The organism is Saccharopolyspora sp. NPDC047091 (assembly GCF_040643635.1).
Lineage (GTDB): Bacteria > Actinomycetota > Actinomycetes > Mycobacteriales > Pseudonocardiaceae > Saccharopolyspora_C.
Genome location: NZ_JBEYUS010000020.1, coordinates 1 through 56,591, shown reverse-complemented (window position 1 = coordinate 56,591; position 56,591 = coordinate 1). Strand labels below are relative to the sequence as shown.

Sequence of the window (56,591 nt, the reverse complement as noted above, 5' to 3'; positions counted from 1 at the left end):
AGACCGGGTGGGCGCTGATGGCGCTGCTCGCGCTCGGCAGGCACACCACCGACGCGGTGCGCAACGGCGTCGAGCACCTGGCCGCCACCCAGCGCGCGGACGGCACCTGGGACGAACCGCACTACACGGGCACCGGGTTCCCCGGCGACTTCTCGATCAACTACCACCTGTACCGGTTGATCTTCCCGCTCACCGCGCTCGGCCGGTACGAGCGCGCGGTCGCCGAGCGGTGATCGGGGCGTGGCGGTGAACGCGGCGGCGCAGCGGCGGACCTGGGGAGCCCCCACCGGTCCCCGGGTGCTGCTGTGCGCGCCGCTGCGCTGCGAGGCGGCCGCGCTGCGCGGCGCGACCACCTCGCCGGTGCTGCGCACCGGGCTCGGCCCGTGGCGCAGCGCGCGCACCATCGCCGGGGTCCCGCTGGGGCCCGGTGACGCGCCGGTCGTGCTCGGCCTGGCCGGGGGAGTCGGTGCGACCGGGCCCGGTGCCGTCGTGGTCGCCGACGAGATCCGCGACGAGGCAGGCACCGTCCGGCTGCCCGCCGCGCACGCGCTGGCCGCCCGGTTGCGCGCCGCCGGATTCCCGGTGCTCGTCGGCCCGGTCGCCAGCGCCGACCACGTGGTCGGCGGTGCCGAACGCGCCGCCCTGGCCACCACGGGCGTGGTGGCGGTGGACATGGAATCCGCAGCCCTGGCCCGCTCGGCGGGGGAGCGGCTGTGCGCCGTGGTGCGGGTCGTCGTCGACACCGCGCGGACCCCGCTGCTGCACCCGCGCACCCCCGGCCGCGGGGTGCGCGCCCTGCTGCGGCTGCGGCGGCTCGCTCCCGTCGTGACCGCGTGGGCCGCGTCCCCGCACCGATGTCGGCGCACCGCACCCGACCGACCGCGGTGACGACCCGGCGTCCCGCCCCCACCCGAACCGTGCTGGAGGTACTGACATGGGAATTCCGATGCGCCAAGCCGTTCGCGTCGGCTCCTACCTCGTGCGGCAGAAGCTCGCGCGACGCGAGAAGTTCGCCCTCACCCTGGAGCTCGAACCGCTGTTCGCCTGCAACCTGGCCTGCGCCGGCTGCGGCAAGATCCAGCACCCCGCCAGCGTGCTCAAGCAGCGGATGCCGGTGGACCGGGCGCTGGCCGCCGTCGAGGAGTGCGGCGCCCCCGTCGTCTCCATCGCAGGCGGCGAACCGCTGATGCACCCCGAGATCGAGGTGATGGTCGCCGAGCTCGTGCGGCGCAAGAAGTTCGTCTACCTGTGCACCAACGCGCTGCTGATGCCCCGCAAGATCGACAAGTTCACGCCGTCCCCGTACTTCTCCTGGGCGGTGCACATCGACGGGCTGCAGGAGCGCCACGACGCCTCGGTGTGCAAGCAGGGCGTGTTCGACCAGGCGGTGGCGAACGTGCGGGACGCGCAGCGCCGCGGCTTCCGGGTCACCACCAACAGCACGTTCTTCAGCACCGACACGCCCGCGTCGGTGATCGAGGTGCTCGACTACCTCAACGACGAGCTCGAAGTCGACCAGATGATGCTCTCGCCCGCCTACGCCTACGACAAGGCGCCGGATCAGGAGCACTTCCTCGGCGTCACCGAGACCCGCGAGCTGTTCGCGAAGGTCTTCGCCGACGGCAGGCGCAAGAAGTGGCGGTTCAACCACTCGCCGCGGTTCCTCGACTTCCTGGAGGGGAAGGTCGACTTCGGCTGCACGGCGTGGGCGATCCCGTCCTACTCGCTGCACGGCTGGCAGCGACCCTGCTACCTGATGGGCGACGGGTACGTGCAGAGCTACCGGGAGCTCGTGGACGAGACCGACTGGGAGTCCTACGGCCGCGGCCGGGACCCGCGGTGCGCCAACTGCATGGCGCATTGCGGTTACGAACCGACCGCGGTACTGGCCACGATGGGTTCACTACGCGAATCCATTCGTGCCCTGAAAGGGTGAGGGATACCACCCGCACCCCTGTTGATCAGCAACGATGCGGTTACCCTTGTGGTCCCGCCCCCGACGACGGACACCGATACGAATGAAGCAGCCATCGCAGGTCGTGCACCTCGACGCGCTCCCATCGCACCTGTGGCACGCCGCCAAGCACCTGGGCGAAACGGTTCTCGCACCGCTGGTGCTGTTCTACGTCCTGTTCACCTTCACCGGGCTGACCGGTGGCCTGATCGCCGCACTGGTCTGGGGGGTCGGCGCCGTCGCCGTCCGCCTCGTGCTCCGGCTGCAGGTGCCGCTGGTGCTGATGTTGACCACCGGGGTGCTGGTGGTGCGGACCGTCGTCGGGTTCGCCACGAACAGCTCGTTCCTGTACTTCCTGGAACCGAGCCTGCAGAACTTCCTGGTGGCGGTGCTGTTCCTCGGGTCGCTGCTGTTCGAGCGCACGCTCATCGCGAAGCTCGCCGACGACTTCTGCATCCTGCCGCCGTCGCTGATCGGCAACGCCCGAGTGCAGCGGTTCTTCCGGCGGGTGTCGCTGCTGTGGGCGCTGGTGTTCACGATCAACGGGTTCACCACGCTGTGGGCGCTCGCCCAGGCGACCATCGGGCACTTCCTGCTGGCCAGCACCGCCGGCTCGTTCAGCCTGGTCGCGGTGGCGGCGATCGCCTCCATCTGGTGGCTGCGGCGCGAACTGCGCGGTGAAGGGATCACGCTGCGGTTCGCCCGCACGGCCTGAGCACCGCGCGGCCCACGGCCCACCGATCCGTCCGGGTCGGTGGGCCGTTCTCGTGCGCGGCCCTCAACCGAAGCGGTGGGCCAGCCGGTGGAAGGTGGCGGGCAGCGCGCCGTGCACCCGGGCGGCGAGGCCCAGCCAGCTCGGCACGAACACCTCTGCGGTGCCCGCCTCCAGCGCCCGCAGCAGCACCCGCGCCACCCGCTCCGGCGGGACCGGCCGCGGGAACCGGCGCACCGGGGCGGCACGGCCTGCGAAGAAGCGGGTGGCGACCAGCCCGGGGAACACGGTGGTCACCGGCACGCCCTCGTGCGCGACGCTCGCCGCGAACGCCCGCAGCCCCGCCTTCGTCGCCGAGTACACCGCCTCCTGCCGCACCCCGGTCGCGGCGATGGAGGAGACGAACCCGACCCGCCCGCCGCGCGCCGCCAACCCGGGCAGCGCGGCGCGGGTCAGCTGCAGCGGGGCGGTGAGGTTCAGCGCGACCAGCTCCGCGATCCGAGCCGCCGACATCTCCGGCAGCGGGCCCGCGCACCCTGCCCCGGCGTTGTTGATCAGCAGATCGGTGTCGGCGGCGACCTCCGCTACCCGGTGCACCGCGTCCGGATCGGCCAGGTCCGCCACCAGCGCCCGACCGCCGCTGCGCCGCGCCACCGCGACCAGCCGCTCCCGGTCCCGGCCCACCAGCACCGGATCCCACCCCGACGCGCCCAGCTCCAGCGCCAGGGCGGCGCCGATGCCGGAGGACGCACCGGTCACCAGCGCGGTCCGGGACCTCACCCGGAGCCCTCCTCGATGGCCCTGCGCAGGTGCTCGCCGCGGTGCGTGAGCACCCAGATCCCCGCCATCAGCACCACCCCGGCCAGCGCCTGCCCCACCAGCGCGCCCGGTGCCGTCTCGACGCGTTCACCGAGCCAGCTCACCCCGATCGCCATCCCCACCAGCGGATCGGCCGCGGTGATCACCGCGAGGGCGGGGGAGATGAACCGGCCCTGCTGGAAGGTGTTCTGGCTCAGCAGGAACCCCACCGGCCCCAGCGCGCACACCACGTACAGCGTCGGATGCGTGAACGGTTCCGCGATGCCGCCGTGCCGCAGCTGCTCGGCCACCACCTTGATCAGGCCCGCCGTCACGCCGTAGAGCACCCCGGTGGCCAGCGCCAGCGCCAGCACCCGCACCTCCCCGGGGAACCGGTTCGCGGTGAGCACGCAGGCCAGCACCACCAGCGCCAGCACCACCGCCAGCGGCCGCACATCGGTCGTCGTGGTGAACCCCGTGCCCTCACCGGTGGGCCTCGCCAGCAGCAGGAACGCCGCCAGCCCTGCCATCACCGCCAGCGCCCCGAGCACCAGCACCCGGTCCAGCCTGCGGTGCGCCATGCCCGCCGCGAACACCGCGCCGAACAGCACCGAGGTCACCAGTAGCGGCTGCACCAGCACCAGCGGACCGAACGCCAGCGCCACCATCTGCAGCGACAGCCCGGCTAGCACCGTGCCGATGCTCAGCAGCCAGATCGGCTTGCGCACCAGGTCCCACAGCAGCCGCGGATCGAGCGTGCGGCTGGTCGGCACCTGCTTGGTGGCGCGCTGCTGCACCGCGCTGGCCAGGCCGAACCCGGCCGCGCCGAGCACGGCGGCCGGGACCGCGACCCCCAGCATCGTGCCCGTGGAGCTCACGAGCCGACGCCCACCGGTGCCGGGTCGCCGAGCGCGGCGAAGGCCTGCCGGAACCGGTCGGCGAACTCGTCCACGTCCGGGAACGAACCGGGATCCGTGGTGATGCCGATGCCGGTGTGCTCGGCCCAGTGGATCACGCCGAGCGCCAGGCCCACCCCGGTGGCCAACGGGAGCACCGGGTGCACGGTGTGCAACCGGGCACCGGCGATCCGCGGCTCCTCGGACCGGCCGGGCATGATCGAGACGATGGCCTGGAAGAACCGGCCCCGGTACATCGACCGGACCGCCTTCGCGTGCAGCGGCGCGGGCAGCACGCCCAGCGCGCTCAGCACCGCGGCCGCGGCGATCGGCCTGCCGCCGCGCTGCGCCCGGTCCAGCCGAGCGGCGATCTCGGAGAGGCGCCGGCGCGGCGACATCGGCCCCAGCGGCAGGTCCACCGCGACCCCCGCCGCGTGGTTGCCGAACCACCAGGCGCCGCGCCCGGTGCCGCGCGGCACCATCGCGCGCAGCGAGCGCTGCGTGGTGTCGTTCTCGTCCATCCGGTGCAGCGCCTCCGCCAGCACCGCCAGCAGCAGGGCGGTGCGGCTGACCCGGTGCGCGGCCGCGGTGCGGCGCACCTGATCGGTGGGGAGCTCCACCCACGCGAAGCGGCGGGACGAGGTGCTGCGCCGCGCCGGTCGCCCCGCGGGCACCGCGTTCGCGGCGACCAGCCCGAGCACTCCGCGCAGCACCACCAGCGCCCGCCGCGGGCCGGTCGGCTCCGGGCCGGCGGGCGGCTCTTCCTCCCGGGGGTCGTCGGTGAGCAGCCGCAGCAGCGTCGAGGTCATCACCAGCCCGTCGCCGAGCGCGTGGTGCATCGACACCAGCAGCACGACCTGCGCCGATCCCGGTTCGCGCAGCACCTTCATCGCCCACGGCGGCCGGTCGGCGCGCAGCGGGGCGGTGAAGAACTCCCGTTCCACCCGCTCCCGTTCGCCGGGCTCGCCGCTGAGCTCCTGGTGGCCGAGGTGCTCGGGGACCGAGAGCTCGCGAACCGGGATCCGGCGGCCGCCGCTGATCCGGTGGTGCAGCATCGGCAGCCGCGGCGCCCGGCTGGTGATCAGACCGCCGAGGTGGTCGATCCAGTCCGCGGTCGTCATCACCCGGTCCGGATCGCTCAGGGTCAGCACCGCACCGGTGCGCTGCGGCACCTCCGGGGTGGCGGCGTGCACGAAGAACGCGTCCTGCCCGCGCAGCCGGCGCGACCGCGGCTGGGGGCGCAGGTCGGCGAGGGCGGCGACCTGGTCGGCGAACCGGCCGGTGTCCCGCAGGTGCTCGTGCACCCGCTGCTCGGCCGCGTGCAGCGCTCCCGGCTCGTCGAGCAGGCGTTGCAGCGCACCGGCCAGCGCGTCCGCGTCCTCGCACAGCTCGGCGAGCCCGTCCTCGGCCATCAGCTCCGCGTTGGCGCGGCCGTGCCCGGCGATCGGTTCCACCATGAGCACCGGCCGCGCGCACGCGAGCGCCTCCAACGCCGTGGCACCGCCCGCGTTGGTGACCACCACGTCGGCGGCCGCGGTGTAGTCGGGCACGGCGCGCACCCAGCTCAGCGGCAGCAGCCGCGGGTCCCGGTCGGCGCGGTCCCGCAGCCGCCGCAGCAGCGTTCCGTTGTGGCCGCACAGCACCACCACCCGGTCGATCGCGGTGCGCAGCGCCGCGTCGGCGGCCCGCTCCACGGAACCGAAGCCGAGCGAACCGCACGAGATCAGCAGCACCCGCCCTTCGGGGGGCAGTCCGCAGTCGCGGCGGGCCGCCGCCTTGTCCCGCGGCCGGAACCGGCGCTCCACCGGCGGGGCGCTCACCGCGTGCACCGAGCGCGGCTGGGCGCGGCGCGCGGCGCGCAGCCCGTTCTCGCTCATCACGTAGTGCAGGTCGATGCGCGAGTACACCCAGAACGGGTGCGGCGCGAAATCGGAGATCACCGCCGCGATCGGCACGTCGAGCTCGCCGCGCCCGCGCAGCCAGTCTAGCCCTGCGGTCCCCAGCGGGTAGGTGGACACGACCAGATCAGGGCGGTGCTCGGCCAGCACGGGCCGCAGCCTGCGCCCGCACCAGGAGCCGACGAACCGGCGGCAGCCGTCGGCGAACCAGCGCTGCCGCCACAGCGCGGCGTAGAAGAAGTCGTACAGCCAGGGGGTGCGTTCGACGTTGGTGACGTAGATGCGCTGGAAGGCGGCGGGCACCCAGGAACCCATCACCTGCAGCGCGTCCACCCAGGTGACGGTGCATTCCGGCCAGCGGGCGCGGGCGGCCTCTTCCACGGCCCGCGCCGTGGCGTTGTGCCCTTCCCCGATGGTGGCGCTGACCAGCAGGAGTCGGTGCGGTGGCTGAGTCACGAGGCGAGCTCCCCCCTCCGAGAACGGCTCGTGGTCCGGAGGCTAACGGCGTCCCGAGGGCCCGGCCGGATGAGCGAACGACCCACGGCCGGATGACTCGGCCACCGGTTTCGGGTGAGGATGGCCGGGATGGATCAGCTGACGCCCGGGCGACCGGGTGGGACGGGAGTGCGCATGACCAGCAAGCAGGAGGCGGCGGCCGCGGTCCGGGCGAAGAAGGTCGAGCTCGGCGTGACCTGGGCGCAGCTGGCGGAGGCGGTGGGCCGCCCGGTCGCGTGGACGACGGCGGCGCTGTTGGGCCAGCACCCGATGCCGGAGCCGGAGGCGCGCGCCGCGGTGGAACTGCTGGAGCTGGGACCGGACGTGCTGCACGCGCTGCGCCTGCAGCCGACCAGAGGAGCGCTGGACGAGGCGGTGCCGACCGATCCCACGATGTACCGCTTCTACGAGGTGCTGCAGGTCTACGGGCCGACGATCAAGGAGCTGATCCACGAGGAGTTCGGCGACGGCATCATGAGCGCGATCAACTTCCGGCTCGACGTCGGCCGGGTCGAAGATCCGCAGGGCGACCGGGTCGTGGTGACCTTGGACGGGAAGTTCCTGCCGTACCAGTGGTGACTTCGCGCGCGGCCGTTCACGCGGTGCCTGCCCGTCCGTCCGCTTCTGCCGGGTGACACCGAGGTGGCGGAACTCCAGTGGTCTGCTCGCTGCCCGTTCTCTCGGTGCGGCCGCGATGTCCGATGCGTGCCCACCACGGCGATGTCGCCGTCGTCGCGAGACGGGGAACCCGCGGCGGTGCCGGTCGCCCGGGCGGACGTCGGCTGAGCGGAAAGCCGAGACCCGCCGGGCGGGTCACAGGGAGGCGGTGAGGAACGCGTCGCGCAGGTCGTGGGCGAGGTGCGCCGGCCACAGCGCGTGCAGCGGCGCGAACAGCGCGGGGCGCAGCTCCACCACCCGGGTCCGCCCGCCCGCGGCGGGCCCGGGCGGCGCGGTCACCAGCGCCACGTACCCGGTGCCGATCACGGCGGTGACCGGCGGGGTGCCCTGGATCGGGTTGCGCAGGTGCTCCGGTTCGAACCCGGCGCGGCGGCAGTGCTCCAGCAGCAGGTCGGTGTAGCCGGACCGCCCCGGATCGCCCCAGACGACGAGCCGTTCCGCAGCGAGTTCGGTGAGCTCGACGTGGTCTCGGTCGGCCAGGTGGTGCTCGGCGGCGACGGCCAGCGAGAGCCGGTCCTGGCGGAGGGTGCTGCGGGTCAGCCCGTGCTGCGGGTGCATGCCGCGGCAGAGCCCGAGGTCGAGGTCGCCGCCGAGCAGGTCGTCGGCCAGCCGCTGCGGGTAGTGCTGGTGCACCTCGGTGCCGAGCCCGGGCAGTTCCGCGAGCGCGGTGTGCACCAGCGCGGTCACCTCGTCGCTGGTCACCGCCGGGGTGTGCCCGACCCGCAGCGTCTCCGCGCCGCCGCGCCCGATGCGGCGGGCGCGGTGCAGCGCGGAACGGGCGATGCCGTGCAGCACGCGGGCGTCGTCGATGAGCGCCTGCCCGGCGGGCAGCGCGGTGACGCCGCCGGTGTCGCGGCGCAGCAGCGGGACTCCGACCTCGCGTTCGAGGCTGCGCACCGAGGTGCTCAGCGCCTGCTGGGTGAGGTGCAGCCGCGCCGCGGCCCTGGTGAACCCGCCTTCTTCGGCGACGGCGACGAGGTGCTCCAGCTTGCGCAGGTCCAGTCCCACGTCCGGCCTCCCGTCCTGGTCACGTGCCGCCGGTCAGGCGGGTCGCCCTCGCTCGGGGCGGCCGGCCCCCCGCTCCGGCCGCCCCGATCCTGCTCCACCCTCGCGGGCGGTCCGGTCAGCGGGTGGTGTACCCGCCGTTGGCGAAGATCGTCTGTCCGGTGATCCACCAGCCGTCGGTGGCCAGGAAGCGGACCAGCGGCTCGATGTCCTCGATCTTGGTGAGCTGGTTCCCGAGCGCCTGCGACTTGTGGAACTCGACCCGTTCGGGGGTCTCCTGCGGGTAGAAGAACGGGGTGTCCATCGGGCCCGGGGCGATGTTGTTCACCGAGATGCCGCGGTCGGCGAACTCCTTGGCCGCGGCCCGGGTGAAGTGCTCCAGCGGAGCCTTGCCGCCCGCGTAGGTGGAGTAGCCGTCGGTGAACGCCGCCAGCAGCGAGGTCACCAAGCTGATGATCTTGCCGTTGTCGTTGATCCGGCGGCCCGCCTCCTGCAGGAAGAAGTACGCGGCCTTGGCGTTGATGCCGAACATCCGGTCGTACTCCTCCTCGGAGGTCTCGACGATCGGTTTGCGCAGCACCATGCCGGTGGTGTTCACCGCGACGTCCACCCCGCCGAACTCGTCGACTGCGGCGTCGAACAGCCGCCGCACGTCCTCGACGCGGGTCAGGTCGCCCGCGACGACGACCGCCGAGGAGCCCGCCGCGCGGACGGCCTCGGCGGTGCGCTCGGCGTCGTCCTTCGAGGACTCGGAGTGGTGGTGGACCACGACCTTCGCCCCGGCTTCGGCGAGCTTGGTGCTGATCAGCCCTCCGAGGTTCTTGCCGCCGCCCGCGACCACCGCGACCTTGCCGTTCAGCGTGTGCTCGGCCATTTCGCCCTCCTGCCGTGCTCGGTCGACCGGCGCGCTTCGCCGGTGCACCACCGACGCTAGGCAGCACCGCGCGGAACCGGGAAACACGAGTTTCGCGTGCGCCGACAAGGAACATCGATACCCGCAGGTCGGAGCGTGTTCAGGTGGTCATTCGCAGATCGTCCCGACGGCCTCGGTGAGGGCGCCGCGGTGCAGCGCGTCCAGCCGGTGCCCGAACACGGCGCTGACCGCGGCGGCGGCGAGGTCGAGCCGGCACTCGTCGGTGGGTTCCCGCACGGGCTCGGTCCTGCGCAGCTCGCGCACGGCGCCGGCACTGATCCGGTCCAGTTCGGGCCGCACGTCCGCGCCGAGGTCGGGGCGGTGGTCGGGCCGCAGCTCCGGGTGCGCGTCCCACTCCGCGAACAGGCCGCGCTGGACCTCCTTGCCCGCTTCGATCTGGTGCCGGAAGAACCGGACCCCGTCCGCCGGGTTGAGCCCCGCCTCGGTGGAGAGTTCGGCGACGGCGTCGAGCACCTCCCGCTCTCGCGGCGGGTCCTCGATCGGAGCGCCGGTGCCGTACTTGGCGGCGGCGACCTCGTCGGCCAGCAGCAGGCGTTGCGCGGCGAGGTCGACCAGGGCGGTCAGCGCGGCCTCCGCCGGTTCCGGTGCCGGGGCGCTCGCCGCGGTGGCAGGGGCCGCGGTGGAGATCAGCACGCCGAGGGCGAGCCCGGTGAGCATCGTTCGTCGCATGTCCGCTCCTCGTCGATCGGTGTCGCGGAGGAGTCTGCCCCGACCGGGCTCGCGCACCCGGCCCGACATGCCCCGGCGTGTCGGCGCGGGCGTGGTGACGGTGCGTCGCCAGGACGAGTTCGGTCCACTGTGCGGACACTGTGGACCGTCGGTGCACGCGAGTTGAACCGCACTGGAACGGTTTCCATCCGGCGGGTCGGTCGGAGGGCTGTCGATAGCAGTCCTCAGTGGTCTGATCGGACCGGCCGCCACGGGTGCTCGGGATGCAGTGATTACGCCTTTCGGCGGAACGTGCTCGCGGGGATTGTCATCGGCGTGACAAGAAAATTCTCGGTCCGAACAGCTAACTTGACGCGCTCTGCGCGAGGTCGATAGGTGTTCCCGATCTTCACCGGTTGCGGTGCGCAGAGCGAGGGAGCGGGAATGGTGCGAGACGGGCGAACGGACGGCGCGGGCGGGACGCGGCACGGCACGCGCGCGTTGCGGGTCCTGGCCAGAGCGGGCATGGCCTCGCCGACGGCGCCCCGCCGCGCGCTGCGCGGACTCGCCGACGTGCGCGCCTGGGGTCCGCTGGTCGGAGCACTGCGGCACAGCACCCGGACCCGGCCCGCCGCCGTCGGCCTCGTCGACGAGCTCGGCGAGGTCACCTACGCCGAACTGGACCGCGCCTCCGACCTGCTGGCCGTCGCGCTGCGCGACCGCGGCTTCGACGACGAGCACACCATCGCGGTGTGCTGCCGGGACCACCGCTGGCTGGTCCTGGTGCTGCTGGCCTGCGGGAAGCTCGGCGTGCACGTGGTGCTGCTGAACACCGGCTTCGCCGCGCCCGAACTCGCCGACGTGATCGCCCGCGAGCAGGCCGCCGCGCTCGTCGCCGACGGAGAGTTCGCCCCGCTGGTGGCCCGGACCCGGCTGCGGGTGCCGCACTTCGAGGCCTGGCCCGCGGAAGGCGGCCCCGGCACCACCACGCTGACCGGCCTGCTCGCGGAGGCCGAGCAGTCCCCGGAAGAACCCGTGATCCCCCGGCCGCGGCGACCGGCGAGCGTCGTGCTGCTCACCAGCGGCACCACCGGCAGACCCAAGGGGGCGCGCAGGCAGGTCCGCTCCGCGCTGAGCGCCGCCGAATTCCTCGACCGCATCCCGCTGCGTGCCGGGGAACCCACCTTCATCGCCTCCCCGCTGTTCCACGCCATCGGGTACTCGCAGCTGACCGTCGCGTTCGGACTCGGCAGCGCCGTGGTGGTGCGGCACCGGTTCGACGCCGCGCGCCTCGCGACCGCGGTGCGCGCGCACGGATGCCGCGCGGTCGTGCTGGTGCCGACGATGCTGCGGCGGTTGCTGGACCTCGACCCGGAGTTCCTGCGCACCACCCTGTCCGGGCTGCGCGTGGTGATCGTGTCCGGTTCGGTGCTCGCCCCGGAGCTGGCGCGGGCCACCGCGGAGCGGCTCGGCGACGTGCTCTACAACCTGTACGGCTCCACCGAAGCCGCGGTCGCCGCGGTCGCCACCCCGGCCGAGCAGCGCCGCGCACCGGGCACCGCGGGACGCAGCCCGCACGGCTGCGCGGTGCGGCTCTACGACGCGGGGAACCGGCGGATCACCCGGCCCGCGGTGCTGGGGCGGATCTTCGCGGGCGGGACGCTGACCTCGACCGGGTACACCACCGGCTTCGGGCGGCCGCAGATCGACGGGCTGGTGGACACCGGCGACCTCGGCCACTTCGACGAATCCGGGCTGCTGTTCGTGGACGGCCGCGCCGACGACATGATCATCTCGGGTGGGGAGAACGTGTTCCCGGCCGAGGTGGAGAACCTCATCGCCACCCACCAGGCCGTGAAGGACGTCGCCGTCCTCGGCATCTCCGACCCGGAGTTCGGCCAGCGGCTGCACGCGTTCGTGGTGCCCATCCCCGGCGCGGAGCTGCACCCGCTGGAGATCGTCGACTTCGTCCGCCAGCGCCTCGCCCGGCACAAGGTCCCGCGGCAGGTCGACCTGGTGCGCGCGGTGCCGCGCAGCGCCACCGGCAAGGTCCAGCGCACCGCCCTGCCCGCGGGCTGAACCGCGCCCACCGCGCGCCCCGGAACGTCGCATCGACCCGGCAGCGGGCCGGAACCCGGTGGTCGGCGCCCTGTCCGAAAGTATCAATGATCTGGCCGTCGGCGTCAGACCGGACAGGTGAAACCCGGCATAACGTGATCGTGTCCCCAGCGCACGACCACGAGGAGCCCGCATGTCACCGATCCGCCAACCCCATGTCGCCATCATCGGCAGCGGGTTCGCGGGCATCGCGGTGGCCGCGCAGCTCCGGCGTGCCGGCCACACCTCGTTCACGATCTTCGAACGCGCCCCCGGCGTGGGCGGGGTGTGGCGGGACAACACCTATCCCGGAGCCGCCTGCGACGTGCCCTCGCACCTGTACTCGTACTCGTTCCAGCCGGAACCGACCTGGCGGCGCCGGTTCGCCGAGCAGCCGGAGATCCTGCAGTACCTGCGGCGTTGCGTGGAGCAGAACCGGCTGACCCGGCACCTGCGGCTGAACACCTCCATCGAAGCCGCCGACTACGACGAGAAATCCCGGAAGTGGCGCCTGCGCACCGGATCCGGCGACCTCGTCGAGGCGGACGTGCTGGTGCCCGCCGTAGGCCAGCTGAGCGAACCGGTCGTGCCGAAGCTGCCGGGGCTGGACGACTTCGACGGCCCCGCGTTCCACTCCGCCCGCTGGGACCACCAGCTGGACCTGCGGGACAAGCGGGTCGCGGTGATCGGCACCGGCGCGAGCGCCGTGCAGTTCGTGCCCGCCATCGCCGACCGGGTGCGGGAGATGACCGTGTACCAGCGCTCGGCGCCGCACATCGTTCCCCGCCCGGACCGCGGTTACCAGTCCTGGCACCGGTTCGCGTTCCGCCACGTCCCCGGCGCGCAGGCGCTCGGCCGGTTCGGGGTGTGGCTGTTCTTCGAAGCGGCCGGGCGCGGGCTGACCACCGCGCAGGGCATCGGCAAGGTGTTCACCCTGGTCGCGAGCGGCCATCGCCGCAGACAGGCGGCCGCGGAGCCGCTGCGCGCGGACCTGGCGCCCGACCACCCGATCGGCTGCAAGCGGGTGCTGTTCTCCAGCGAGTACTACCCGGCGTTCTCCCGCGACGGCGTCCGCCTGGAGCGCGGTGCGATCGACCGGATCACGCGGAACGGGGTGCGCACCGCCGACGGCGTCGAGCATCCCGCGGACGTGCTCATCTTCGGGACCGGGTTCGACGCGAGCCACTTCCTGTCCACGGTGGACATCACCGGTGCCGGTGGCGCCCGGCTCGACGAGGTGTGGAAGCGGGGCGCGCGCGCCTACCTGGGCATGGCGGTGCCCGGCTTCCCGAACATGTTCGTGATGTACGGACCCAACACCAACCTCGGCTCCGGCTCCGTGGTGCACGTGCTGGAGAGCCAGGCCAGGTACGTGGTGCGCCTGGTGCGCAGGCTCGCCCGGCGCCCCGGTGCCGCGCTGGACGTGCTCCCGACCGCCGCGGAGCGGTTCGACCACGAGATGCAGCGGCGGCTGCGGGACAGCGTGTGGACCTCCTGCCGCAGCTGGTACCGCGACTCCGACGGGCGGATCAGCACCAACTGGCCCGGATCGATGACCGAGTACCGGCGCCGCACCCGGTGCCCCGACCTGAACGACTTCCAAGTGCTGACGGCTTCCACCACGTGACCGCCGCTCCGCCCCGAATTCCACAGCGATCGAGCGGGCCGACGGCGGCCCGGACCCCCTGAGAGGTGTGCACATGCCCGACCACGACTACGACGTGCTCGTCATCGGTTCCGGCTTCGGCGGCGGAGTGTCCGCGCTGCGGCTGACCGAGAAGGGCTACCGGGTCGGGGTGGTGGAGGCGGGCAGACGATTCCGCGACGAGGACTTCCCGAAGACCTCGTGGCGGCTGCGCGACTACCTGTACCTGCCGAAGCTCGGCTGCTACGGCATCTTCCGGTTCGACTTGCTCAAGGACGTGCTGATCCTCAGCGGCGCCGGGGTCGGCGGCGGATCGCTGGTATACGCCAACACCCTGTACGAGCCCCCGGCCGAGTTCTACGCGCACCCGCAGTGGGCGGGCATCACCGACTGGCGCCGCGAACTCGCGCCCTACTACGACCAGGCGAAGCGGATGCTCGGCGTGGCCGAGAACCCGCGGGACACCCCGGCGGACGAGGCGATGCGCGCCGCCGCCGAAGATCTCGGCATCGCCGACACCTTCCACCGCGCGCAGGTCGGCGTGTACTTCGGCGAACCCGGTGCCACCGCGGAGGATCCGTACTTCGGCGGCGCCGGACCGAAGCGGCAGGGCTGCCTGCACTGCGGCGAGTGCATGACCGGGTGCAGGCACGGCGCGAAGAACACGGTGGCGAAGAACTACCTGCACCTGGCCGAGAACGCCGGGGCCGAGGTGCACCCGCTGACCACGGTCACCGAGGTGCGGCCGCTGCCCGGCGGCGGCTACGCGGTCTCGACGGTGCGCACCGGGCGGCGGCTGCGCAAGCGGCGCCGCACGTTCACCGCGCAGGAGGTGGTGTTCTCCGCGTCGGCGCTGGGCACCCAGAAGCTGCTGCACCGGATGCGGGATTCCGGTGCGCTGCCGGGCATCTCGTCCCGGCTGGGGCTGCTCAGCCGCACGAACTCCGAGCAGATCCTCGCGGCCCGCGCCCGCGGCGACGAACGCGACTTCAGCGAAGGCGTCACCATCACGTCCTCGGTGCACCCGGACGCGTCGACGCACATCGAACCGGTCCGCTACGGCAAGGGCAGCAACCTGCTGGCGCTGCTGGAGGCCGCGCTGGTCGATCCGAAACCCGGCCGCAACCGGTTCCTGCTGGGGTTGCGGCACATGCTGCGCCACTGGCGGGACCTGCCGACGCTGCACTCACCGCGCCGCTGGTCGCAGCAGACGATCGTGCTGCTGGTGATGCAAGCGGTGGACAACTCGCTGACGCTGCGCACCAAGCGCGGCCTGTTCGGCCGCAAGCTCAGCAGCGAGCAGGGAGACGGGGAACCGAACCCGACGTGGATCCCGGCCGGGCACGCGGCGGCCCGCTCGGTCGCCGAGAAGATCGGCGGGGTGCCCGCGGGCAGCTGGGCGGACCTGGCGAACGTCCCCATCACCGGGCACTTCATCGGCGGCTGCGCGATCGGCTCCGACGCCGAGCACGGCGTGGTGGACGCCTACCACCGGCTCTACGGGCACCCGGGGCTGCACGTGGTCGACGGCTCGACGATCTCGGCGAACCTGGGCGTGAACCCGTCGCTGACCATCACCGCGCAGGCCGAGCGCGCGATGGCGCTGTGGCCGAACAAGGGCGAACCGGACCGCCGCCCCGAGCTGGGCGAGCCGTACCGCCCGGTCGAGCCCAGCGTCCCGGCCGCCCCCGTGGTGCCCGCCGCGGCGCCCGGGGCGCTGCGGTTGCCGCTGAGCCCGATCTGATGTGCTGGGGCGGGAAAGCCCGCCCGCGGCAAGTGCTCGCCCGAACAGGAGAACGGATGACCTATCCACCAGAACCGTGGGAGCTGCACGGCGACCTGCACCTGTCGCTGTGGTCGCTGCCGGAGGTGGAGCTGCCGGGCGTACCGCTGGAGACACCACCGGTGCTGATCGGCGACCGAGGCCTCGTCGGCACCGCGTGGGTGCGCTACGGGCCGGGCAGCGTCCTGGAGTACGACGAGCTCCTCGTGGCCGTGCTGGTCCGCGACGGCGCGGTGCCGCGGGTGCACATCAGCCAGATCTGGGTGGACAGCCCGGAATCCCTGCAGGGCGGCCGGGAGCTGTGGGGAATCCCCAAGGAGCGGGCCGAGTTCCGCAGGCGCACCGGCGCGCGCGTCACCTCCTGCGCGGCCGACGGCATCGCGTCCGCCGGGTTCGCCCGGTTCGCGCGGCTGCCCGGCCGCTGGCCGTTCTCCTACCGCGTCGCCCAGGACCTGCACGAGTTCCAGCAGACGCCGGTGCGCGGCGCGGCCGGGGCGGTCTGGTGCTCGGCGGTGTGGCGGTTCGACCCGGACGGCCCGTTGGGATGGCTGGCCGGGCGGCGGCCGGTGGCGAGCGCGGCGCTGACGGACTTCGCGATGAGCTTCGGGTCCGACTGATCCGGTTCCGTCCCGTTTTCCGTTGTGGGGAGGGGTTTTCGGTTCGCGGTGCGGGGCGTTCGTGGGATCATCGGAGCATGACCGATTCCGCTCGCGCCCTGCTGGACTCGATTCACCGCGACCTCGCCCCGCGGGAGGGGGAGAACCGGCTGGTGCCGCTGGTGCAGGCCGGTTCCGCGCCGAGATCGGTGCTGGCCGCGCTGGCGGCCGAGGAGTCCCGCATCGTGCCGTGCGACTGGCGCAGCTTCCTCACCCTGTCCGCGCGCGCCGCGGACCGGCCCACCCGCGAGTTCTTCGCCGGGCTCGCCGCGGGGGAGGGCGCGGCGCTGGGCGCGCTGCCGAAGCTGGCGGCCGCGCTGGGCTGGAGCGAGCAGGACGTCGCGGACTACCGGCCGAAGGCCGGTTGCCAGGCCTACCCGGCGTACATGTCGTGGCTCGCGCTGCACGCCGAGCCGGGAGACGCGGCGGTGGCGATCGTGTCGAACTTCGCCGCGTTCGGCTCGTACTGCGCGGAGGTGGCGCAGGCGTTGCGCACCCGGTACGGACTGTCCGATTCGGACTGCGAGTTCTTCGACCTCTTCGGCACCCCGGCACCCGGTGCGGACGAGCAGGCCGCGGCGGTGGTGCAGGCCGAGCTCGATGCGGGCCGCATCACCGAGTCCCGCGCCCGCGAGCACGCGCGCCTGTTCCAGGACTACGAGCTCATGTTCTGGAACACCCTCCCCGACGAGCTCTGAACCGCTCCGCCGAACGAGTGATCGCCGTTCGGCGTGGACACCCGTCGATGCGCCGTCGTTAGGGTAGTGCCCGAATTTCCAGCGGAGATGTTCGGAGGAGATGGGTGAGCGAGTCGATCGCGGCCACGCACGAGGTCATGCTCGCTGCCGCCGGCCGGATCAGGGAAGCCGGCGACATCATCGGGATGGGCGGAACGGACTTCCGATCCGATGCGGCACTCGAAGACGCGGTGCCGGCGCCGACGGAGGAACAGGCGATGGTCGACCCGCTCAACTACGTGCACATGCAGGTGGCGCAGCAGGTCCGCGGCCCCTACCGGGACTGCCTCGTCGCCGTCGACGAATTCCGGCAGGTCGCGCAGGAGATGGCCGAGCGGTTGGCTCTCGACGTCCAGCGTTCCGCCGAGGAGTACCTGGCCAGGGAACAGCAGATGGTGGACGACCTGGGACGGGTGCGGCGACAGCTCGACGAGGGCCCGCGGTAGCGGGCGGGGGAGGACGGGCGTGCGCAATCCGCTCGATCACGTTTCCACCGACTTCTGGCAGGTCACCGGGGACTTCGACTCCGTGGTGAAGCTGCTGCCCCCAGCGGGGCCGGGGCAGGGGGCCAATCCCATCACCGGGCAGCTGGTCGCCGTCCGGGAGTTGGATCTGGCGAAGATCCGCGAGGTCGCGAGGAAGAACTGGGCGGACAACTCTCGAACGGAGAGCATTCGCACGGCTGCCGAGGCAGCGGTGGAATCTCTGGAGGTCACCCGCGACTACATCGGCCAAGGTTGGCGGGGACGGGACTTCATCGCCTTCAGCGAGCGACTGGAACGGCTGCGTTCGACGATCGAGAAGGTAGTCGGACCGGCGGACCGCATGTCGGAGGCATTGCTCGAACTGGCCGGAGCGCTGGAGGAAGCACTGACCGAGACGATCACGACCATCACCGCATTGGGCAGCGTGATCTCCGCGGTCGCCGGGGTGGCGGCTGCGGCATTCGCATTCCCCGACCCGACCGTCAGCAAAGTCATCGCCCTGATCGCTGCGGTGATCACGGCGATCCTCGCTGCCGTGTCCGCCGCCATGGCGATCGTCAAAGGTATTGAGAGCAGGCAAAAAGCGGTGTCCGGGGTGGTCCGGGAGTGCAGGATGGCAATCGATGCGATCAAGTGAGGGCGAGCAGGTGAACGCGCAGGCGCGGATCGAGGACGCGATGGCGCGACTCGGTCGGAACATGTCGAAGGTCCGGGAGGATCCGCAGGCGGTGCTCGACGGCCGGTTCAAGGGCGTCTCCTCGTCAGGTGGCGTCACCGTTGTGGTGGACTCGCTGGGGCGTGTCGAAGATGTCCGGTTGGCTCCCGGGACCTGCGGCCGTTGCGGTGAGACCGAGTTGGCTTCGGAGATCGTCGAGGCGAGCACCGCCGCACGCCGAGCGGCGGAGGAACTGGACTTCGACGAGGAGCGGCCAGCACGTCCGGTGAGCGGTCGCGAGCCGTTGGAACCTGTTGAGGAAGAAGACTTTTCGCGGCGAAGCTTCCTCGAGTCGGATTGGTGAGCAGGTCGTTGCGCGGCGTGGTGCGGGCGAGTGCGATCGTGGTGCTGGTGGCGTTGTCGGGCTCGTGCGCGCTGACGACGCCGGAGGACCCGGGTTACCGGGAGTCGCTCCACCCGTGCGCGGACGTTCCCCCCGCGTCCGTGGCGTCCCTCGTCGGATCGGCGGCCCCGATGTCGGGTGGGCAGCACGCTCCCGATCCGGACCATCCGAGGGATTTCCTGTCACAGCACTGCGGTTGGGACAACGCCAGTCCCGCCGGATGGGGCGAACTGGCGTGGACTCGGCTCGACGTCGACGTCGCCTTGGCGCTCAAGGACACCGGCGCGCCGGACGTCGAACTTGCCCGCGCGGGATCGGACGGGAAGAGCCGGGACCGCTTCTTGACCCCTGCCCCGGCAGATCAGCGGCTCGGTGCGGTGACGCTGCAGTGCAACCGGGTGATCGATGGCCAGCGGATCGTCATCGTCTACTTCCGCCAGGCCAATGCCGAGGTCACCGTCCACTTCAGGGGTAGGGGCGAGAACTTGGACGGCACCCCCACCTCTCCGCCACCACCGGAAGACCTCGAACGCGCCGTGCACGCCATCGCCCAGCACCTGCACCAGGAGTTGGGCCCGCCCCGCTAGTCGGCGACGGGCAGCGGCGGCAGCCGGTGGATCTCGCCCGCGTCGTGCAGCCGCAGGAACGCGTCCACCACGCCCGGGTCGAACTGGCTGCCGCTGCCGTCGCGCAATTCCTGCACCGCTTCGTCCACGGTGAGGGTGCGCCGGTACGGCCGGTCCGAGAGCATCGTGGCCCACGCGTCGCACACCGACACGATCCGCGCCTCCAGCCGGATCTCCTCGCCGCGCAGTCCCAGCGGGTAGCCCTTGCCGTCCCAGCGCTCGTGGTGCTGGCGCACGATCTCGGCGATCCCGTCGAGGTCGGGCACGGCGCGCACCAAGCGGTAGCCGTGGTCGGGGTGTTCGCGCAGCAGCCCCCACTCGGCGTCGTCGAGCGCGGCGGGCTTGCCCAGCACCGACGCCGGGATCACGATCTTGCCGACGTCGTGCAGCCGCCCGGCGAGTTCCGTGTCCTGCACGATGGCGGCCGGCGCGCCCATCGCCTCGCACACGATCCGCGCGTAGGAGCCGACCGCGCGGCCGTGCGAGTGCGAGGACAGGTGCCGGTCGACGAGGTCGCTGACCGCGTGCAGGTAGCCCAGCGAGGCGGTGTGCTCGGACGCCGCCGCGCGCCGGTCGCCGACGGAGATCCGGTCGCGTCCCTCGGCCTTCGCCGCGTACAGCGCGCGATCCGCCGCGGCGACGATGCGCACCGGGTCGTCGCGGTACCCGTCGGCGAGGGCGGCCCCGACGGAGGTGGTGACCGCGATGCTCGCCCGTTCGGCGCGGGCGACCGGTTCCTGCGCGATCGCGTTCCGGAGCCGTTCGGCGATCACGGGCACGTCCTCCGGGACGACGTCGGTGACCAGCAGCGCGAACTCCTCGCCGCCGTAGCGGGCCAGCACGTCGCCGTCGCGGACCACCGCGCGCAGCCGCGCCGAGACCTCCAGCAGCACCCGGTCGCCGACGGGGTGCCCGTACCGGTCGTTGATGGCCTTGAAGTGGTCGATGTCGGCGATGAACACGGCGATCCGGGTGCGGGTGCGGGTCGCCCGGGTCAGCGCCTTCGGCAGTTCCGCCTCGAAGTACCGGCGGGTGTGCAGCCCGGTGAGCGGGTCGGTTACCGCGAGCCTGCGCTGCTCGGAGACCATCACCACGAGCCTGCCCAGGGTGAGCAGGAACAGCACCGCGCAGGCCACCGCGATCGCGTTCACCGATCCCGCGGACACCCGCGAGTTCTCCAGCACCAGCACGCCCGGCGCGATGAGCGAGGCGGCCGCGAGCAGCGCCACCCGCAGCGGGCTCAGGTTCAGCTCCTTGCCGGGACCGGCCTGGGCCAGCGCCGCCATCGTCGGGTGCAGCCCGGCGGCGCCGAGCGCGATGTTCCCGGCCAGCCACAGCACGTCCAGGAAGTTGCCCGCCGCGTAGCTGCCGTCGATGCGCTGGAACACGTAGGCCGAGTCGGCGGCGAGGAACGCCAGCAGGTTCGCCACCAGCAGGAAGAACGCCGGCGGCCGCGGACCCGGGTCGAGCAGCAGCCGCAGCCCCACCGCCAGCAGCGCCAGGTCCAGCACCGGGTAGGCCACGTACGCCGACGTGGTCAGCACCGACTCGTCGGCGCTGGTCAACGGCTGGATCAGGTACAGCCAGGACAGCAGCGCCGCGACCACGCCCAGCACGGTCGCGTCGATCAGGCTCGGCAGGTCGCGCCGCGGCGTGCGCGCCCGGATCAGCAGCAGCACCCCGGTGACGATCAGCGGGTAGTGCGCCAGGTACAGCACGTCGGCCACGAACGGGAACGCGGTGATGCCCAGCAGGTAGTGCGCGGTGTAGAAGCTCGCGTCGGCGAGGAAGTACACGGTCTGGCTGGCGGCGATCAGCAGCCACGGCAGCCGCCACCGCGGCCGGTACCGGCGCATCCCCAGCAGCAGCGCGGGCACCGCGGAGGCGCTGATCCCGCAGTACAGCACGATGCGCAGCGCCTCGGTGCCCGCCGTGTCCGCGAGCACGAAGTAGGCCAGCGCGACCAGCGCGCAGCCGATCAGGTAGCCCGGCCATCCGAGGCCGAGTGTCCGGCGCGCGGTGCTGATCATCGGTGCCTCTCCACTAGGGACCCGGCCGATCGGCGACACGTCCGCGCCGGTTCCGCGCGGCGCGGGAACGAGCCCGTCGAAGATCGACACCACCCTAGTGGTGCGCTCCCCGCTTCGGGAACACGTGGATCGAGGGCGGAATTCGCGCGCGCCGGTGGTCGATGTGGACGGTTCGCCGTCGGGTCGCCCGAGCGATGATCGTCGCGCTCGACTGCCGTGCACAGTGGACGAAGCTCCGCGCGGTGATCGCGGGGGACAATCCCTCACCGCCGCTGCGGAAGGGCCCGGCGGCCGCACCGCGGCCGAGCGCGAGTGGGGCCGGACGCGCAGGACCGCGCCCCCCGCGCAGGGCGATCCGAGCCGCCGGCATCGGACGCCGCCGGGCTCCGGTCCCGGATCAGGTCAGCGCGCTCGGATCCGCGGGCACGTCCACCGCGTGCTCCCGCAGCGCGCTCAGCGGCACCACCTCGATGGCCTTCGCGTGCGTGGCGGCCAGCAGCACCGGCGGCGCGGCGCCCGCCGAGTACGCCTCCAGCCAGCGGGAGGCGCACACGCACCAGCGGTCACCCGGCTGCAACCCGGCGAACCCGTGTTCGGGGCGCGGCGTCACCAGGTCGTTGCCCGTTTCCTGCTGCTGCACCAGGAATTCGGTGGAGACCACGGCGCACACCGTGTGCTCGCCGACGTCCTCCGGCCCGGTCGAGCAGCATCCGTCGCGGTAGAAACCGGTGAGCGGGTCGGTGCCGCAGGGCTCCAGCTCGCCACCGAGAACGTTGCGATCGGTCGTCATGAGGGCACCTTCACTCCAACACCTGGACGCCGGTTCGGGCAGGCACCTCAGGCCCGGAACCCGATGAGGCTCCAGTGTGGCGAGAACAGCGGTATCCGTCCAGTGGCCGCGGCCTACCGGGGCATCCGCCGCCAGATCGGGCGCGGCACGTAGCGCAGCACGCCGAACAGCACCCGCAGGGCGAACGGCACCCACACCTCCACCCGGCCCCGGCGCAGCGCCTTCGCGGCGGCGTCGGCGACCTGGCCGGGCGTGCTGGAGAACGGTGCCGGGGACATGCCCTCGGTCATCCGCCCCACGACGAACCCGGGCCGCACCACCAGCAGGTGCACGCCGCTGCCCGCGAGCGCGTCGGCGAGGCCCGCGGCGAACCCGTCCAGCCCGGCCTTCGCGGACCCGTACACGTAGTTGGCCCGCCGCACCCGCACCCCGGCCACCGAGGAGAACACCACCAGCCGCGCGCGGCCCTGGGCGCGCAGCAGGTTCGCGAGGTGGGTGAGCACGGAGACGTGCGCGACGTAGTCGGTGTGCACGATCGACACGGCGTGCTCGGCGTCCTGCTCGGCCCGCTCCTGGTCGCCGAGGATGCCGAAGGAGACGATCACGTCGTCGAGCGAACCGTGCCGGGCGGTGAGCTCGTCCAGCAGCGGCCGGTGCGAGGCGAGGTCGTCGGCGTCGAACTCGACCCGTTCCACGGCCACCGCGCCCGCCGCGCGCAGCCGCGCCTCCTGCTCGTCGAGGTCGCCGCTGCGCCGCGCGGCCAGGACCACCTCGCGGTCACCCTCGCCGACCAGGCGCGCGGCCAGTTCGACACCGATCTCGCTGCGGCCGCCGAGGACCAGAACCGTGGAGCTCATGGCCGATCAGTGTGCCCGACCGCGCTCAGCGCACCTCGGGTGAGGGGGTGAGGCCGCCCCGGCAGAACGCCACGACCTGCTCCCGCAGCGCCCCGCCGGACGCCGCGGCCACGTCGTCGTGCCCGGCGTCCACCTCCAGGTACCGCAGCGCGGGCCCGGACAGCGCCGGTCCGGCCAGCTCGTGGCGCAGCGACCGGGCCCGGTCCACCGGCACCAGCTCGTCGCCGGTGCCGTGCACCAGCAGCACCGGCGCGGTGTTCGCCGCGGCCGCCCGCGCCAGCTCGTCCCCCTCCCGCAGCAGCGGGGCCAGCGCCACGCACGCCGACCACAGCCCGGGGGTGCTGCCCGCGGCCTGCAACCCGAGCCGCCCGCCGTGACCGCCGCCGAGCAGGATCGGCCCGGGCAGCCCGGCGCGCTGGGACCGCAGGTGGTGCCCGAGCGAGATCACCCCGGCCAGGTCCGGCCCGCCCCACCGGCCGTCGTCGGAGCGGCGGTTCGGCGCGATGACGGCCACCCCGACCGAGGCCAGGTCCTGGAACAGCGGGTGGAACTCCCACCGCCACAGCTCGCCTTCGGTGTGGTGCAGCGCGAGCACCACGTGGTCGCAGGTCCGCCACTGGCTGCCGCCGTAGACGACGGCCTCGATGCCGCCGCCGAGGCGCAGCAGGTCCGCGGACGCCCACGGCGGCAGCTCCCGGCCTGCCTCCTCGGGCAGCGCCGAGCAGGACCCGCTCGGCGACACCGTGACCAGCGTCGACGGCCGCGCGGGGGAGGAGAACGGCACCCGCACGGTCTTGCCGTTGAGGTGCGCCCGGTCGCCGGTGCGGCCGGGCGGCAGGGTCAGCGCGGTCAGCTTGTCCTCGCGCGGCGCGTACAGGTCGAGCGCGGACAGCGCGCCCGACTCGCGGCGCAGCAGCACCCGCTGCCCGCCGTCGTCGACGGTCAGCGGGATGTGCGTCGGGCACAGCCGGTCCGGGAACCGGACGCTGCCCGCCCCGTCCAGCAGCACCCAGCCGACCCGGTCCGCGCCGCTGGAGGTGGAGCGCACCAGCAGCAGCTTGGAACGCTGGTGGTGCAGCAGGATGCGGTCGTCGCTGCTCGGCGACAGCGAGAACAGCGGCTGCCACGAGCCGCGCCGCAGATCCGCCAGCACCCCTTCGACGGCCTGACCGGGCCGGGTCAGGTTCAGCGCGAGCAGATCCGCGTCGGTGTCGAGCCACACACCCCCAGTGGCGGCGCCGGGCAGCCGCACGAGTGGCTCGACACCGGGCGGGCCGTCGGTGAGTCGCCAGACGGCCGTCCGTTCCGGGTCCTCCCGCGCTACGAGGAAGCCCAGTTGTGCCGCCGACGGGCTCGGCAGCAGGTAACCGTCCGCGGCGCGTACCTGGCCCACGATGTGCGCCTGCGGCGCGGCCGGGTCCACCAGCTCCAGTTCGGCGAGCCCGCCGCCGCGGTTCACCAGCAGCAGCACCCGGCCGTCGCCGAGCGGCAGCACCTGCGCGCGGGGATCGACGCCGGAGTCGGTGTGCACGAGTTCCGGTTCGCCGCGGACCTTCCCGGGCAGCTGGCCGAAGCGGCGGGTGCGCAGCGAGTGCGGTCCCGGTCCGCGCGCGGCGAACGACCACAGCTCCAGGGTGGAGACCTCGGCGCTGGTGCGGATGCACGCGATCTCCCGGCCGTCCGGCGAGAAGCCGAAGTTCGACCGGGACACGGCGGACGTGGCCGGTCGGATCGGGGCGGGCGCGCTCATGAGCACCCCGGGAGGGCGTAGTGCACCCCGCGAGAGTAGGAAACCGCAGTTCAGGGCGGTTTAAGGTTTCCTTAGAGATGAGCCTGTATCACCCGTCCCGGGCAGAATCCTCACTCGTCGGAGGGAATGGAGCGACGGGTTCCGGGGACGTCGGGGAACGGGCGGGGAGCGATGGCGATCTCCTGCATCCGCTTCCGGTAGAGCTCGTAGCGGCGCCGCGCCTCGCCGAAGCGCTCCGCGCGCAGCAGGGTGGCGACCAGGTCGAGGTGGGCCTCCTCGTCGTACTGGTCGTCGCGCAGCAGCCGCAGCGCGAAGCGCGCCACCCGGTCGGTGTCGCCTTCGTCGCGGGACCGGCGGGTCAGCGCCCGCAGCAGCGCGGCGTGCGTGGTGCGCAGTTCGTCGGCCGGCGCGTCCGCCCACTCCTGGTACGGGTCGTCCTCCAGGAAGTCGCCGGTGTAGGCGGCTTCGGCGTCCAGCAGCAGGGCGGTCGCGCCGGGGGAGTCCTCGCGGTCCGCCTGCAGCGCCCGCTCGGCGAGCGCGAGGAACGATTCGACGTCGATGCGCACGTACCGCGGATCGAGACCGACGGTGCCGGTCTCGTTGGTGCGCAGCACCGAACCGGCCGACGGGCCCGAGGTGGCCAGCACGTCGCGCACGGTGGACAGCAGCACCGAGAGCCGGTTGCCGGCGCGCACCGGGTCGACCTCCGGCCACAGCAGTTCCATCAGCTCCTCCCGGCGCATCGGGCGCCGCTTGGCGACGAGGATCTTCAGCAGGTCGCGCGCCTTGCGGGACTGCCAGGCCGCGCGCGGCACCGGCACCCCGGCGTGCTCGATCCGGAACACGCCGAGCGCGCGCACCAGCACCGGCGGCGCCAGCCGGGCGACCGCGGCGAGCGGACCGGCGGCGGCCCGGGCATCGGGGGAGGCGCCGTGCTCCAGCAGCGTGCGTTCGGCGAGTTCGGCGACCGCCCCGGTCCCGCCGGGCGCCGGGTCGAGGCGGTGGCGCAGCAGCACGGCCTGCGCCTCGTCGAGGGCGAAGCCGCCGTCCCGCCAGATCTGCACCGCCTCGTCCAGCGCGGGCCCGTGCTCCAGCGGATCGGTGGAGGTGACGGCGGTGAGCGCGAGCGCCTCCGCCAGTCCCGGTTCGTCCCCGCGGCTGCGGGCCTGTTCGGCCGCGAGCGCCGCGTCCGCCCTGGCGGGTGCGACGTCCCCGGCCTCCCACGAGATCCAGCCGCGGGTGAGCAGCGCGCGCACCTCGTGCAGGTGCTCGCCGAGGTCGATGGCGCGCTGGGCGAGCAGCCGGGCCCGCGCCGGGTCGTCGGCGGCGCGAGTGCGCGCGAGACCGATCAGCGCGGTGCTCGTGGCGAGCAGGTCGCGGGCCGGTTCGGCCAGCGACAGCGCCTCCTCGTAGGCGGATCGGGCGCGTTCGAGCCTGCCGCGCAACCGGTGCACGTCGCCGCGCACGCACAGCGGCCAGGCGAGGAACCCGGTGCCGAAGCGGCCGAACACCTCGCAGGCCGCGTCGACCGCGACGGTGGCCTCGTCGAACCGGCCGAGCCTGGTCAGCGCGTGCGCGCGCTGCGTGAGCGCGTGCGCGCGCAGCAGCGGGTCGTGGTGCTGCTCGGCGATGCGCAGCGCCGCATCGGCCTGCGTCAGCGCCGCGCCCGGCTCGCCGGATTCGGTCCGGTGCAGCGCGCGCAGCACGTGCAGCCTGCCGAGGTGGGCTTCGGGCGCGTGCTCGGCGGCGGCGAACCACGCGGTGCGCGCCGCGCGCTGGTCGCCGCGGGCGGCGGCGAGCACGGCACCGGCCAGCGCGGCGACGGGTGCGGTGCGCGGGTGCCCGCGTTGCTCGGCGATCTCGGTGGCACGCCGGGCCGCGTGTTCGCCGCGGGCGAGGTCGCCGGTGAGCCGGTGCGCCAGCGCCGCGGTCGCGTGCAGCCGGACCTCGTCGACCGGGTCGCCCGCGGTGTCCGCGGCGACCGCGCAGGCGGCGAGCGCCGCGGCGGGTTCGGCCCTGGCCAGCGCGGCGTCGGCGATCCGCCACGCCAGGCCGGGTTCGGCGGGGTCACCGGCCCGAACCCAGCAGGCGGCGGCCTCCGGCCAGCGCCCGCGCAGCCGGTGCGCCTGCCCGACGACGCGGGCGATCAGCCGGTCGGGCGGATCGCCGAGCAGGGTGGCGGCGTCGAGCACCACGTCCGCGTGCCCGTCGTCGAGCAACCGGGCGCCCGCCTCCACCAGCAGCGCGACGCAGCGCTCGGTCTCGCGGGCGGCGATCAGGTGCCGCAGCGCGCGTTCGTGCCTGCCCGCGCGGTGGTGCTCCTCGGCGGCCTGCCGGTGCAGCTCGGTGCGGACCTCGGGCGTGACGGTGCGCGGTTCGGCGAGGAACTCGGCCAGCGGCGGCACCAGCGCCCACCGCCCGCTGGAGGCGGGGCGCAGCAGCCCGCGCCGGGCGAGGTCGGTGAGCACGCCGCCCTGCTCCTCGTGGGTGACGTCGCCCAGCACGGCCAGCCGGTGCAGCGCGTGCCTGGCCCGTTCCGGTTCGCGGCCCAGGACCTCCTCGGCGAGGTACGGGTGGAACCGGGTGGCGGGCGGCAGCCCGCCGCCGCGCGGCTCCGGGACGGCGCGCAGCGACTCGATGGCGCGGCACACCGCGGCCGGCCAGCCGCCGCTGCGCTCGCCGAGCTCGCGGGCCAGCGCGACGTCCCCGGTGCCGAGGGCGTGCTCGACGAGCTGGGCGATCTCCTCGGTGTCGAAGGCCAGCAACCCGGCGTCGATCTCGGTGACCTTGCCCTGCCCGCGCAGCCGTTCCAGCGAGAACGGCGGTTCGTGCCGGGACAGCAGCACGATCCGCAGCCGCGGCGGCGCGGTCCGGCACAGGTCGGCCAGCAGCGCGGCCACCGGCTCTCCGGCTTCGTGCAGGTCGTCGACGACCAGGTGCAGGTCCACCGGCAGCGCGCGCAGCCAGTCGCGCACCGCGTCGCCGTCGGTTTCCGGGGCGGGACCGGGGAGGTGGGGGAGCGCGGCGTCGACGAGGGCCGCCAGCAGCCGTGCCGCGTCGTCGTCGGCACCCTCGGGGGACCACCAGGCCGTGCCGTCCGCGGTCGCCGCCCAGGAGCGGACCGCGGTGGTCTTGCCCCAGCCCGCCGCCGCGATCACCAGGCAGACCCGGTTGCGGGTGGCGGTGGCGAGCGCGTCCTCCAGCACCGGGCGCGCGATGGTGCCCGTGCCGTGCCTGCCCCGACCTCGCATCGCACCTCCCAGCGGTTCCGCCGGCCGCGCCGGAGCTGCTCCGGTGGGCGTCCAGCCATGGTGAGATCGGTGCGGGCTCGCCGCTGGGTGCGAGCGGCGCGGACCGGGACGCACGGTGCTGAATCGAATCCGAGGTTCGCCTTAACGTGCTGGCGCGTCGGTGATCCGCTAGCACCGCCGTGGTGCGCGCCCGGTCCGGTGCGTGGTCGCCGAGCGCCCGAGGTCCCGCGCATCGGGTGAAGTGCGGCAGAACCTGGTCACCTGCCCGGGTAGGAACGTTCACCGAGCATTGACCGGCCGGTCGGAAACGCGGTGAGGCGTGACACCTCCGATGGGCGTTGCTGCCGATCGTGCCGCTCACCAGGGGTAATGTGATCGTTCTCAGCTGCGGAGGTGGGGTCCGCGGACGTCGGCGGGAAAAGGGTGGGACATGGGCGTCAACGGTGATCGGCTGCCGGCTGCGGGTGGCGCGGGCGGAAGGACGCTCCGTTGACGGTGTCGATGAACCGCGGGACCGGGGCGGGCCCGGGCACCACCCCGATCACCGATCTGCTGGCGCACTCCCCGGGGTCGACGACCGCTGCGGCGGCGTTGGCGCGCACCTTGCTGGAGCCGAGCGCCGGGGACGCGGCGGGAGCCGCCGAACCCGCGCCGGACATCGCCGAGCCCGAGCCGGACATCGCCGAGCCCGCGCCGGAAGCTCTCGGGTCTGAGCTCGCACCGGAGGTTCCCGCGCCGGACATCGCCGAGCTCGCACCGGAGGTCCCCGGGGCCGAGCTCGCACCGGAGGTTCTCGGGTCTGAGCCCGCACCGGATGTCCCCGCGGCGGACGTCGCGACGCCCGGGCCGGAACCCGAGCCCACCGACCCGGCTCCGGACGCTCCGATCGCCCGGTTCGACTCCGGCCCGGCCGCGCCCGAGCGCACCCTGCTCGACGTCTTCGCCGCGACCGCGCGCGCCCACCCGGACGCCCTCGCGCTGGACGCGGGCGAGCGGACCCTCACCTACCGGGAGCTGGACGAGCAGGTCCGGGCCGCGGCCCGGCGGCTGGCCGACCTCGGCGTGGGCCGCGGTGACCGGGTCGGCGTCCGCGTCGAATCCGGTACCGCCGAGCTGTACCTCGCGGTGCTCGCGGTGCTGGCGGCGGGCGCGGCCTACGTCCCGGTGGACGCCGACGACCCGCAGGAGCGCGCCGACCTGGTGTTCGGTGAGGCTGGGGTGTGCGCGGTGCTGACCGGTGGCGAACCCGAACTGCTCGGCACCCCGTCCGGCGCGTCCGGTCCGCCGACGCCGGACGACGACGCGTGGATCATCTTCACCTCCGGTTCCACCGGCACCCCGAAGGGCGTGGCGGTGCCGCACCGCGCGGCGGCCGCGTTCGCGGACGCCGAGGCCCGGCTGTTCCTCGCCGACGATCCGATCGGACCGGGCGACCGGGTGCTGGCGGGCCTGTCGGTGGCGTTCGACGCGTCCTGCGAGGAGATGTGGCTGGCGTGGCGGCGCGGTGCCTGCCTGGTGCCCGCGCCGCGATCGCTGGTGCGCACCGGCGCGGACCTGGGGCCGTGGCTGGTGCGGCGGCGGATCAGCGTGGTCTCCACGGTCCCGACGCTCGCCGCGCTGTGGCCGCCGGAGGCGCTCGCCGACGTGCGGTTGCTGATCTTCGGCGGGGAGGCGTGCCCGCCGGAGCTGGCCGAGCGGCTCGTCGCCGACGGCCGGGAGGTGTGGAACACCTACGGCCCGACCGAAGCGACGGTGGTGGCGTGCGCGGCGCGCCTCGACGGTGCGGGACCGGTGCGGATCGGGCTGCCGCTGGACGGCTGGCGGCTCGCCGTCGTGGACGCCGCGGGCGAACCGGTCCGGCCGGGCGAGCAGGGCGAACTGGTCATCGGCGGCGTGGGGCTCGCCCGCTACCTGGATCCGGCCAAGGACGCGGAGAAGTTCGCGCCGCTGCCCTCGCTGGGCTGGGAGCGGGCCTACCGCAGCGGTGACCTGGTCCGCGCCGACCCGGAGGGCCTGGTGTTCGTGGGCCGCGCCGACGAGCAGATCAAGCTCGGCGGCAGGCGCATCGAACTCGGCGAGGTCGACGCCGCGCTGCAGGCCCTGCCCGGCGTGGCGGGTGCCGCGGCGGCGGTGCGGCGCACAAAGGCGGGCGGCGAGCTGCTCGTCGGCTACCTGGTCGCCGAGGACCCGGCGTTCGACACCGACGAGGCGGTGCGGCGGCTGCGCGACGTGCTACCGGCCTCGCTGGTGCCGCTGCCCGCGGTGGTGGCGGAGCTGCCGACCCGCACCTCCGGCAAGGTCGACCGGGCCGCGCTGCCCTGGCCGCTGCCGAGCCGGGAGCCCGCGGCGGACGGCGCGCTGTCGGCCACCGAAACGTGGCTGGCGGCGGAGTGGTCGGAGGTCCTGGGCACGCGCCCGGACGGCCCGCGCGCCGACTTCTTCGCCCTCGGTGGCGGCAGCCTCGCCGCCGCGCAGCTGGTGGCGAAGCTGCGCGCCCGGCACCCGCAGGTCTCCGTCGCCGACGTCTACCAGCGCCCGCGCCTCGGGGAGCTGGCCGCGCAGCTCGACGAGCTGGACGCGGTGACCGCCGATCGGCGCGCGATCGCCGAGGTACCCCGGCGGATGGGCTGGGCGCAGCTCGCACTGCTGATCCCGCTGACCACCCTCACCGGGTTGCGCTGGACCGCGGTGCTGGCCGCGGGCGGCACCCTGCTGGCGGCGGCCGGTGCCCCGTGGGCGCCGTCGGTGTCCTGGTGGCTGCTGCTGGTGGCGTGGCTGGTGCTGTTCAGCCCGCCGGGTCGGATCGCGCTCGCGGTGAGCGGCATCCGGTTGCTGCTGCACCGGGTGCGGCCCGGCGACTACCCGCGCGGTGGCGGCGTGCACCTGCGGATGTGGGCCGCGCAGCAGTGGGATCAGCGGTGCGCGGCGAGCGCGGTGTCCGGCGCGTTCTGGACCACGCATTACGCGAGGGCGCTGGGCGCGAAGATCGGCGACGACGTGGACCTGCACTCGCCGCCACCGGTCACCGGCCTGCTCAAGATCGGCCGCGGGGCGGCGGTCGAACCCGAGGTGGACCTGTCCGGGTACTGGGTCGACGGCGACGTCGTCCACATCGGACGGATCAGGGTCGGTGCGGGGGCGCGGGTCGGCGCGCGCAGCACGCTGTTGCCGGGCGCGCACGTCGGCAAGGGCGCGGAGGCCGCCGCCGGATCCACCGTGCACGGCGTGGTCCCCGCCCGGCAGCGCTGGTCCGGATCGCCCGCGGCCCGCACCTCCGGTGCCCCCGCGAAGTGGCCCGCGCAGCGCGCGCCCCGCTCCCGCCGGTGGAGCGCGGTGTACGGGCTGACCTCGGTGCTGTTCGCGCTGGTGCCGGTGCTGGCGGCGCTGCCCGCGCTGGCGGTCGTCGTCCCCGAGCTGGTGGCGGCGGCGACCGCGGAGGACGCGGTGCGGCGGGTGCTGCCGCTGGTCCCGGCCGCCACGGCCGCCTACTTCGGCGGGTACGCGCTGCTGGTGCTGCTGGCGGTGCGCGCCCTCGGCATCGGGCTGCGCGAGGGGCACCACGCGGTGCACGGCCGGATCGGCTGGCAGGTGTGGACCTCGGAACGGCTGATGGGCATGGCGCGCACCGCGCTGTTCCCGCTGTACGCCAGCACGTTCACCCCGATGTGGCTGCGGCTGCTCGGCGCGAAGGTGGGGCGCGGCGCGGAGATCTCCACGGTGCTCGCGGTGCCGAAGATGACGAAGGTCGCCGACGGCGCGTTCCTCGCCGACGACACGATGGTCGCCACCTACGAGCTCTGCCGCGGCTGGCTGCACGTCGCCCCGGCCCGCATCGGCAAGGAGGCGTTCCTCGGCAACTCCGGGATGACCGCGCCGGGTCGGTCGGTGCCGAAGCGGGGACTGGTCGGGGTGCTGTCCTCGACGCCGCGGAAGGCGAAGAAGGGGTCCTCCTACCTGGGCCTGCCGCCGATGCCGTTGCGGCGCGCGCAGGTGGCCGCGGACTCCGAGCGCACCTTCGACCCGCCGCTGCGGCTGGTGTTCGCCCGTGCGCTGGTGGAGCTGTGCCGGATCGTGCCGGTGATGGTGTCGGTGGCGCTGGCGGTGCTGGTGCTCGGCGTCCTCGCCGAGCTGTGGCGGGCCGCGGGCCCGTGGGCGGCCGCCGCGCTGTCCGGGATCGTGCTGCTGGTGGCGGGCGTGCTGGCGTGCGCGGTGACGACGTTGGCGAAGTGGCTGCTGATCGGCCGGTTCCGGGTGCGGCAGCGCCCGCTGTGGAGCTCCTTCGTGTGGCGCGGGGAACTCGCCGACACGTTCGTCGAGGTGCTCGCGGTGCCGTGGCTGGCCGGTCCGGCGACCGGTACCCCGCTGCTGTCGCTGTGGCTGCGCACGATGGGTGCGCGCATCGGCCGCGGCGCGTGGGTGGAGACCTACTGGCTGCCGGAGGCCGACCTGGTGCGCATCGGCGCGGGTGCGGCGATCAACCGGGGGTGCGTGGTGCAGACCCACCTGTTCCATGATCGGATCATGAGCATGGACGAGGTGGCGTTGGGGCAGGGCGCGACGCTGGGACCGCACGGCATCGTGCTGCCGGGCGCGGGCATCGGCGCGCGCACCACCGTCGGACCCGGTTCGCTGATCACCCGCGGCGACGCGGTGCCCGCGGATTCGCGCTGGTGCGGCAACCCGATCTCGGCGTGGCGGGCATGACCGCCACGCCCGGCGCGGACCGCTCGACCGACTCGTACCTGCCGGAGCACGGCAACGGCGGCTACCGGGTGGAGCACTACGACCTGGATCTGGACTACCGGGTCGGCCCGAACCGGCTGTCCGGGGAAGCGGTGCTCACCGCGGTGGCCGAGCAGGCGTTGTCCGCGCTGAGCCTGGACTTCGCGGACCTGCGGGTGCGCCGGGTGACCGTCGACGACCGGCCCGCCAAGTTCACCCACCGCGCCGGGAAGCTGCGCCTGCGCCTCGCGAAGCCGATCGCCTGCGGCGCCCGGTTCCGGGTGCGGGTGCGGTACGCGGGCAACCCGAGCCCGATCCGCGGCCGGTGGGGCGACATCGGCTGGGACGAGCTGACCGAGGGCTCGCTGGTGGCCAGCCAGCCGATCGGCGCACCGTCCTGGTTCCCGTGCAACGACCACCCGTCCGACCAGGCCGCCTACCGGGTCGCGGTCACCGCCGACGCCGGGTTCGACGTGCTGGTCACCGCCGACCTGGTGTCCCGGCGCGCGGCGGGCGCGGGCACCGAGCGGTGGGTCTACGAGCGGGCCGAACCGACCCCGACCTACCTGATGGGCGTGCACACCGGCCGCTACCGGGAGGTGGCGCTCGCCGCCGATCCGGTGCCGCAGCGCGCCGCGGTGCCGCCGCACCTGGTGGCGGCGTTGCAGGCGACGTTCGGCCGCCACGACGAGATCATGCGGGTGCTGTGCGGTCTGTTCGGTCCGTACCCGTTCGCCGAGTACGTCGTGGTGATCGCCGACGACGAGCTGGACGAGCCGATCGAGGCGCAGGGCATGGCCGTGTTCGGCCGGAACCTGCTCGACGGCACCCGCACCCACGAGCGGCTGGTGGTGCACGAGCTGGCGCACCAGTGGTTCGGCAACAGCCTCACGATCGGCGACTGGCGCGACATCTGGCTCAACGAGGGCTTCGCGACCTACGCGGAGTGGCTGTTCGCGGAGGCCGTCGGCGAGGGCACCGCGGCCGAGCACGCCCGCGACTGGCACCGGCGGATGCGGGCGGTCGAACCCGGTCTGCGGGTGGCCGATCCGGGCGTGGCGCGGATGTTCGACCCGGGCGTGTACAAGCGGGGCGCGCTGGCGCTGCACGCGCTGCGCGTCGAGCTGGGTGACGAGGCCTTCGGCGGTCTGCTGCGCCGCTGGGTCGCCGAGCACCGGCACGGCACGGTGCGCACCGCCGACTTCACCGCGCTGGCCGAGGAGATCGCCGGCCGGTCGCTGGCCGAGTTCTTCGCCACCTGGCTGCACGGCACCGAACCGCCCGCGAACCCCGGATTCTGACGCCGCGCGACCGCTCACCCGGGGTCGCGGATGCGTTCCCCGGCCTGCGCGATCCGTTCCAGCAGCCCGAGCAGCTGCTCGCGTTCCGCGCCGTCCAGCGGGGTCAGCAGGATCTCGATCATCCGCTCGGTGCGCCGCACCAGACCGGCGTGCTCGTCGCGACCGGTGCCGGTCAGCCGCAGCACGTTGCGCCTGCCGTCCGAGCTGTCCCGCGCGCGCTCGACCAGCCCGCGCCGCACCAGCCGCGCGATCACGTCGGCGGCGGTGGAGCGGTCCAGCGCGACCCGCCCGGCGAGGGTGCGCTGGTCGAGGCCGTCCGCGGCGGCGAGCCCGTTGAGCACCGCGAACTGGGGCGGCGTGATCTCCGCCGAGACCGCGGCCGTCCACAGCATCGTGTGCACCTGCTGGACGCGGCGGATCAGGTGTCCGGGATGGCCGTTCAAGTCGATGGAACCCACCGCGCCATTGTGCCGCCCGGACCGGTCGATCCGTGCACGGAGCGAAGCTGCATCGAGCAAGGCGACGCCGGCTCGTTGACATGCGGGCGTTCCAGGTGAAATGTGCATCCTGATTGATCCGTGCACGGATGAATTGAGGAGGCGTGGTCGATGCGGACCAGCGTGGCCATCATCGGAGCGGGACCGGCGGGCCTGCTGCTCGCGCGACTGCTGCAGCAGCGGGGTGTCGAGTCGGTCGTGCTGGAATCCCGCTCCCGCGAGCACGTCGAGCACCGGCAGCGCGCCGGAATCCTGGAGCAGGGCACCGTCGACGTGCTGCGGGCCTGCGGCGCGGGGGAGCGGATGGACCGCGAAGGCCTGGTGCACGACGGGATCGAACTGCGCTTCGGCGGCACCGGGCACCGCATCGACCTGGCCGCGCTCACCGGCGGCCGTCAGGTGATGGTGTACGCGCAGACCGAGGTGGTGCGCGACCTGGTGGCGCTGCGGGCCGAGTCCGGTGCGCCACTGCTGTTCGAAGCCGAAGTGCTGGAAGTGCTGGACGCCGAGACCGAGCACCCGCGGGTCCGCTACCGCCACGCCGGTGCCGAGCACGTGCTCGACGCCGACTACGTGGTCGGCGCGGACGGCTTCCACGGCGTGGGCCGCAAGACGATCCCCGCGGACCGGGTCCGCACCTACGAACGGACCTATCCCTTCGCGTGGCTCGGAATCCTCGCCGATGTCGCTCCGTCCACTGAGGAATTGATCTACGCCTGCCACGAGCGCGGATTCGCGCTGCACAGCATGCGCACTCCGCAGGTCAGCAGGCTCTATTTGCAGGTTCCGCCGGACACCGACGCGCGGGACTGGCCGGACGACCGGATCTGGGACGAGCTGGACCTGCGGTTCGCGGTCGACGGGGACTGGCGGCTGGAACGCGGGCCGATCACCGACAAGTCGGTGACCCCGATGCGCAGCTTCGTCGCGGAACCGTTGCGGTACGGGCGGTTGCTGCTGGCCGGGGATGCCGCGCACATCGTGCCACCTACCGGGGCGAAGGGGCTCAACCTGGCCGTGGCCGACGTGACGCTGCTGGCGCAGGCGCTCACCGCGGCGGTCGGCCACGGCGACGATCGAGCGTTGGAGTCCTATTCGGACACCGCGCTGCGCCGGGTGTGGCGCGCCGAGCACTTCTCGTACTCGATGACGACGCTCTTGCACACCGATCCGGCGGCCGACGACTTCGCGCGCCGCCTGCAACGATCACACCTCGACTACGTCGTCGCTTCGACGGCGGCGGCCACGTCGCTCGCGGAGAACTACGTCGGCCTGGAGCTCTGATCCGTTCTCGCCTCCGCCGGACCGGCTCGTCACCTCGGGTGTGCTCCGGTCGCGACGAGCCGACGGAACAGCCGCACCCGTCGGCATCGATCGGGGTCCTCCCGCGCCCCGGCGGTGGCCGGTAAAGCCGGCTCGCTCGGCCGATCAGGCCGGTTCGAGCAGCAACTCGGAGAGCGCGGCGGGCATGGTGATCATGCAGTCGTGCCCGGTCGGCAGCTCCCGCTTCGCCTCGCCCACCGGGACGGGACGCCGGGGGATGTCCGCCCGCCGTCCTCCGACGCAGTGGATGTGCATGCGTGGGATGGCGCGCGCGGCGGGGTCGCTCAGCCGGACCGGTTCCTGGAGGCATCGCGCCGACAGGTCCGACAGCATCGAGCGCAACCAGGCCACGTCGTCCGGATCGGTGACTCCGAACAGGCCGAGCGGTGGGGGCTGCTCCGGCGGCGGCGGAATTCGCCACCCGTCCACGGCGTCGTCGACGAGCTGCTTGATGACCGGGAACGCGTCGATGCCTGCTTCGCCGTCTTCGGGGACCTCCGTGTCGAGGTACACCAAGCGCGTGATCCGTCCGGGGGCTCGGTCGGCCGCTCCTGAGATGACCATCCCGCCGTAGCTGTGCCCGACGAGCACGACGTCGTCCAGATCTTCTCGCGTGATCAGACCGACGATGTCGTCGATGTGGGTGCCGAGCCCGACCTCGGGGGCCAGCAGGTGCGCCTTGTCGCCGTGGCCGGTCAGCGATGGTGCGAACACCCGGTGCCCGGCCGACTCCAGGATCGGGACCACGCGTTCCCAGCTCCGCCCGCTGTGCCAGGCGCCGTGAACCAGTAAGTAGGTGGACATGGTCGTGCAGTTCCTCCTGGTGCCTCGGTATCGTTCAGTAACCGAGAGCAATCGTGGTCCCCACGACGCGCACCGGGCAATACGGCACTTTTCAGTGCCCCGGTTCTCCGGAGGTAACCGTGCAGGACCCGTGCCGGACCCGCGAAGTCCTCGGCATCGTCGGCGACAAGTGGGCGCTGCTGATCGTGCGGATGCTCGCGGACGGGCCGCTGCGCTTCACCGAGCTCAAGCGGGCCGTCGACGGCATCAGCCAGCGCATGCTCACCGTCACGTTGCGCGACCTGGAACGCGACGGGATCCTGACGCGCACGGTTCACAACGTGATGCCGCCGCACGTCAGCTACGAGCTGACCGCGATGGGCCGGAGCCTGCACGACGCCACCGCGCCGCTGATCACGTGGAGCATCGAGCACCTCCCGCACATCGACGCCGCCCGCACCGCGTACGACGACCGCTAGGTTCCGCGGAGACTCCTGCGCGGTCCGGCTCGCCGTCCTCGTGAGCGGATTCGATCAGGCGACCTTTCGGAATGATCTTCGGTCGTCCTCTTGTCGGCGGAACCGCCGAGCTTTCGCCACCGGGACACCTGGGCAGCTCATTCGGAAAGGTCTGCGGAGCGCCCGCGGAGTTCTCGGCGGAGCAGCTTTCCCGTTGTCGTCTTGGGCAGTTCGGCGAGGATCTCGACCTGCCTGGGGTACTTGTAGGCCGCCAGCCGCGCGCGGCAGAACTCGACCAGTTCCGCCGGTTCGGCGCGCAGCCCGGCGCGGAGGCTCACGTACGCCCGCACCGTCTCCCCGCGGTACGGGTCCGGCACGCCGACGACGGCGGCCTCCCGGACTGCGGGGTGCTCGTAGAGTACGTCCTCCACCTCCCGCGGCCACACCTTGTAGCCGCCCGCGTTGATCTGGTCCTTCTTGCGGTCCACCAGGTAGAACCAGCCGTCGGCGTCCCGGTGCGCGACGTCGCCGGTGCGCAGTTCACCACCGGGCAGCGCGGCCGCGGTCTCCGCCCGCTTGCCCCAGTAGCCGGGCACGACCTGCGGGCCGGAGATCGCGAGTTCGCCGATTTCGCCGGGCGGTGCCTCGCGACCGTCCTCGCCGAGGATGCGGGCGCGCGTGGACCGCACCGGCACGCCCACCGACAGCGCGCCGGACGCCTCGTCGATGCGCGCCGGTGCGCCCCAGGGCTGGGCGAACGCGGCCGAGGTGGTCTCGGTGAGCCCGTAGACGTTGTGGATCCGCTGCCCGAACCGCTCCTCGAAGTCCCGCACCGTGCTCGGCGGGATCGGCGCGCCACCGGAGTAGACGCGGCGCAGGCTCGCCAGGTCCGCCGCCGTGCCCCCGGTGCCGAGCAGCGCGATGAACGCGGTGATCGCCCCGACCGCGAAGGTCGGCCGGTGCTCGCGGACCGCGTCCAGCACCACCTCCGGCTCGAACCGGTGGGTGAGCACCAGCGGCACCGGCGTGAGCAGCGCCAGCGCCACGTGCCCCACCAGCCCGGTGATGTGGAACAGCGGGGCGACGCCCAGCACCACGTCGTCCGCGCCGATCCCGGCGAGGTCCCGCCACACCCGGGCGTCGAACACCACGTTGCGGTGGGTGTTCATCGCGCCCTTCGGCGGCCCGGTGGTGCCGGAGGTGTAGCTCAGCGCCGCCACGTCCTCCGGTGCCAGGTCGACCGGCACCGGACGGCGGCCGCGGTGGGCGGCGAGCAGCTCCTCCAGGTCGACGGTGCCCGCGGGCACCGGCTCGTCCCGCTCCGGCAGCACCCGGACGTCGTCGCGGCTCTGGAAGGCCCGTTCGGCGGTGGTGATCACCAGCCGCACCGAGCTCTCCGGGACCACTCCGGCGGCCACCGATCCGTGCAGCCCGCGCAGCGCCACCAGCACCGATGCCCCCGAGTCCGCCAGCAGCAGCGCCAGTTCCCGCCGCTTGTTCATCGGGTTGATCGGCACCGCGGTGCAGCCCGCCTTCCACGCGCCGAGCAGCGCGATCGCGAACTGCGGCACGTTCTGCAGGTACAGCGCGACCCGCTCGCCCGGCACGACCCCGCGGTCCTGCAACGCGACGGCGAACGCGTCGGTGAGCTCGTCCAGCTCGCCGGTGGTGATCGTGGTGTCGAAGTGGTGCAGCAGCGGGGCGTCCGGGAAGCGGCGCACCGCGTCCGCGAACGCGGCCACCGCGTTCGGGAAGTCCGGGTCGGAGGACGGATCGTGCCGGGGGTGCTCCTCGTGGGCGGCCATCCACCTACCGTTGGCCGCGCGCAGCCCCGCGTCAAGCGCCCTTGAGCAGTTCCGCGACCAGTTCGGCGACCTGCTCGGTCTCCACCAGGAACCCGTCGTGGCCGTGCGCCGACCTGAGGATCCGCGCGCGGGTGCCCAGGCCCGCGGCGAGCGCGTGCTGGTCGGCGGGCGGGAACAACCGGTCGCTGTCCACCCCGGCCACCAGCGTCCGCGCCCGCACCCGGCGCAGCGCCGCTTCCACCCCGCCGCGGCCGCGCCCCACGTCGTGCCCGCTCATCGCCTCGGTCAGCCGCACGTAGCTGGCCGCGTCGAAGCGCCCCACCAGCTTCGCCGCGTGGTGGTCCAGGTACGACTCCACCGCGTAGCGCCCACCGGCCGCCGGGTCCTCGCCATCCTGCGGCGCCGAACCGAACCGCGCTTGCAGCTCCGCCGGGCTGCGGTAGGTGAGGTGCGCGATCCGCCGCGCCAGCCCGAGCCCCGCGTGCGGGCCGCGCCCGTCGGGCAGCTCGTGGAAATCACCGCCCAGCCAGTCCGGGTCGGCGCGGATCGCGTGCAGCTGCGTCGACGACCAGGCGATCTGCTCGGCGGTCGCGGCGGCCCCGCAGCACAGCACCAGCGCGGAACCGACCCGGTCCGGCTGGTCCACCGCCCACTCCAGGGCGCGCATCCCGCCGAGCGAACCGCCGATCACCGCCGCCCACCGGTGCACGCCCAGCGACTCGGCGAGCGCCACCTCGGAACGCACCAGGTCCCGCACGGTCACCGCCGGGAACCGCCCGCCCCACGGCCGCCCGTCCGGCGCCGGATCGGCGGGCCCGGTGCTGCCCTGGCAGCCGCCGAGCGCGTTCGGCGCCACCACGAACCAGCGGTCGGTGTCCAGCGCCAGGCCCGGCCCGACGACGCCTTCCCACCAGCCCGCGCTGGGGTGGCCCGGTCCGGCGGGGCCGCGCAGGTGCGGGTCGCCGGTGAGCGCGTGCAGCACCAGCACCGCGTTGCCGCCGTCCGGGTCGAGGGACCCCCACGTCTCGTACGCCAGCCGCGCGTCCGGCAGCACCGCGCCGGACTCCAGGTGCTGCGGGTCGAGGTGCAGGAACCGCCGCCGCCCCGGCGGATCCCCTTCCCGCCAGGCACCGGTGGCGGGAAGGGGTCGCGTGCTCATCTGCTCAGCGCTCCAGCTCGGCCTTCGCCGCGCGGAACGCCGACTCGAGGTCCGCCTTCAGGTCGTCGACGTTCTCGATGCCGACGGACAGGCGCACCAGACCCGGCGTCACGCCCGCGTCCAACTGCTCCTGCTCGGTGAGCTGGCTGTGCGTGGTGCTCGCCGGGTGCGCGATGAGGCTGCGCACGTCGCCGATGTTGACCAGGTGGCTGAACAGGGACACGCCCTCGACGAACTTCCGGCCGGCCGCCACCCCGCCGCGCAGCTCGAAGGACACGATGGCGCCGAAGCCGTGCTCCAGGTAGCGGTTGCCCAGCTCGTGCCACGGGCTCGACGGCAGGCCCGCGAAGTGCACCTTCGCCACCTCGTCGCGCTCCTCCAGCCAGCGGGCCAGTTCCAGCGCGTTCGCGCCGTGCCGCTCGATGCGCAGCGACAACGTCTCCAGACCCTGCAGCACCAGGAACGCGTTGAACGGCGAGATCGCCGGACCGAGGTCGCGCAGCCCCTGCACCCGCAGCTTCGCGGCGAACGCGCCGTGCCCGAGGGCGGGCCAGTAGCGCAGGCCGTGGTAGCTCGGGTCCGGCTCGTTGAACCCGGGGAACCGCTCCGGGTCGGCGCCGAAGTCGAAGGAGCCGCCGTCCACCACGATGCCGCCGACCGCGGTGCCGTGGCCGCCGAGGTACTTCGTCGCCGAGTGCACCACGATGTCCGCGCCGTGCTCCAGCGGCCGCAGCACGTACGGGGTGGTGACCGTGTTGTCCACGACCAGCGGCACCCCCGCCTCGTGCGCGATGTCGGCGATCGCGCGCACGTCGAGCACGTTGCTGCGCGGGTTGCCCAGCGACTCGGCGAACAGCAGCTTCGTGTTCGGCCGCACCGCGGACCGCCAGGCGTCCGGGTTGTCGAAGTCGTCGACGAACGTGACCTCGATGCCCAGCTTCGGCAGCGTGTGGTGGAACAGGTTGTAGGTGCCGCCGTACAGCGAGGAGCTCGACACCAGGTGGTCCCCGGCCTGCGCCAAGGTCAGCACCGCCAGCGTCTCCGCCGCCTGCCCGGAGGCCACCGCGACCGCGCCGACCCCGCCCTCCAGCTTCGCGACGCGCTGCTCCAGCACGTCCTGGGTGGGGTTGTTGATGCGGGTGTAGATGTTGCCGGGCTCGGCCAGGCTGAACAGGTCCTGCGCGTGCTGGGTGTCGCGGAAGACGTACGAGGTCGTCTGGTAGATCGGCGTCGCGCGGGCGCCGGTCGCCGGGTCGGGCTGCGCGCCGGCGTGGATCTGCAGCGTGTCGAACGACCAGTTCGCCTCGGGCGAGTCGGTCTGGGCGGGGACGTCAGCGGACATGAGGGCTCCACGGTGGGTGATGACGCGGACGCGTCGAAAGTCGAACGGTGCGGGCCGCCCGCGCGGCACCGGGGTGGGGCGCGGGCGTGCTCGAGATGGTGCAGCGGCTCAGCGGCCGCGCGAGGAGATCAGCGGGCGCGACAGGCGGAAGCGGTCACGCGCACCAGATCGACGTGGCGGCGCTCCACTAAGCGGATCATGGGCGTGAGCCTATCGGCTGACCCACCCGGAGCAACAGAACGTTCACCATTCGGGAGCAATCGTCCCCTGCCGCAGGTGGCGGCGGTTCCGGGTCGAGCCGTCAGGCGCGGACGCAGCGGAACCCGAGGTTCCCGACCGAGCTGTCCGGGCTGTTGGAGGTGCGGGCCGCGACGCGGTACCGGTTGCAGTACGAGTCGTGGCACAGGTACGAGCCGCCGCGCATCACCCGGTTCTCGCCTTCGGCGGGCCCCTGCGGATCGGTGGCGCCGGACGCGGCGTGCTCGACTCCCCAGCGGTCCGCGCACCACTCCCACACGTTGCCCGCCGCGTTGTGCAGCCCGAATCCGTTGGGCGGGAACGCGTCGGCGGGCGCGGTGCCCCGGTGGCCGTCCTCGGCGAGGTTCTTGACGGGGAACGTGCCCTGCCAGATGTTGCAGCGGTGCTCGCCGTCGGGGGTGAGCTCGTCGCCCCACGGGTAGCGGCGCTGTTCGAGGCCGCCGCGGGCCGCGAACTCCCACTCGGCCTCGGTGGGCAGCCGCGCCCCGGCCCACTCGCAGTACGCCGCGGCGTCGTGCCAGGACACGTGCACCACGGGGTGCTCGGCACGGCCGCCGAGGTCGGACCCGGGCCCTTCCGGCCGGTCCCAGGTCGCCCCTTCCACACCGCACCACCAGGGCGTCTGCTCCGGCCGGGGCGCCGAGCGCCGCAGCGCACCGGGCAGGAACGAGGCGAAGACGTAGGACCAGCCGAACCGCTCCGCGTCGGTGCTGAAACCGGTCGCGGCGATGAAGCGGGCGAACTCGGCGTTGGTGACGGCGAGCGCGCTGATCTCGAACGGGTTCACCCGCACCTCGCGCACCGGGCCTTCGCCGTCCTGCGGGAAGCCGTCCGCGTCGGCGGTGCCCATCAGGAAGGCACCGCCGTCCAGCGCGATCCACCGGTGCTCGACGGTCTCGCCCGCGGCGGCGGGGGCCGGGGCGGGTACGTCGCCGGGCTCCCGCGTGCGTCCGGGCGCGCAGCAGCCGTCGTGCGGCTCGGAGGTCTTCGGGTCCGCTTCGCTCACGACTCCACTCTAGGAGCGCTCCGCACCGGACCCGGGGAGCGGGGGCGGCGGTACCGGGACCGATCCGGCCTGCGCGCCCGCGACCGGATCAGTCCACTGCGGACGGTCAGGGATGGGTGCGCGGCCCGCGCACCAGCTGGACCAGAGCGGCACCCGCGCCCCGGAAACCGTCGTCCAGGACGTCGGTGAACATCACCGCGCCCACCACCAACACGAACAACATCACCACGACAACAGCGAACATATCTGCACAACCCCTTTCACCTGGATCATCGCGAACCGGGGAAGATCGTTACGGGGCGTCCGGGTGATGCGGGCAACGGGTTCGCCCCGGCCCTTCGGAAGTGCCACCGCGACCACTAATCTAGGCGAGTGCGGACACCTCGGCCACCTTCACCGCGGCCGGTCTCCGGGCGGCCCGGCCCGGCGCAATGGGTCTGGTACGCGTTCGGCGGCCGGTTGCCCGCCCGCTGCGCGGACTGGGTGCTGCACGACGTGACCTGCCGGACCTGGGTGCTGCGGCACGTGGCGCGGGCGCTGACCCAGCTGGCGCCGTTCTGCGCGGTGCTGCTGCTGGTGCCGGGGCCGCTGGAACTGCGGCTCAGCACGATCGCGATGGGGTTGTCGGTGGGGTTGTTCTGCTCGCTGTACCTGATGGGGGAGGCGTGCGAGCACCGCTCGATCAAGCACGGCCACCCGCCCGGCCTGGCCAGGGAGACCCGGCAGGTCCGCAAGGACGTGGAGCGGGCGGGCAGGCACGGCACCGGGTCCCGCCCGTGGTGGCAGTGACCGGCCCGTCGCCCGAGGCCGCGCTCGCCGACGCGGAACCGGCCGCGTTCTGGCCGCAGCGCTCGCCGATCGCCCCGCGCCCGCCGCTGCCCGGACCGGACCGCGCCGACCTCGTCGTGGTCGGCGCCGGGCTCACCGGGTTGTGGACGGCGGTGCTGGCCAAGGAACGCGATCCGGAGCTGGACGTGCTGGTGCTGGACGCCGGGCGGGCCGGGTCCGGCGGCAGCGCTCGCAGCGCCGGATTCCTGTCCGAATCGCTCACCCACGGCCTCGCCCACGGCGCCTGGCTGTGGCCCGCCGAGATCGGCGGACTGGTGGAGCTGGGCAGGCTGAACCTGCGCGAGATCGGGGAATTCCTCGACGGCGACGGCATCGACGCGGACCTGTCCTGGTGCGGCAAGACGGCGGTGGCCACCGAACCGCACCAGGTCGGGGAGCTGCGCGACGAGGCGGACCTCTACCGCGAGCACGGGTTCACCGCGCTGTTCCAGGGAGCAGGCGGGGTCCGGGCCGACCTGCGCTCCGAGTCGTTCCGCGCCGGGCTGCGCTTGCCGGAGGCCGGCGGGCTGGTGGACCCGGCGAGGCTCGTCGGCGGCCTGCTCGCGGCCGCCGAGCGGCGCGGGGTCCGGGTGCACGAGCACAGCGCGGTGCGCGCGCTGCGCCCCGGCGGGACGGACGTGCGGAATGCCGATGGCCACAAGGGACGGTCGTGGCACGGCGGGTGGTGCTCGCGACCAACGCGTTCCCCGCCCCGCTGCGCGGGGTGCGCCGCCGGGTGCTGCCGATCTGGGACCACGTGCTCGTCACCGAACCGCTGTCCGCGGCCGCGTGGGAGTCGCTGGGCTGGCGGGACCGCCAGGGCGTCACCGACTCGCACAACCTGTTCCACTACTTCCGGCCCACCCCCGACGGCCGGGTCCTGTGGGGCGGCGGCGCCCCGGAGTACTTCTTCGGCGGGCGCACCGCCGCCCGCTTCGCCGACCGGCCGGGCACGCACCGCAGGCTCGCGACCCGGTTCTTCGCGACGTTCCCGCAGCTGGAGGGCACCCGGTTCACGCACCGCTGGGGCGGGCCGATCGACGCCACCACCCGCTCGACCCCGGTGTTCGGCACCGCCTGCGACGGGCGGATCGGCTACGCCGCCGGGTTCACCGGGCTCGGCGTGGCCGCGTCCCGGTTCGGCGCGCAAGTCGTGCTGGACCTGCTGGCCGGAGCGGAGACCCGGCGCACCCGCTCCGCCCTGGTGCGGACCCGGCCGCTGCCGTACCCGCCGGAACCGCTGCGCTGGCCGCTGGTGCGGCTCACCCACCGCGCGCTGGACCGCGCCGACACCACTGCGGGCCGGCGCGGGGCGTGGCTGCGATGGCTCGACCGGCACGGGATCGGGCTCGGGAGTTGATCGCCCGCCCGGCGGTGGCCGGACCACCGTCCGCCGCAGCGGACCGAACCGCGCCGACACACCGGCGCTTCCTCCTTCCGAGCGAACCCGTCGGCCCGCGCCGCGCGCCCGCCGCACCCGTTCCCGCAGCGAGCGCGCGCGCCCGCCGCACCGGTGGTGCTCAGCGCCGCTGATCCTGGCCCGCGCGGTCATTGCAGGTACCCGGACCGCGCCATATGTTCGGAGCGTCCCCGGCCGGTCACAGCACGAGAGGTGCCGCCATGCCGAACCTGGTTCGCGCCGCACTGGTCCAGGCGAAGTGGACCGGCGACGCCCGGTCCATGATCGACGTCCACGAGCAGCACACCCGAGCCGCCGCCGCGCAGGGCGCGCAGGTGATCGGCTTCCAGGAAGTGTTCAACGCCCCCTACTTCTGCCAGGTGCAGAACACCGAGCACCAGCGCTGGGCCGAAGCCGTCCCGCACGGGCCCACCACCGAGCGGATGCGCGCGCTCGCCCGCGAACTGCGCATGGTGATCGTGGTACCGATCTTCGAAGTGGACGGTCCGGGGTTCTGCTACAACACCGCCGCCGTCATCGACGCCGACGGCGAGTACCTCGGCAAGTACCGCAAGCACCACCTGCCGCACCTGCCCGGGTTCTGGGAGAAGTTCTACTTCCGCCCCGGCAACCTCGGCTGGCCGGTGTTCGACACCGCGGTCGGCAAGGTCGGCGTCTACATCTGCTACGACCGGCACTTCCCGGAGGGCTGGCGGGCGCTCGGGCTGGCCGGGGCGCAGCTCGTCTACAACCCGTCGGCGACCAGCCGGGGCCTGTCCTCCTACCTGTGGAAGCTGGAACAGCCGGCCGCCGCCGTCGCCAACGAGTACTTCATCGCCGCGATCAACCGGGTCGGCGTGGAGGAGTACGGCGACAACGACTTCTACGGCAGCAGCTACTTCGCCGACCCCTACGGGCGGTTCGTCGGCGACGTCGCCAGCGACCAGGACGAGGAACTCGTGGTGCGCGACCTGGACTTCGACCTGATCGACGAGGTCCGCGCCAAGTGGGCGTTCTACCGCGACCGGCGCCCGGACGCCTACGGGCCGCTCACCGCGCCCTGACCGACACCGTTCCCGCACCGGCAGCTGGAGAGGAAAGGACGGCCATGACCGACGAGGGCGCGCACGACGAGCTGGCGAAGCGGCGCAGGCAAGTGCTGCCGGACTGGCTGTCCACCTACTACGAGCAGCCGATCGACCTGGTCAGCGGCGAGGGCAGGCACGTCCGCGACGCCGAGGGGAACCGCTACCTGGACTTCTTCGGCGGCATCCTCACCACCATGACCGAGCACGCGCTGCCGGAGGTCACCGCCGCCGTCTCCGAGCAGGCCGGACGCATCCTGCACTCCTCCACGCTGTACCTGAACCGGCCGATGGTCGAGCTGGCCGAACGCGTCGCCGAGCTGTCCGGCATCGACGACCCGCGGGTGTTCTTCACCGCCAGCGGCACCGAGGCCAACGACACCGCGCTGCTGCTGGCCACCGGGTACCGCGGGTCCAACCAGGTGCTGGCGCTGCGCAACAGCTACCACGGGCGGTCCTTCTCGGCGCTGGCGATCACCGGCAACCGGGCCTGGTCGCCGACCAGCCTGTCGCCGGTGCAGACGAGCTACGTGCACGGCAGCAGGCGCCGGGGCACCCCGCTCGCCGACCTGCCCGACGCGGCGTTCACCGACGCCTGCGTGCAGGACCTGGAGGACGTGCTCGGGCAGCTGCACGGCAACGTGGCCTGCCTGATCGCCGAACCCATCCAGGGCGTCGGGGGCTTCGCCGTCCCGCCGGACGGGTTGTTCGCGCGGTTCAAGGAAGTGCTCGACCGGCACGGCATCCTCTGGATCAGCGACGAGGTGCAGACCGGCTGGGGCCGCACCGGCGAGCACTTCTGGGGCTGGCAGGCGCACGGCGGCAGCGGTGCGCCGGACATCGTGACCTTCGCGAAGGGGCTGGGCAACGGGCTGTCCATCGGCGGCGTCATCGCCCGCGCGGAGATCATGAACAGCATCGGGGTGAACTCGCTGTCCACCTTCGGCGGCAGCCCGGTCACCACCGCCGGGGCACTGGCCAACCTGGAACACCTGCTGGAGCACGACCTGCAGGGCAACGCGCTGCGCGTCGGCGCCGTGCTGCGCGCGGCCATCGACGAGGCCCGGCCGCGGCTGCCGCTCGTCGCCGACGTGCGCGGCAAGGGGCTGATGCTCGGCGTGGAACTCGCCGACCCCGCCACCGGCGCGCCCGACCCGGCCGCGGCCACCGCGGTGCTCGAACGGACCCGGCGCGGCGGGCTGCTCATCGGCAAGGGCGGGCTGGACGGCAACGTGCTGCGCATCGCCCCGCCGCTGAGCCTCACCGAGCAGGAGGCCCGCGAGGGCGCCGCGATCCTCGTCGAGGCACTGGGACGAGCGGGGGAGCGGCCATGACCAGGACGGTGATCCGCGGCGGGCTGGTGATCACCGCGACCGAGGAGATCGAAGCCGACGTGCTCGTGATCGACGAGCAGGTCGCCGCGCTCGGCACCCCCGAACTCGCCGAGCAGTGGCTGCCCGGAGCCGACGCGGTCCTCGACGCGGAGGGGCTGTACGTCATCCCCGGCGGGGTGGACGGCCACACCCACATGGAGATGCCGTTCGGCGGCACCTACTCCGCGGACACCTTCGAGACCGGCACCCGCGCGGCCGCGTGGGGCGGTACCACCACCATCATCGACTTCGCCATCCAGTCCATCGGCGGTTCAGCCAGGGAAGGGCTCGACACCTGGCACGCGAAGGCCGAGGGGAACTGCGCGGTGGACTACGGGTTCCACCTGATCCTCTCCGACGTGCACGACGGCTCGCTGGCCGAACTGGACGGGCTGGTCGGCGAAGGCATCACCAGCTTCAAGCTGTTCATGGCGTACCCGGGCGTGTTCTACAGCGACGACGGGCGGATCCTGCGCGCCATGCAGCGGGCCGCGGGCAACGGGGCGCTGACCATGGTGCACGCGGAGAACGGCATCGCCATCGACGTGCTCGTGCAGCAGGCCCTCGACGCCGGGCGCACGGACCCTCGCGAGCACGGGCGGGTGCGGCACCCGCTGCTCGAAGCCGAGGCGACCCACCGGGCCATCCAGCTCGCCCGCGTCGCGGGCGCCCCGCTGTACGTCGTGCACGTGTCGGCGGCGGAAGCGCTCGAGGAACTCGTCCGGGCCCGCGACACCGGGCTGCCTGTGTTCGGCGAAACCTGCCCGCAGTACCTGTTCCTCACCGTCGACGAGCTGGCCCGGCCGGGGTTCGAAGGCGCCAAGTACGTCTGCTCCACGCCGCTGCGGCCCGAGGAGCACCAGCGGGAGCTGTGGCGCGGCCTGCGCACCGACGACCTGTCGGTCGTGGCCACCGACCACTGCCCGTTCTGCTTCGCCTCGCAGAAGGAACTCGGGCTCGGCGACTTCTCCAAGATCCCGAACGGGATGCCCGGCGTGGAGCACCGGCTGGACCTGCTGCACCAAGGAGTGGTGGCCGGGCACCTCACCCGCCGCCGCTGGGTGGAGCTGGCCAGCACCACCCCGGCGCGGATGTTCGGCCTGCACCCGCGCAAGGGCACCATCGCCCCCGGATCGGACGCGGACATCGTGCTCTACGACCCGCGCGCCGAGCACGTGCTGTCCGCGGAGACGCACCACATGAACGTCGACTACAACCCGTACGAAGGCCGGACCGTCACCGGCGGCGTGCGCACCGTGCTCTCCCGCGGTGCGGTGGTCCTCGACGACGGCGAGTACCGCGGCCGCCCCGGGCACGGGCGGTTCCTGCGGCGGGACACCTGCCAATACCTGACCTGACGACCACCTGACGACGCGGAGGTGCGCGATGCGGTTCGGGCTCGTGCTGCAAACCGATCCCCCGGCCTGGTCGGTCGTGGACCTGATGCGGCGCGCCGAGGCGCTCGGCTTCGACCACGGCTGGACCTTCGACTCCTGCGTGCTGTGGCAGGAACCGTTCGTGATCCACAGCCAGATCCTGGCCGCCACCGAGCGGATGGTCGTCGGGCCGATGGTCACCAACCCGGCCACCCGGGACTGGAGCGTCACCGCGTCCACCTTCGCCACGCTCAACGAGATGTTCGGCGAGCGCACCGTCTGCGGCATCGGGCGCGGGGATTCGGCGCTGCGCGTCACCGGCGGCAAGCCGAACACCCTCGCCGTGCTGGAACGCGCCGTCGGCGTGATCCGCGACCTCGCGGAAGGGCGCGAGACCGAGGTGGACGGCACCGCCGTGCGGCTGCCGTGGGTGCGCGGCGGGCGGCTGCCGGTGTGGATCGGCGCGTACGGGCCGAAGGCCCTGGACCTGGCCGGACGGGTCGGTGACGGCGTGATCCTGCAGCTCGCCGACCCGTTGCTGGTGCGGTGGATGGTCCGGCACGTCCGCGACGCGGCCGAGGCGGCGGGCCGCGATCCGGACGCGATCACCGTGTGCGCGGCCGCGCCCGCCTACGTCGGTCCCGACCTCGCACACGCCCGCGAGCAGTGCCGGTGGTTCGGCGGCATGGTCGGCAACCACGTCGCCGACCTGGTGCGCCGCTACGGTTCGAGCTCGGCGGAGATCCCGGCGGAGCTCACCGACTACGTCCGCGACCGGGAGGGCTACGACTACTCCCACCACGGGCGGGCCGGCAATCCCAGCACCGACTTCGTGCCCGACGAGATCGTGGACCGGTTCTGCCTGCTGGGGCCGCCCGAAGCGCACCTGGACAAGCTCGCCGAACTGCGCGCGGCCGGGGTGCACCAGTTCGCCGCCTACGCCATGCACGACGCCGTCGAGTCCACGGTGGAGGAGTACGGGCGCTCGATCATCCCGCGCGCCGCGGCCCCGGAGTCCGCTCCGCGCTGACGCGTGCGCCCACGGCACCGGCTCCGTGGACCCGGGTCCGCCCCGCGTCGAGGCGCCGACCAGGTCACACCGGCGCGACCACCGCGGACGACCGGGTCGCCGCCGGGGCAGACTGTCCGCCATGCGAGGGCGAACGGGTTTCGGGTGGACACTGCACGGCGACGGCAGCACGCCGCGCCCCGGCGAGTCGGTGGCACCCCACGAACGGCTCACCTGGGGCCGCACCATCGGGTTCGGCGCCCAGCACGTGGTGGCGATGTTCGGTGCCACCTTCGTGTTCCCGGTCCTGATGGGACTCGACCCGAACCTCGCGATCATGGTCTCCGGCGGGGCGACGATCCTGTTCCTGCTCGTGGTGCAGGGCAAGATCCCCAGCTACCTGGGCAGCAGCGCCTCGTTCGTCGGCGCCGTCACCGCGATCCGCGCGGGCGGCGGGGACACCGCGACCGTCACCGGCGCGATCCTGGTCTCCGGCGCGGTGCTCGCCGCCGTCGGAGTGGTGGTGCACTTCGCCGGGCCGGGGGTGGTGCAGCGGTTGCTGCCACCGGTGCTGTCCGGGGCGGTGGTGCTGCTGATCGGGTTCAACCTCGCCCCGGTGGTGGCCGAGACGTACTGGCCGCAGGACCAGTGGACCGCGCTGCTCACCATGATCATCGTGGTGGCGGGCAGCGTGCTGCTGCCGGGTTTCTGGGGCCGCATCGCGGTGTTCCTCGGGCTGGCCGGGGGATACCTGCTGTCCTGGGCGTTCGACGTGCTGCTCGGGCCGATCACCGCGCCGGACGCCGACGGGATCGTGAGCACCCATCCGCGGGTGGACCTCGGCGGCGTGGCGGACGCGGCCTGGTTCGGGTTGCCGGAGGTGCACGCGCCGACGTTCTCCGCTTCGGCGATCGTCGTGGTGCTGCCCGCGGTGATCGCGCTGCTCGCGGAGAACACCGGCCACGTCAAGGCGGTCGAGGAGATGACCGGCACCGACCTGCAGGGCAGCCTCGGGCGCGCGGTGTTCGCCGACGGCTTCGCCACCACGCTCTCCAGCGCGCTCGGCGGCCCACCGACCACCACGTACGCGGAGAACATCGGCATCATGGCCGCTACCCGGGTGTACTCGACCGCCGCGTACTGGGTGGCGGCGCTGGTGGCCATCGGGTTCGGCCTGTGCCCGAAGTTCGGGGCGATCGTGGCCGCGGTGCCGGGCGGGGTGCTCGGCGGGATCACCGTGGTGCTGTACGGCATGGTCGGGTTGCTGGGCGTGAAGATCTGGGTGCAGAACCGCGTCGACTTCGCCGACCCGGTGAACCTGCTGCCGGTGGCGGCCGGGGTGATCGCCGGGATCGGCGGGGTGTCGCTGACCTTCACGTCGAGCTTGAGCCTGAGCGGCATCGCCCTCGGCACGCTGATCGTCCTGATCGGCTACCACCTGCTCCGCGCCTTCGCCCCCGCCCGGGACTGATCGCCGGGTCGGCCCGGGTCACGGGCCCTCGGGGGTTCGGCGCCGCCCGCGGGCGGTCGCGGTGGTGCCCGGCGAGGCGAGTTCGCCGTCGGCCCGCACCACCCCGTGTTTCGACCGGGTGGTGCCCGGTGTCGAGCGGTCCGCCCGCGGGACCCGGTGTCTCGGCCGGTGGGGGTTCACGGGCGGAGGTCCGTTCAGAGCAACGCACCGGAGGGACGCAGGAGCCGCTGGACGTCGCGGGCGGCGGCGCGGCCGGCGCGGTTCGCCCCGATGGTGCTGGCCGACGGGCCGTAGCCGACCAGGTGCAGCCGCGGTTCCGCGACGACCCGGGTGCCGTCCATCCGGATGCCGCCGCCCGGTTCGCGCAGGCCCAGCGGTCTGAGGTGGTCCAGCGCGGCGCGGAACCCGGTGGCCCAGAGGAGCACGTCCACCTCGACCTCGGTGCCGTCGGCCCACCGCAGGCCGCGGGGCGTGATCCGCTCGAACATCGGGTGCCGGTCGAGCACTCCGGCGTCCCGCGCGCGCAGCACCGCGGGCGTCGGCGGTAGCCCGGTCACGCTCACCACGCTGCCCGGGGGCAGTCCGGCGCGGACCCGGCGGTCCACTTCGGCCACCGCGCGCCGCCCGGCGTCCGGGGTGAACTCGGCGTCGCCGAACACGGGCGGGCGGCGCGTCACCCAGGTCGTGGTGGCCACCTCGGCGATCTCGGTGAGCAGCTCCACCGCGGAGATCCCGCCGCCGACCACCGCGACCCGCAGGCCGCGGAACTCCGCGGCGCCGCGGTAGTCGGCGACGTGCAGCTGCCGTCCGGTGAACGCATCCTGCCCGGGATAGTGCGGCACGAACGGTTTCGTCCACGTCCCGGTCGCGTTGATCACCGCTCGCGCCGCCCAGGTCCCGGTGGCCCCGGCGCCGACGTCGGCGTCCACGAGCAGCCGCTCGTCCGGGCCGCGCCGCACCGATCGCACCTGCACCGGGCGGTGCACCGGCAGGTCGAATTCCCGTTCGTAGCGGGCGAAGTACTCCGCGAGCACCTCGGACGCCGGCCGCGCCCCGTCCTTCTCCTCCAGGGCGAGGCCGGGCAGGTCGTGGATGCCGTGCACCCCGCCCAGCCGCAGCGACGGCCAGCGGTGCCGCCACGCGCCGCCCGCGCCGGCTCCCGCGTCCAGCACCGCGAACTCGGCTCCGCCGCGCCGCAGGTGGTGCGCACTGCTGAGCCCGGCCTGCCCGGCTCCGATCACGACCACGTCGACCTCGTGCTCCACACCGGCATGAACGCCGGGAGCGCCCGCGGGCGTCCCGCACGGGCTGTGGCGTCGGGCACCCGCGCATTGGTCCGCTCGGGTGCGACGCACACCACGGCGACCCCTCCTTAACGCATCCGAAACGAGGTCCTACTATCGGGGTGCAAGTGGGTGTTCGGCCCCGAACCTCTTTCGATCGCGAGACCAAGCGCGGGCACGCGCGTGTGCCCGTTCGCGCGCTCGGAAGACGGGGAGGTCAGCAGAAAGGAGGCAAGGAAAGTGGCAATGGTGTGGGTGGCTCTCGCAATTGAGGCGATCGTGCTGCTGGCGGTGGCAGGCGTGGCGGTCAGGTGGGTCAACAAGCCTGCGCTGAACACTCCCGCTCAGCCCGCTGAGCAGGTCCCGGCGGTGGAACCGGCGGGTGCGATGGTCCAGCAGCCTGCCTGAACGCGGCGCAACGGGCTTGTCCGGACCGGACAAGCCCTGCGCATGCGGCGGCGGGTGGAGCGGCTTTATCGCCGTGCTTTCTCGCCGCGTTACACGTTATTCGAGTGAATTGCCGCGCGTTTCTTCGCGCCGCTGTTCGAAAGGGCGTTCCGCGGGACCGGTGAACGGTCCGCGCAGCGCCCCGGCGATCGAATTCCCGGGCCGCGCCCCGACCGCGGCGGCTCGGGCGACGACGGCTGCCCGCCCGCGACAGATAGGGTGACCGGGAACTCGCCCGACGAACGCGGAAGGCAGCCGTGACCACTTCCCAGCAACGGCCCCAGACCGGACGGCCCGCATCGGTGTTCGCGGACTACCGGAAGTTCGCCGCCCGTGCGGCGCGCAAACCCGGACTGGTGGGAGCCGTGGCGCCGAGCTCGCCCTACCTGGCCCGCGAGATGGCCTCGATCGTTCCCCGCGCCGCGTCCGAGGGCGGACCGGTCGTCGTGGAGCTCGGCCCCGGCACCGGCGCGCTCAGCCGCGCCGTCCGCGACCGGCTGCCCGAAGGCGGCAGGCACCTGGCGATCGAACTCGACAGCGGCATGGTGGAGCACCTGCGCGCCGACCTGCCCTGGCTGGAAGTCGTGCAGGGCGACGCGGCGAAGCTGCGGACCCTGCTGGCGGACAACGGGGTGGACCGGGTGGACGCGGTGATCAGCGGGTTGCCGTGGTCGATCTTCCCCGGCGAGCTGCAGCGCGACATCCTCGGCGAGGTCGGCAAGGTGCTCACGCCCGGTGGCGCGTTCACCACGTTCGCGTACGTGCACGCGCTCGGCATGGCAGGCGCCCGGGCGTTCCGGAACCGGCTGGACCTCGCGTTCGACGAGGTCCTCACCAGCCGGACGGTGTGGCGCAACGTGCCGCCCGCGCGGATCTACACCTGCCGCCGCCCGATCTCCTGACCGATCCGGTCCGGCCGCGACCACCGGAACAGAGCATGTGCAGCGGAGCGTGATCGGTCTACGGTCGCGATGTGGGGACCATTGTGCTGCTGAGGCCGGTGCTCGAAGACGACCTGACCGATCTCGACCGGATGCTCAACACCCGCGAGGCCACCCATCCCTACAACTGGTTCGGCTACCACGGCGCGGGGCATTTCCGGCGCCGCTGGGCGGAATCCGGGCTGCTGGACGTGGATGAGGGAGTGCTGCTGGTCGTCGCCGAGCAGGACCCGCAGCGGCGCCTCGGATTCGTGTCGTGGGCGAAGAACCCGACCGGGCAGACCTCGTACTGCTGGAACATCGGGATCACCCTGCTGCCGGAGGCGCGCGGCCGCGGCCACGGCACCGACGCGCAGCGGCAGCTCGTCGCCTACCTGTTCGCCCACACCCAGGTGAACCGGGTGGAGGCGGGCACCGAAGTGGACAACCTCGCCGAACAGCGCGCCCTCACCAAGGCCGGGTTCACCCGGGAGGGCGTGCTGCGCGGCTGGCTGTTCCGCGAGGGGAAGTGGCGGGACTGCGTGCGCTTCAGCGTGCTGCGCGACGAGGTCGTCGGCCGCTGATCAGTCGAGCTGCTCCTCCAGCCAGGTGGTGTGCACCGGGCCGCTGCGCAGCTTGTCGTTGCCGACGAGCCGCCGGTGCAGCGGGATCGTGCTGGCCACGCCTTCGATGCGGAACTCCTGCAGCGCCTGCTCGGCCCGCGCGTACGCTTGGTCGCGGTCGGCGCCCCAGCAGATCAGCTTCGCGATCAGCGAGTCGTAGAACGGGCTGATCCGGTCGCCCCTGGCCAGCCCGGTGTCCACCCGCACGCCCGGTCCGCCGGGCAGGTCGAACACGGTGACCTCACCGGGGCACGGGGCGAAGCCGCGGTCCGGGTCCTCGGCGTTGATCCGCAGCTCGATGGCCGCGCCGGTGGCCACCAGGTCGTCCTGCGCGAACGAGAGCGGGGCGCCCCCGGCGATGCGCAGCTGCTCGGCGACCAGGTCGACGCCGCTGATCGCCTCGGTGATCGGGTGCTCGACCTGGATGCGGGTGTTCATCTCCATGAAGTAGAAGTGCTGGTCCTCGTCGACGAGGAACTCCACGGTGCCCGCGTTGCGGTAGCCGACGTGCCGGGCGAGCCGGACCGCGGCCTCGCCGATGCGCCGCCGGGTCTCCTCGTGCAGTCCGGCCGCCGGGGCCTCCTCCAGCAGCTTCTGCCTGCGGCGCTGCACCGAGCAGTCCCGCTCGAACAGGTGCACCGCGCCGCCGTGGTCGTCGGCGAGCAGCTGCACCTCGATGTGCCGCGGCCGGGGCAGCGCCCGCTCCAGGTAGGACGTGCCGTCGCCGAACGCGGACCGCGCCTCGGCCTGCGCGGCGGGCAGCACCTCGGCCAGCTCGTCCGCCGAGGACACCGGGCGGATCCCGCGCCCGCCACCGCCCGCGGCGGCCTTCACCAGCACCGGGTATCCGAGCTCGTCGGCCGCGCCCTGCGCGGCGGCCAGGTCGGTGACCGGCGCGCTGCCCGGGACCACCGGCACGCCCGCGGCCTGCGCGGTGGCGCGGGCGGTCGCCTTGTCGCCCATCAGCTCGATCGCGGAGGCGGGCGGGCCGACCAGCACCAGGCCGGCGTCCTCCACGGCCCGCGCGAACCGCGGGTTCTCCGAGAGGAAGCCGTAACCGGGGTGGATCGCGTCGGCGTGGGTGTCGCGCGCCGCCGCCAGCACCGCCGCACCGTCCAAGTAGGACTTCGCGGCGGGGGAGGCGCCGAGGCGCACCGCGTGCTCGGCCAGCCGCACCCAGCGGGAGTTCTCGTCCGCGTCGGAGTAGACCGCCACCGCTTCGATCCCGGCCGCGTGGCAGGCGCGGATGATGCGGACCGCGATCTCGCCCCGGTTGGCCACCAGGACCCGGTTCGGGCCGCTCATGGCGCTTCGACCTCGGCGACGCCCTGACCGGCCTCCACCTCGTCGCCCTCGTCGAGCAGGAACCGGCCGAGGGTGCCCGCCTGCTCGGCCTTCACCTCGCTGAAGGTCTTCATCACCTCGATGAGCGCGATGGTCTGCCCTTCCTGGACCGCCGCGCCGACCTCCACGAACGGTTCCTGGTCCGGTGCGGGGCGTCGGTAGAAGACGCCGGGGAGCGCGGCGTTGACGGTCGACATGGTGGCCTCCTCGGTGGTTCGGGCGTGCGGGACTAGCTGACGGCGGCGCGGATCTTCTCCAGCCGGATGCCGCGGTCCCGGCGGGCGGCGATGGCACCGTCGACGTCGACGGCGGTGAACACCACCCGGTCGCCGGTGCGGGCCTGCGCGATCCGGTCCCGGTCCACGGAGATCACGGTGCCCACGGTGGCGTAGCCGCCGCCGGTCACCGCGTCGCCGAGCAGCACGATCGGTTCGTCGCCGCCGGGCACCTGGACGGAGCCGATGGGGTAGCCGAGGTCGACGACGTTCGCCGGGTCGCCGCCCGCGCCGAACGGCGGTTCGCGGTCGATGAAGTCGATGGTGCCGCCGCGCAGCCGGTAGCCGACGCGGTCGGCGTCCTTGGTGACCTTCCACTCGGTGTCCACGAAGGACTCCAGCGCGGCGTCGGTGAGCCGGTAGGAGCACAGGCCCACCACGAGCCGCAGCCGCGCCGGGCCGCCGACGGCGGGCCGCAGCCCGGTGGGCACCGCGGTTCCTGGCGACGGACCGGACACCGGCGGCGAACCGAGCGGCAGCCGGTCGTCGGCCCGCAGTGGCCTGCCGTGGAACCCGCCGATGCCGGTGAGCGTGTACGTCGACCGGGAACCCAGGTACTCCGGAACCGCGATCCCGCCGCTGACTGCCACGTACGGGCGGGCGCCCGCGGTGAGCATCTCGAAGGACAGCACGTCCCCGGCGCGCACCGCGAGCGTCTCCCACGCCGGGACGGGCTCGCCATTGACGCGGGCCGGGGCGTCGGCGCCGGTGACGGCGATGC

At 73.5% G+C, this 56,591-nt stretch carries 50 protein-coding genes and 1 pseudogene (1 of these 51 running past the window's edge); 29 read left to right on the top strand and 22 right to left on the bottom strand.

The features are described 5' to 3' along the window. From shc to ABZ805_RS11855, 4 genes are all read left to right on the top strand, one after another. Positions 1 to 233, top strand: partial view of a squalene--hopene cyclase gene (gene shc, locus ABZ805_RS11870; RefSeq protein WP_358438110.1) — the 3' end only. 1,660 nt of this gene lie to the left of the window's left edge; the window shows 233 of its 1,893 coding nt (coding positions 1,661-1,893); its start codon lies off the left edge, out of view; its stop codon occupies positions 231 to 233. 7 nt (positions 234 to 240) lie between these two features. Beyond that, positions 241 to 888, top strand: coding sequence for a hypothetical protein (locus ABZ805_RS11865; protein WP_358438044.1), 648 nt, complete (start codon positions 241 to 243; stop codon positions 886 to 888). Positions 889 to 934: 46 nt separating this feature from the next. Next, positions 935 to 1,936 (top strand): adenosyl-hopene transferase HpnH, encoded by a 1,002-nt coding sequence (gene hpnH, locus ABZ805_RS11860; RefSeq protein ID WP_358438041.1) that lies wholly within the window; start codon positions 935 to 937, stop codon positions 1,934 to 1,936. An 82-nt stretch (positions 1,937 to 2,018) separates the two neighbouring features. Further along, positions 2,019 to 2,669, top strand: coding sequence for a VC0807 family protein (locus ABZ805_RS11855; protein WP_358438039.1), 651 nt, complete (start codon positions 2,019 to 2,021; stop codon positions 2,667 to 2,669). Positions 2,670 to 2,732: 63 nt separating this feature from the next. Here ABZ805_RS11855 and ABZ805_RS11850 read toward each other — a convergent pair whose 3' ends face one another. From ABZ805_RS11850 to ABZ805_RS11840, 3 genes are read right to left on the bottom strand one after another with little or no spacing between them, the layout of a single operon-like run. Continuing rightward, entirely contained in the window at positions 2,733 to 3,446 is a 714-nt protein-coding gene (locus tag ABZ805_RS11850) for an SDR family NAD(P)-dependent oxidoreductase (protein ID WP_358438036.1), read from the bottom strand. After that, positions 3,443 to 4,342, bottom strand: coding sequence for a DMT family transporter (locus ABZ805_RS11845; protein ID WP_358438034.1), 900 nt, complete (start codon positions 4,340 to 4,342; stop codon positions 3,443 to 3,445). Before ABZ805_RS11845 ends, ABZ805_RS11850 begins: the two co-directional genes overlap by 4 nt. Beyond that, positions 4,339 to 6,714: a WS/DGAT domain-containing protein gene (locus ABZ805_RS11840; protein WP_358438031.1), complete on the bottom strand. Its 2,376-nt coding sequence runs from the start codon at positions 6,712 to 6,714 to the stop codon at positions 4,339 to 4,341. Before ABZ805_RS11840 ends, ABZ805_RS11845 begins: the two co-directional genes overlap by 4 nt. A 174-nt stretch (positions 6,715 to 6,888) precedes the next feature. On the opposite strand from ABZ805_RS11840, the gene cynS reads away from it, so the two are divergent. Continuing rightward, positions 6,889 to 7,332: a cyanase gene (cynS, locus tag ABZ805_RS11835; protein ID WP_358438028.1), complete on the top strand. Its 444-nt coding sequence runs from the start codon at positions 6,889 to 6,891 to the stop codon at positions 7,330 to 7,332. Between the two features lie 234 nt (positions 7,333 to 7,566). Here cynS and ABZ805_RS11830 read toward each other — a convergent pair whose 3' ends face one another. From ABZ805_RS11830 to ABZ805_RS11820, 3 genes are all read right to left on the bottom strand, one after another. Then, positions 7,567 to 8,439 (bottom strand): LysR substrate-binding domain-containing protein, encoded by an 873-nt coding sequence (locus tag ABZ805_RS11830; protein ID WP_358438025.1) that lies wholly within the window; start codon positions 8,437 to 8,439, stop codon positions 7,567 to 7,569. 115 nt (positions 8,440 to 8,554) lie between these two features. Continuing rightward, positions 8,555 to 9,310 carry an SDR family oxidoreductase gene (locus tag ABZ805_RS11825; RefSeq protein WP_358438022.1) on the bottom strand — a complete coding sequence of 252 codons (756 nt, stop codon included), beginning with the start codon at positions 9,308 to 9,310 and terminating at the stop codon, positions 8,555 to 8,557. A gap of 147 nt (positions 9,311 to 9,457) precedes the next feature. Next, entirely contained in the window at positions 9,458 to 10,039 is a 582-nt protein-coding gene (locus ABZ805_RS11820) for a chorismate mutase (protein WP_358438019.1), read from the bottom strand. 423 nt (positions 10,040 to 10,462) lie between these two features. On the opposite strand from ABZ805_RS11820, the gene ABZ805_RS11815 reads away from it, so the two are divergent. From ABZ805_RS11815 to ABZ805_RS11775, 9 genes are all read left to right on the top strand, one after another. Continuing rightward, positions 10,463 to 12,097, top strand: coding sequence for an AMP-binding protein (locus tag ABZ805_RS11815; RefSeq protein WP_358438016.1), 1,635 nt, complete (start codon positions 10,463 to 10,465; stop codon positions 12,095 to 12,097). Positions 12,098 to 12,269: 172 nt separating this feature from the next. After that, positions 12,270 to 13,742 carry an NAD(P)/FAD-dependent oxidoreductase gene (locus tag ABZ805_RS11810; RefSeq protein ID WP_358438013.1) on the top strand — a complete coding sequence of 491 codons (1,473 nt, stop codon included), beginning with the start codon at positions 12,270 to 12,272 and terminating at the stop codon, positions 13,740 to 13,742. Positions 13,743 to 13,815: 73 nt separating this feature from the next. Beyond that, entirely contained in the window at positions 13,816 to 15,504 is a 1,689-nt protein-coding gene (locus ABZ805_RS11805) for a GMC family oxidoreductase (protein WP_358438012.1), read from the top strand. Positions 15,505 to 15,560: 56 nt separating this feature from the next. Continuing rightward, positions 15,561 to 16,160 carry an acetoacetate decarboxylase family protein gene (locus ABZ805_RS11800; protein ID WP_358438010.1) on the top strand — a complete coding sequence of 200 codons (600 nt, stop codon included), beginning with the start codon at positions 15,561 to 15,563 and terminating at the stop codon, positions 16,158 to 16,160. A 77-nt stretch (positions 16,161 to 16,237) separates the two neighbouring features. Continuing rightward, positions 16,238 to 16,897 (top strand): transcriptional regulator, encoded by a 660-nt coding sequence (locus ABZ805_RS11795; RefSeq protein ID WP_358438007.1) that lies wholly within the window; start codon positions 16,238 to 16,240, stop codon positions 16,895 to 16,897. A gap of 104 nt (positions 16,898 to 17,001) precedes the next feature. After that, the gene (locus ABZ805_RS11790; RefSeq protein WP_258349131.1) at positions 17,002 to 17,382 is read left to right on the top strand and encodes a hypothetical protein; all 381 of its coding nucleotides are present in this window, start codon (positions 17,002 to 17,004) and stop codon (positions 17,380 to 17,382) included. A gap of 19 nt (positions 17,383 to 17,401) precedes the next feature. Next, positions 17,402 to 18,058: a WXG100 family type VII secretion target gene (locus ABZ805_RS11785; protein WP_358438003.1), complete on the top strand. Its 657-nt coding sequence runs from the start codon at positions 17,402 to 17,404 to the stop codon at positions 18,056 to 18,058. Beyond that, positions 18,045 to 18,440, top strand: coding sequence for a hypothetical protein (locus tag ABZ805_RS11780; protein WP_358438000.1), 396 nt, complete (start codon positions 18,045 to 18,047; stop codon positions 18,438 to 18,440). The genes ABZ805_RS11785 and ABZ805_RS11780 overlap by 14 nt, the downstream gene beginning before the upstream one ends. A gap of 8 nt (positions 18,441 to 18,448) precedes the next feature. Beyond that, positions 18,449 to 19,066, top strand: a complete 618-nt coding sequence (locus tag ABZ805_RS11775) for a hypothetical protein (protein WP_358437997.1) — start codon at positions 18,449 to 18,451, stop codon at positions 19,064 to 19,066. Here ABZ805_RS11775 and ABZ805_RS11770 read toward each other — a convergent pair. From ABZ805_RS11770 to ABZ805_RS11750, 5 genes are all read right to left on the bottom strand, one after another. Further along, positions 19,063 to 21,135 carry a diguanylate cyclase gene (locus tag ABZ805_RS11770; protein WP_358437994.1) on the bottom strand — a complete coding sequence of 691 codons (2,073 nt, stop codon included), beginning with the start codon at positions 21,133 to 21,135 and terminating at the stop codon, positions 19,063 to 19,065. The genes ABZ805_RS11775 and ABZ805_RS11770 overlap by 4 nt on opposite strands. A 397-nt stretch (positions 21,136 to 21,532) precedes the next feature. Further along, positions 21,533 to 21,925 carry a DUF2237 domain-containing protein gene (locus ABZ805_RS11765; RefSeq protein ID WP_224959131.1) on the bottom strand — a complete coding sequence of 131 codons (393 nt, stop codon included), beginning with the start codon at positions 21,923 to 21,925 and terminating at the stop codon, positions 21,533 to 21,535. Positions 21,926 to 22,038: 113 nt separating this feature from the next. After that, a complete protein-coding gene (locus ABZ805_RS11760) occupies positions 22,039 to 22,782 on the bottom strand; it encodes an SDR family NAD(P)-dependent oxidoreductase (protein WP_358437991.1) in 744 nt (247 codons plus the stop codon). 25 nt (positions 22,783 to 22,807) lie between these two features. Beyond that, complete coding sequence (locus ABZ805_RS11755; protein WP_358437988.1) at positions 22,808 to 24,532, bottom strand: S9 family peptidase; 1,725 nt, start codon at positions 24,530 to 24,532, stop codon at positions 22,808 to 22,810. A gap of 110 nt (positions 24,533 to 24,642) precedes the next feature. Next, positions 24,643 to 27,783, bottom strand: coding sequence for a tetratricopeptide repeat protein (locus ABZ805_RS11750; protein ID WP_358437985.1), 3,141 nt, complete (start codon positions 27,781 to 27,783; stop codon positions 24,643 to 24,645). A 495-nt stretch (positions 27,784 to 28,278) separates the two neighbouring features. Between ABZ805_RS11750 and ABZ805_RS11745 the strand changes: the two genes are divergently transcribed. Then, complete coding sequence (locus ABZ805_RS11745; RefSeq protein WP_358438107.1) at positions 28,279 to 32,487, top strand: Pls/PosA family non-ribosomal peptide synthetase; 4,209 nt, start codon at positions 28,279 to 28,281, stop codon at positions 32,485 to 32,487. Further along, on the top strand, positions 32,484 to 33,806 hold the full coding sequence (locus tag ABZ805_RS11740; RefSeq protein WP_358438104.1) for a M1 family metallopeptidase: 1,323 nt from the start codon (positions 32,484 to 32,486) through the stop codon (positions 33,804 to 33,806). The genes ABZ805_RS11745 and ABZ805_RS11740 overlap by 4 nt, the downstream gene beginning before the upstream one ends. 14 nt (positions 33,807 to 33,820) lie before the next feature. On the opposite strand, the gene ABZ805_RS11735 is transcribed toward ABZ805_RS11740, so the two are convergent. Then, the gene (locus ABZ805_RS11735) at positions 33,821 to 34,264 is read right to left on the bottom strand and encodes a MarR family winged helix-turn-helix transcriptional regulator (protein ID WP_358437982.1); all 444 of its coding nucleotides are present in this window, start codon (positions 34,262 to 34,264) and stop codon (positions 33,821 to 33,823) included. Positions 34,265 to 34,414: 150 nt separating this feature from the next. On the opposite strand from ABZ805_RS11735, the gene ABZ805_RS11730 reads away from it, so the two are divergent. Continuing rightward, complete coding sequence (locus ABZ805_RS11730; RefSeq protein WP_358437980.1) at positions 34,415 to 35,587, top strand: 4-hydroxybenzoate 3-monooxygenase; 1,173 nt, start codon at positions 34,415 to 34,417, stop codon at positions 35,585 to 35,587. Positions 35,588 to 35,731: 144 nt separating this feature from the next. On the opposite strand, the gene ABZ805_RS11725 is transcribed toward ABZ805_RS11730, so the two are convergent. After that, positions 35,732 to 36,430, bottom strand: a complete 699-nt coding sequence (locus tag ABZ805_RS11725) for an alpha/beta fold hydrolase (protein ID WP_358437977.1) — start codon at positions 36,428 to 36,430, stop codon at positions 35,732 to 35,734. A gap of 119 nt (positions 36,431 to 36,549) precedes the next feature. Between ABZ805_RS11725 and ABZ805_RS11720 the strand changes: the two genes are divergently transcribed. Next, complete coding sequence (locus ABZ805_RS11720; protein ID WP_358437975.1) at positions 36,550 to 36,888, top strand: helix-turn-helix domain-containing protein; 339 nt, start codon at positions 36,550 to 36,552, stop codon at positions 36,886 to 36,888. A 137-nt stretch (positions 36,889 to 37,025) separates the two neighbouring features. On the opposite strand, the gene ABZ805_RS11715 is transcribed toward ABZ805_RS11720, so the two are convergent. The 5 genes from ABZ805_RS11715 to ABZ805_RS11695 form a co-directional block, all read right to left on the bottom strand. Then, the gene (locus ABZ805_RS11715; RefSeq protein ID WP_358437972.1) at positions 37,026 to 38,672 is read right to left on the bottom strand and encodes an AMP-binding protein; all 1,647 of its coding nucleotides are present in this window, start codon (positions 38,670 to 38,672) and stop codon (positions 37,026 to 37,028) included. Between the two features lie 31 nt (positions 38,673 to 38,703). Further along, a complete protein-coding gene (locus ABZ805_RS11710) occupies positions 38,704 to 39,831 on the bottom strand; it encodes a homoserine O-acetyltransferase (protein WP_358437969.1) in 1,128 nt (375 codons plus the stop codon). A gap of 4 nt (positions 39,832 to 39,835) precedes the next feature. Next, positions 39,836 to 41,173, bottom strand: a complete 1,338-nt coding sequence (locus tag ABZ805_RS11705) for a bifunctional o-acetylhomoserine/o-acetylserine sulfhydrylase (protein WP_358437967.1) — start codon at positions 41,171 to 41,173, stop codon at positions 39,836 to 39,838. A gap of 301 nt (positions 41,174 to 41,474) precedes the next feature. Next, on the bottom strand, positions 41,475 to 42,281 hold the full coding sequence (locus tag ABZ805_RS11700) for a formylglycine-generating enzyme family protein (RefSeq protein ID WP_358438101.1): 807 nt from the start codon (positions 42,279 to 42,281) through the stop codon (positions 41,475 to 41,477). A gap of 262 nt (positions 42,282 to 42,543) precedes the next feature. Beyond that, positions 42,544 to 42,681 carry a hypothetical protein gene (locus tag ABZ805_RS11695; protein WP_358437965.1) on the bottom strand — a complete coding sequence of 46 codons (138 nt, stop codon included), beginning with the start codon at positions 42,679 to 42,681 and terminating at the stop codon, positions 42,544 to 42,546. Between the two features lie 128 nt (positions 42,682 to 42,809). Between ABZ805_RS11695 and ABZ805_RS11690 the strand changes: the two genes are divergently transcribed. The 8 genes and pseudogenes from ABZ805_RS11690 to ABZ805_RS11655 all read left to right on the top strand — a co-directional run bounded on the left by ABZ805_RS11690 (position 42,810) and on the right by ABZ805_RS11655 (position 50,978). Further along, a complete protein-coding gene (locus ABZ805_RS11690; RefSeq protein ID WP_358437962.1) occupies positions 42,810 to 43,226 on the top strand; it encodes a DUF5313 family protein in 417 nt (138 codons plus the stop codon). Next, positions 43,214 to 43,864: pseudogene (locus tag ABZ805_RS11685) on the top strand (FAD-dependent oxidoreductase); the annotation flags it as partial. The gene ABZ805_RS11690 and the pseudogene ABZ805_RS11685, both read left to right, overlap by 13 nt. A 71-nt stretch (positions 43,865 to 43,935) precedes the next feature. Continuing rightward, complete coding sequence (locus ABZ805_RS11680) at positions 43,936 to 44,625, top strand: FAD-binding oxidoreductase (protein ID WP_358437959.1); 690 nt, start codon at positions 43,936 to 43,938, stop codon at positions 44,623 to 44,625. 260 nt (positions 44,626 to 44,885) lie between these two features. Further along, positions 44,886 to 45,728 (top strand): nitrilase-related carbon-nitrogen hydrolase, encoded by an 843-nt coding sequence (locus tag ABZ805_RS11675; protein ID WP_358437957.1) that lies wholly within the window; start codon positions 44,886 to 44,888, stop codon positions 45,726 to 45,728. A 44-nt stretch (positions 45,729 to 45,772) separates the two neighbouring features. After that, positions 45,773 to 47,083 carry an aspartate aminotransferase family protein gene (locus ABZ805_RS11670; RefSeq protein WP_358438098.1) on the top strand — a complete coding sequence of 437 codons (1,311 nt, stop codon included), beginning with the start codon at positions 45,773 to 45,775 and terminating at the stop codon, positions 47,081 to 47,083. Then, positions 47,080 to 48,480 (top strand): dihydropyrimidinase, encoded by a 1,401-nt coding sequence (gene hydA, locus ABZ805_RS11665; protein WP_358437954.1) that lies wholly within the window; start codon positions 47,080 to 47,082, stop codon positions 48,478 to 48,480. The genes ABZ805_RS11670 and hydA overlap by 4 nt, the downstream gene beginning before the upstream one ends. Positions 48,481 to 48,508: 28 nt before the next feature. Then, positions 48,509 to 49,528 carry a TIGR03842 family LLM class F420-dependent oxidoreductase gene (locus tag ABZ805_RS11660; RefSeq protein WP_358437952.1) on the top strand — a complete coding sequence of 340 codons (1,020 nt, stop codon included), beginning with the start codon at positions 48,509 to 48,511 and terminating at the stop codon, positions 49,526 to 49,528. A gap of 121 nt (positions 49,529 to 49,649) precedes the next feature. Further along, positions 49,650 to 50,978 carry a solute carrier family 23 protein gene (locus ABZ805_RS11655; RefSeq protein WP_358437949.1) on the top strand — a complete coding sequence of 443 codons (1,329 nt, stop codon included), beginning with the start codon at positions 49,650 to 49,652 and terminating at the stop codon, positions 50,976 to 50,978. A 194-nt stretch (positions 50,979 to 51,172) separates the two neighbouring features. Here the strand turns inward: ABZ805_RS11655 and ABZ805_RS11650 are convergent, their stop codons facing one another. After that, positions 51,173 to 52,243: an FAD-dependent oxidoreductase gene (locus tag ABZ805_RS11650; RefSeq protein ID WP_358437946.1), complete on the bottom strand. Its 1,071-nt coding sequence runs from the start codon at positions 52,241 to 52,243 to the stop codon at positions 51,173 to 51,175. Positions 52,244 to 52,507: 264 nt separating this feature from the next. Between ABZ805_RS11650 and ABZ805_RS11645 the strand changes: the two genes are divergently transcribed. From ABZ805_RS11645 to ABZ805_RS11635, 3 genes are all read left to right on the top strand, one after another. Next, a complete protein-coding gene (locus ABZ805_RS11645; RefSeq protein WP_344927170.1) occupies positions 52,508 to 52,669 on the top strand; it encodes a hypothetical protein in 162 nt (53 codons plus the stop codon). 296 nt (positions 52,670 to 52,965) lie between these two features. Continuing rightward, positions 52,966 to 53,610, top strand: a complete 645-nt coding sequence (locus tag ABZ805_RS11640; protein WP_358437942.1) for a methyltransferase domain-containing protein — start codon at positions 52,966 to 52,968, stop codon at positions 53,608 to 53,610. Positions 53,611 to 53,681: 71 nt separating this feature from the next. Beyond that, on the top strand, positions 53,682 to 54,212 hold the full coding sequence (locus ABZ805_RS11635; protein ID WP_358437939.1) for a GNAT family protein: 531 nt from the start codon (positions 53,682 to 53,684) through the stop codon (positions 54,210 to 54,212). On the opposite strand, the gene ABZ805_RS11630 is transcribed toward ABZ805_RS11635, so the two are convergent. The 3 genes from ABZ805_RS11630 to ABZ805_RS11620 all read right to left on the bottom strand — a co-directional run. Next, a complete protein-coding gene (locus ABZ805_RS11630; RefSeq protein WP_358437936.1) occupies positions 54,213 to 55,556 on the bottom strand; it encodes an acetyl-CoA carboxylase biotin carboxylase subunit in 1,344 nt (447 codons plus the stop codon). Then, positions 55,553 to 55,792 carry an acetyl-CoA carboxylase gene (locus ABZ805_RS11625; protein WP_358437934.1) on the bottom strand — a complete coding sequence of 80 codons (240 nt, stop codon included), beginning with the start codon at positions 55,790 to 55,792 and terminating at the stop codon, positions 55,553 to 55,555. The genes ABZ805_RS11630 and ABZ805_RS11625 overlap by 4 nt, the downstream gene beginning before the upstream one ends. A gap of 32 nt (positions 55,793 to 55,824) precedes the next feature. After that, a partial coding sequence (locus tag ABZ805_RS11620) for a biotin-dependent carboxyltransferase family protein (protein ID WP_358437931.1) occupies positions 55,825 to 56,591 on the bottom strand: 767 nt, incomplete at its 5' end.

Excerpts from the sequence above, each read along its gene's own strand:
- hpnH (WP_358438041.1), top strand. The coding sequence starts at position 935 with ATGGGAATTCCGATGCGCCAAGCCGTTCGCGTCGGCTCCTACCTCGTG.
- ABZ805_RS11855 (WP_358438039.1), top strand. The coding sequence starts at position 2,019 with ATGAAGCAGCCATCGCAGGTCGTGCACCTCGACGCGCTCCCATCGCAC.
- cynS (WP_358438028.1), top strand. The coding sequence starts at position 6,889 with ATGACCAGCAAGCAGGAGGCGGCGGCCGCGGTCCGGGCGAAGAAGGTC.
- ABZ805_RS11825 (WP_358438022.1), bottom strand. The coding sequence starts at position 9,310 with ATGGCCGAGCACACGCTGAACGGCAAGGTCGCGGTGGTCGCGGGCGGC.
- ABZ805_RS11820 (WP_358438019.1), bottom strand. The coding sequence starts at position 10,039 with ATGCGACGAACGATGCTCACCGGGCTCGCCCTCGGCGTGCTGATCTCC.
- ABZ805_RS11815 (WP_358438016.1), top strand. The coding sequence starts at position 10,463 with ATGGTGCGAGACGGGCGAACGGACGGCGCGGGCGGGACGCGGCACGGC.
- ABZ805_RS11810 (WP_358438013.1), top strand. The coding sequence starts at position 12,270 with ATGTCACCGATCCGCCAACCCCATGTCGCCATCATCGGCAGCGGGTTC.
- ABZ805_RS11805 (WP_358438012.1), top strand. The coding sequence starts at position 13,816 with ATGCCCGACCACGACTACGACGTGCTCGTCATCGGTTCCGGCTTCGGC.
- ABZ805_RS11800 (WP_358438010.1), top strand. The coding sequence starts at position 15,561 with ATGACCTATCCACCAGAACCGTGGGAGCTGCACGGCGACCTGCACCTG.
- ABZ805_RS11795 (WP_358438007.1), top strand. The coding sequence starts at position 16,238 with ATGACCGATTCCGCTCGCGCCCTGCTGGACTCGATTCACCGCGACCTC.
- ABZ805_RS11780 (WP_358438000.1), top strand. The coding sequence starts at position 18,045 with ATGCGATCAAGTGAGGGCGAGCAGGTGAACGCGCAGGCGCGGATCGAG.
- ABZ805_RS11770 (WP_358437994.1), bottom strand. The coding sequence starts at position 21,135 with ATGATCAGCACCGCGCGCCGGACACTCGGCCTCGGATGGCCGGGCTAC.
- ABZ805_RS11765 (WP_224959131.1), bottom strand. The coding sequence starts at position 21,925 with ATGACGACCGATCGCAACGTTCTCGGTGGCGAGCTGGAGCCCTGCGGC.
- ABZ805_RS11760 (WP_358437991.1), bottom strand. The coding sequence starts at position 22,782 with ATGAGCTCCACGGTTCTGGTCCTCGGCGGCCGCAGCGAGATCGGTGTC.
- ABZ805_RS11755 (WP_358437988.1), bottom strand. The coding sequence starts at position 24,532 with ATGAGCGCGCCCGCCCCGATCCGACCGGCCACGTCCGCCGTGTCCCGG.
- ABZ805_RS11750 (WP_358437985.1), bottom strand. The coding sequence starts at position 27,783 with ATGCGAGGTCGGGGCAGGCACGGCACGGGCACCATCGCGCGCCCGGTG.
- ABZ805_RS11740 (WP_358438104.1), top strand. The coding sequence starts at position 32,484 with ATGACCGCCACGCCCGGCGCGGACCGCTCGACCGACTCGTACCTGCCG.
- ABZ805_RS11730 (WP_358437980.1), top strand. The coding sequence starts at position 34,415 with ATGCGGACCAGCGTGGCCATCATCGGAGCGGGACCGGCGGGCCTGCTG.
- ABZ805_RS11725 (WP_358437977.1), bottom strand. The coding sequence starts at position 36,430 with ATGTCCACCTACTTACTGGTTCACGGCGCCTGGCACAGCGGGCGGAGC.
- ABZ805_RS11715 (WP_358437972.1), bottom strand. The coding sequence starts at position 38,672 with ATGGCCGCCCACGAGGAGCACCCCCGGCACGATCCGTCCTCCGACCCG.
- ABZ805_RS11710 (WP_358437969.1), bottom strand. The coding sequence starts at position 39,831 with ATGAGCACGCGACCCCTTCCCGCCACCGGTGCCTGGCGGGAAGGGGAT.
- ABZ805_RS11705 (WP_358437967.1), bottom strand. The coding sequence starts at position 41,173 with ATGTCCGCTGACGTCCCCGCCCAGACCGACTCGCCCGAGGCGAACTGG.
- ABZ805_RS11700 (WP_358438101.1), bottom strand. The coding sequence starts at position 42,281 with ATGGGCACCGCCGACGCGGACGGCTTCCCGCAGGACGGCGAAGGCCCG.
- ABZ805_RS11695 (WP_358437965.1), bottom strand. The coding sequence starts at position 42,681 with ATGTTCGCTGTTGTCGTGGTGATGTTGTTCGTGTTGGTGGTGGGCGCG.
- ABZ805_RS11675 (WP_358437957.1), top strand. The coding sequence starts at position 44,886 with ATGCCGAACCTGGTTCGCGCCGCACTGGTCCAGGCGAAGTGGACCGGC.
- ABZ805_RS11670 (WP_358438098.1), top strand. The coding sequence starts at position 45,773 with ATGACCGACGAGGGCGCGCACGACGAGCTGGCGAAGCGGCGCAGGCAA.
- hydA (WP_358437954.1), top strand. The coding sequence starts at position 47,080 with ATGACCAGGACGGTGATCCGCGGCGGGCTGGTGATCACCGCGACCGAG.
- ABZ805_RS11660 (WP_358437952.1), top strand. The coding sequence starts at position 48,509 with ATGCGGTTCGGGCTCGTGCTGCAAACCGATCCCCCGGCCTGGTCGGTC.
- ABZ805_RS11655 (WP_358437949.1), top strand. The coding sequence starts at position 49,650 with ATGCGAGGGCGAACGGGTTTCGGGTGGACACTGCACGGCGACGGCAGC.
- ABZ805_RS11645 (WP_344927170.1), top strand. The coding sequence starts at position 52,508 with ATGGTGTGGGTGGCTCTCGCAATTGAGGCGATCGTGCTGCTGGCGGTG.
- ABZ805_RS11630 (WP_358437936.1), bottom strand. The coding sequence starts at position 55,556 with ATGAGCGGCCCGAACCGGGTCCTGGTGGCCAACCGGGGCGAGATCGCG.
- ABZ805_RS11625 (WP_358437934.1), bottom strand. The coding sequence starts at position 55,792 with ATGTCGACCGTCAACGCCGCGCTCCCCGGCGTCTTCTACCGACGCCCC.